This window comes from Acidobacteriota bacterium (assembly GCA_016713675.1).
GTDB lineage: Bacteria > Acidobacteriota > Blastocatellia > Pyrinomonadales > Pyrinomonadaceae > OLB17.
Genome location: JADJOS010000001.1, coordinates 1,094,598 through 1,152,081, shown reverse-complemented (window position 1 = coordinate 1,152,081; position 57,484 = coordinate 1,094,598). Strand labels below are relative to the sequence as shown.

The window sequence follows — 57,484 nt, the reverse complement described above, 5'->3', positions numbered from 1 at the left end:
AAATACATTTTTGATCTACGGGGCGAATGGCTACACGGGCGAGTTGATCACGCGGTTTGCGGCGAAGCGTGGGCTCAGGCCGATACTCGCGGGGCGGAATGAGGCTAAGATCTCGGAGCTGGCCGGCAAATACGGATTTGAGTATCGCGTGTTCTCGCTTGATGAGACGGCAAAGCTCGATGCGGCTTTGCAAGAGGTCGATATGGTTCTGCATTGTGCGGGGCCGTTTTCGATCACGAGTATGCCGATGGTCAAGGCCTGTCTGCGCAACCGCAAGCATTACACCGACATCACCGGCGAGATCAGCGTTTTTGAGACGTGTGCGGCGATGGACGCTAAGGCTCAGGAGGCCGGTGTGATGGTGATGCCGGGCGTCGGGTTTGATGTGGTGCCGAGCGATTCGCTGGCACGGCATCTGAAAGACTGTTTGCCGACGGCGACACATCTTTCGCTCGCGTTTTATGGCATGGGACGCATTTCGCACGGTACGCAGGCGACGATGACTATGAACGTCGGCAAGGGCGGTGCCATCCGCAAGGACGGCAAGATCACGCCCGTTCCTGCCGCGTGGAAGATGCGTGAGATCGATTTTGGCGAGGTCACAAAGACCGGCGTGACTATCCCGTGGGGCGATGTTTCGACGGCGTTTTACTCGACCGGCATTCCCAATATCGAGGTCTTTACCATCGTGCCGCCGTCCAATCTCAAGATGATGAAGATGAGCCGATATCTCGGATGGCTGCTAGCGACAGGCCCGGTCCAGAGCTATCTGCAAAGCAAGATCCCCGCCGGCGGGCCGTCCGACGCCGAACGCGAAAAAGGTCGAACGCTGCTCTGGGGCGAGGCCACCGACGCCAACGGTAACAAGGTCGAATCACGCCTCCAAGGTCCCGAGGGATATACCGTTACGGCCATCGCCGCTCTGAACATTGCGGAGAAGATCCTGGCCGGAAACTTCACACCTGGCTATCAAACGCCTGCAAAAGCATACGGCGCCGACCTGATACTCGAGATCGCAGGCACATCGCGTCAGGACGTGACCTGAGCGTTTGGCTCATGGCTCCTTCCTGCGACAATCAGAAATGGGCTGGCGACAATCCCGAAAGGGCCCTGCGACAATAAAAGTGGCCGCGAGCGACAATAAAAAGCCGCCCAGCGACAATTTGGTTTGATCAATTTGTAAGATTTTTGGCGGACTTGGCGGTGGTCGGGGAACTCGGCGGTTTATCCGGTCTAACTGCGCGAGCGGTTTGTTTTGACCTCTCATAACGCACCGATCGGATGCCTACTTTCCCGAAATATTTCATACTTGCAACTAAGTTGTGTGCATGCTATGATGATCAACGAAATTTTGGAGGAATGATCAAATGGAAAGAGATTGGATAGTTTTTGACGAGCCGCCGCGAATTCGTAAGGACCGCATTTATATGATGCTTAATATGCGCTGCGAACTGATGATAAATCGAATTGCCTTCGAGGCTCTGGGGCAGCCCGAGTCCGTTTTTCTGAGCTACAGCGAGAAAACCGACGCCATCGCGATAGAAAAGGCCGATGCGAGGCTCAACAATGCGTTTCCGCTCCGGCTCAAAAACTCAAGCGGAAACTACAGCGTCCACATCAAACCAATGTGCGACCGCCACGAAATAAAATACGATAGCAGCGTCCGCTTTCTCGATCTCGCCATCGAGGGCGATAAACTGGTAGCGAACCTGCTAAAGACAAGCCAGATCCCAAAACGAAAACGTCACCAGGCTGTCCGCAAGAGCTAGTCGGAAGCCGGTACTTTGAACCAACAGGCAATGAAGAATAGGCCGAGGACCGCGTCGAGCATTCCGGCGGCGAACATTTCTGTGTCGATACGACCGCTGGCGAAGAGGATCGCGGCGGGAATGGCGAAGCTGAATTTTTCGACGATCGACGGCAGGATCAGCAGACGGTACTTTTTCGGATCGCGGCTGATCACCAGAAAGACGAGCTGAAAGGCAACGGCGACGCCGATGAAGCCGTAGAAGAATTCGGGATGCGTGATCGCCGGCGGTGTGTCGATTCCGATCTTGTTCTCAAGGAAGTATTGCGGCAAGAGTGCGAGCAAGCCGTAAATGCCGGCGACGAGAAATGTGTATTTTGCGAATTTCATATTGCCTCTATTTGTTAAGGCGTAAAATATCAGGTTTTGGTGTCGGCGCAAAGCAAAACGCGGAGAGGGACATTTCTGTCCTACTCCGCGTCTTCGCGTCTCTGCGGTAGATCTCGCCTAGACGTCCAGATTCTTGACGTCGAGGGCGTTGTCTTCGATGAATTTGCGTCGGGGTTCGACTTGGTCGCCCATGAGGACGGTGAAGATGCCGTCGGTCTCGATGGCGTCTTCGATACGGACCTGGAGCATGGTACGTTTTTCGGGATCCATGGTGGTTTCCCAGAGCTGTTCGGGGTTCATCTCGCCGAGGCCTTTATAACGCTGGATGGTGAGGTCTTTTTTGGCCATCGCCATTACTTTTTCGAGGAGCTCTTCGCGGCTGTCGACCGTCTCGCTCTTGCCGTTCTCGCCGACGACGAAGGGTGCTGGGAAATCGATCTCGAGCGACCTCTTGAGCTCGACCGCCTTTTGAAATTCGACGTAGCTCGCCATGTTCCAATCGACGTGGCGGAAGGTGCCGTTTGGATATGCGATCTCGATCCGCCAGAGGCCGTGTTCCTCGTCCTGGTTGAGGTCGGTGCTGTATTCGGCACGAAGCTTGGCTTCGATCTCGGACATCATTTCCTGATCGCCGAAGACCTTTCTGAGGCGGACCGAATTTTTGACAAGCACGCCGTCCTTGCCCGCAAATGCCTCGAGGATCATCTCGACGAGCTTCGGATCGTTATTGAGGCGGCGGGCGATACGTTCGGAGTAATTCTTGAGCTGTTTGGTCTGGTCGAGCACCTTCGACAGCTCGCGGCCGGTAATATCCTTGGTCGCCGAGCTGATCTGGATGTCGGCGGTCGCCATCCGCATCAGATAGCTGAACATCGCCGGTTCGTCCTTGATGTACTCCTCTTTTTTGCCGCGTTTTACCTTGTAGAGCGGCGGCTGGGCGATGTAAACATAGCCGTTTTCGAGCAGCTCGGGCATCTGTCGGTAAAAGAACGTCAGCAAGAGCGTGCGAATGTGGCTGCCGTCGACGTCAGCGTCGGTCATCAGGCAGATCTTGTGATAGCGGAGCTTGGCAACGTCAAAATCATCCTTGCCGATGCCGGTTCCCAGAGCCGTGATCAACGCTTTGATCTCGCCGTGGCCGAGCATTTTGTCGAATCGGGCCTTTTCGACGTTGAGGATCTTACCCTTGAGCGGCAGGACGGCCTGGTTCTTACGGTCTCGGCCCTGCTTGGCCGAGCCTCCGGCGGAGTCTCCCTCAACGATGTAGATCTCCGACAAAGCCGGGTCCTTTTCCTGACAATCGGCCAATTTACCGGGCAATGTCGATGTGCCGAGAGCACTCTTTCGTACAATTTCTCTCGCCTTTCTGGCAGCGTCGCGGGCACGGGCGGCATCGACCGCTTTGCCGACGATCTTTTTGGCGACGGCCGGATTCTGCTCAAAAAAGTCACCGAGCTTCTCATTGAGGAAAGATTCGACCGGGCCTTTGACGGGCGAATTGAGCTTGCCTTTCGTCTGACCCTCGAACTGCGGCTGCGGGATCTTGACCGAGATGACCGCGACGAGGCCTTCGCGAACATCGTCGCCGGTCAGCGTGACCTTGGCATTTTTGGTAAGGCCCGAGGTTTCGGCGTAATTATTGATCGTCCGCGTGATCGCACCGCGAAAACCCGAGAGGTGCGTGCCGCCGTCGACCGTGTTGATATTGTTGGCGAATGAGAAGATCTTTTCGTCGTAGCTGTCGTTGTACTGCATCGACACTTCGATCGAGAGATCGTCGGCGATCAGCTCAAAATAGAGCGGTTCGTCGTGCAACGGAGCCTTGTTGCGGTTGAGATGTTTTACAAATTCGGCGATGCCGCCTTTGTAATAGAACTCGTGCGATTTTTCAGGCTCTTCGCGTTCGTCCTTGATAAAGATGCGGATGCCTTTGTTGAGGAATGCCTTTTCACGCAGGCGTTCCGACAGCTTTTCAAAGCTGTATGTGGTCGTCTCGAAAATGCTCGAATCGGGGCGGAACGTGATCTTGGTGCCGCGTTTGTTGGTCGTTCCTGTTTTGACGAGCGGTGCGACCGGTATGCCGGCCTCGAATTCCATCTCGTGCGTCACTCCGTCACGCCAGATCTCGAGCCGCAGATATTCGCTCAGGAAGTTGACGCAGCTGACGCCGACGCCGTGCAGGCCGCCGGACACTTTATACGAATTCGAGTCGAACTTACCGCCGGCGTGGAGGATCGTCATGACGACCTCGGCCGCCGAGCGTCCCTCTTGCTTGTGCATATCGGTCGGGATGCCGCGGCCGTTGTCGACAACGGTGATGGAGTTATCCATGTGGATGACGACCTCGATCGTGTCGCAGTAGCCCGCGAGAGCCTCGTCAACCGAATTATCGACAACCTCGTAAACCAGATGGTGAAGACCGATCTCGCTCGTCGAACCAATGTACATCGCCGGCCGCTTACGCACCGCGTCGCGTCCCTCAAGAACTGTGATCTGATCTGCGCCGTATTCCTGTTTTGCTTTAGCCAATTTTGAAAACCTCTGTATAAAAAACTCTTATGATCTCGGTTCGTGTCGGCCGTGAAAAGCGGACACAATACAAAAGAAAATTATAGCATTTTTTAGTGCTTTCGAACAGGGCGGAAAGCCAATAAACATCTTGTTTTTAGAGTGATTTAGCGGTTCCGTCCGAGACTCGAAATACGGCCGCGTTCGCGCCGAATTTTTCGATGAAACTTTCTTTTGAAGTGGTGACGAATGTCTGGGTTTTGCCTTCGAGATATTCGAGGAGCTGGGCGATGCGGTTGTAGTCGAGTTCGGCGTCGATGTCGTCGAGGAGAAAGAGCGGATATTCACCTCGGGTAGCATGATAGACGGCGATATTGGCTAGCTGGAGCAGTAACAGGGCGGAACGCTGTTGGCCGGCGGAACCGTACTTTCTCAGATCGTGGCCGTCGAAGTGGATCTCGAGATCGTCGCGATGGGTGCCGATCAGTGCGTGGCCGGAGACGATCTCGGCGTGGACACGGAGGGCGAGGCGCTCGGTGATGAGGGCTTCGTAATCGGCGAGGTCGCCTTTGCCCTCGAGCGACGAGACGTAACGGATAGAGAGTTCTTCGCGGCCGAAGAGTTGTTTTTCGAGCACGCCATTCAAACGCTCGACAAAGCGAACGCGGGCACGGTGTATTCGTGAAGCGAGTGTCGCTAGCTGTTCGTTCCACGGGGCGAGCAGTTCGGCGGTTTTCTCAGTTGTGAATTCTTCGTCTCGAGCACGCTGGAGCAGGGCATTCTTTTGTTTGATGACGCGGCTGTAATCGGTAAATGTCTGGATGAACGGCGGATGGAGCGGGACGATGCCGGCGTCGAGAAAACGACGGCGAGCGTCCGGTTGTCCGCGGACTATCTCGAGCTCGTCGGCGTTAAAAACGACGGCGTGAAGCTGGCCGAGATACCGCTGTACGGTCTCTTTTTTATCGTTGACGGTCAGAGCTTTGGTATTGCCTTGGATCGAGACCTGCAGCTTTCGGGTGATCTCAGGCGATTCTTCGACCATTGCACTGACGATCGCGAGCTGTTCGCCAAAACGGACAGCTTCTTGCAATTTTGTCGTGCGAAACGAACGCGTTGATGCGACAAGCGCAATTGCCTCGAGCCAGTTGGTCTTGCCCTGGCCGTTTTCGCCGACGAGGATGTTGAGCCCGGCGGCGCACGATATCTTTCCCTGTAGATTTCGAAATCCGCTCGCCTCGAGCGACAAAAGGAGCATTTTGCGATTTTAACACGTCTGAACCTCTGGTGAATTCGGTCGCGGATTTTCCGAAAAGCTGCAGGCATTACCAGTTTGTTATAGGTATAGTGTTAAATCTGATTTAACGCATTCCCGCCGAAAAGATATGCGACTATTTTTGATCCTCATCATCATCTCGCTTTCCGCCTTTGCCGCACTATCGCAGACGAGCCTCAAGCCCGGTTCGCCCGCTCCCGTGTTTACTTCGCAGTCGATCGACGGGAACTTTTTCGATCTCGAATCAAAACGCGGTTCTATTGTCGTCCTGACATTTTGGTCAACGACCTGTCAGATCTGCCGTGAAGAGATACCGAGACTGAACCAATTTACCTCGCGTTACGTTGATAAAGACGTCATATTCATCGCCCTTACGATGGAAAACGAAGATCGCGTGGCACCTTTCCTGCGAAAGAACCCGTTCAATTTCACGATCATGCCAAACAGTCTGGGTGCGCTTCTGCAATACGCCGACCGCGACCGCGGCGGAAATCTCGACATGGGCTTTCCTTCGTTTTTCGTCATCGACCAAGACGGTAAACTCGACTACCGTTCGAGCGGCTATGGCGGATCCGCAGCTCTCGGCCAGGCGATCGATCGGTTGATATTAGGAAAGCGTACGGAATAATTCTTGACATCGCCGCGTTTTCAGTCTAAAACGTGGGTATGCAAAAAATCCTGTTCCTGATCGTGCTTGCGCTTTTTGTCGGCTCAGTTTCGGCTCAAAAGAATACGGTTCAAGGCGAACCGATCGATTTCACCGCGACCGATATGTACGGCAAGAAGGTGTCGACCGCGGATCTGCGCGGTAAGGTCGTGGTTTTGAATCTCTGGTTCATTAACTGCCCCAATTGCCTGAGTGAGATCAAGGCGCTGAATCAGATCGTCGAAGAATACAAGAACGTTAAGGACGTTGTGTTCCTCGCCCCCGCCGCCAGCCCGAAGCGCGAACTCGAAGCTTTTCTTAAGAAATATCCGTTCAATTATCAGGTATTGCCTGATTCGATAATGATGATCATTATGAAATTTGGGACGCCGAGTAAAAGCGGCGAGCTCAATGTGCCGTTCCCGATGCATTACGTGCTTGACCGCAACGGAAATACGATCGTCAAAGTGCAGGGCACAAAAGGTGTGGCAGCGGTGCGGTCTGAGCTGGCAAGGCAGTTCCCGGCTGTTGCTGCTACGACAAAGCCTTAAAAAGATTTGTCAGTCCAGCCTCGAGTAGAGTATATTTTCTATTCGCCTCTTTTTGCGGAGAGGTAGCCTAATTGGTAAGGCAGTAGTCTTGAAAACTACCGCGCGTAAGCGCTTGCAGGTTCGAGTCCTGTCCTCTCCGCCATCTTATCTGCTTTCCAATCTCATTTCTCAAATTTGAAATCGCAGATCGAACGCGATATTTCGCGACCGAAATACGATTTTCCTTGCTTTCGATTTCCGTTTTGTTATAGCCTAGGTGCATACTGAATGACTGTTCATTCATAATTACCGATATGCCCAGGCCAGTGAAGAGCGGAGCGGCGGCAAAAGCCACTGTACCCGACAAAAGAGAGGCGATTTTGCGTGCTGCGACCAAGGTGTTCGCGGGCCGCGGCTATTTCAATTCAAAGGTCTCGGACATTGCCGGTGCCGCTGGCATCGCTGACGGCACGGTCTATCTATATTTTAAGAGCAAGGACGATATCTTGCATTCGATCTTTGACCGGGCGATGTCCGAGTTCATTGCCGAGGGCAAGCAGGAATTGGCAAAGATCGACGATCCCGTGTTGAAGCTCCGCCGGATCGCCGAACTGCATCTTGGCAAGCTCGGGGCCGATCGTGATATGGCGATCGTGTTCCAGGTCGAGCTTCGCGGTTCGACCAAGTTCATGCAGGAATTTTCGGCGGCGGGCTTTGCCGAATATCTCGATATAATCCGCGTGACGATTGCGGACGGGCAGCGGGCCGGAATCTTTCGCGACGACATCAAACCGATCGTCTGTGCCAAGATCCTCTATGGAGCTCTTGACGAGATGGTGACCAACTGGATCCTCTCAAAACACAGATATCCGCTCGAACCGATGGCTGACGAAGTGCTCAAGATCTTTTTCGGAGGAACAATCGTTAAATGACCCAAACTGCCGAGAGTAGATCGACGATCAGTGAAACTGCAGCAGCGAGCGGCCGGCCGACGACGCTTGCGGAATTGTTTTTGATCGCCGCCGAAAAATTTGACCGCCGCGATGCTCTGAATTACAAACGTGACGGCGAATGGCGGCCGATCTCATCATCGGAGATCGTCGAACGCTCAGAGAATATCGCCCTCGGGCTGTATTCGATCGGCCTGCGAAAGGGCGACCGGGCGGCGATACTGGCGGCAAATTCGCCGGAATGGACGTTGTCCGATGCCGGATGTCAGTTCGCGGGCGTAGTGGACGTGCCGATCTATACGACACTCGCTCCGGATTCGGTTGCATATATAATCAACGACTCCGGCACCCGCGTCTTCTTTCTGCAAAATAGAGAGACCTATGAACGCATCCAACACATTCTGCCGAACTGTAAGTCGATCGAAGCGTTGGTCTTTTATGACATCGATGGCGTGACCGCCGAAAACGCGATCTCGCTCGCGGATCTTGAGGAAAAGGGAAAACAGCTGGACACGGAACAGCCCGAGGTGATCTCGCAGCTGGTAAGCTCATCGCAGCCCGGTGACATCGCCACGCTGATCTATACCAGCGGTACGACCGGCGAGCCTAAGGGTGTGATGCTTTCGCACGCAAATCTCATTTCAAACGTAATCGATGCGGCTGAGAAATATGAGTTCCAGGGCCGCGACACTTCGCTATCGGTGCTGCCGCTATCGCACGTATTTGAGCGGACCGGAATGTACGTTTACATAATGTACGGAATGGCCGTCCACTATGCCGAGTCGATCGAAAAGGTGCCCGACAATCTGCAGGAAGTAAAGCCGACGATCTTTATCGGGGTGCCGCGCATCTTTGAAAAGGTTTACGAGAAGGCAAGGATGACAGCCGCCCGTTCGAGCCAGATCCGCGAGAGGATATTTGATTGGGCGATCGACGTTGCCAAAGAGTTTGCCCGGCTAAATGAAAAAGGCGAACCGATCCCGGTTGCCCTGACCGCCAAACACAACCTGGCCGATACATTCGTTTATTCGAAACTGCGGCAGTTTTTCGGCGGCAATCTGCGGTTTTGTATAACGGGCGGAGCGGCACTTTCGGACGAGATATATCTGATCTTTACAGGTGCAGGAATTCACATCATGCAGGGCTACGGCCTGACCGAAACTTCGCCGGTCATCTCGTCAAACAATCCGAAGAACATACGCGTCGGCACCGTCGGCAAACCTATCCGCAACGTCGAGGTGCGGATCGCGAGTGACGGCGAGATCGAAACCCGCGGCCCAGGGGTAATGCTCGGCTATTATCACAAAGAAGAGGCTACGCGTGAGGTGTTTACCGAGGACGGTTGGTTCCGGACCGGCGACATCGGTGATCTCGATGCGGATGGCTACTTGATAATTACCGACCGCAAAAAGGAGTTGTTCAAGACGTCCGGATGCAAATACATCGCACCGTCGCATATCGAACAGCTGATCAAATCTTCACGTTTTGTCAATCAGGTCGTGCTGGTCGGAAATGAACGCAAATTCCCTGCGGCTCTGATCGTTCCGAATTTTGAAATGCTCGAATCCTACTCCGAACTGAAAGGACTGGATATTAAGACGCCGGCGGAATTTTGTAGACATGACAGGATCAAGAACCTGTTCGAACGTCAGGTCGCACATTTTACGGAAAGTCTGTCGTCGTTTGAAAAGGTGAAAAAGATCGCCCTAATCGAAAACGAATTGAGCGTAGATGGAGGCGAACTCACACCTACGCTCAAAGTAAAACGCCGAGTCGTTGACGAAAAATATAAGGCCCTGATCGACGAACTATACTCCGGCAGTTGACCGGCCTAGTACAAGATACGATAACCGAAACTGCTTGCACCGCTGGAAACGACGGTCTTGCCGACACCCATCGCCATCTTAAGTATCGTTGCCGCAATGCTCTCTTTGGCCTTGTCGACCTCGACGATGTCGTACGGTTCGAGCATGATGTCCTTTTGGGTACCTTTTTTGATCTGGTCGAGATTGGCTGAGATGACTTCTTTGTCTTTCGTATTAGACTTGTAACGATAGATCTTGATGTCCTTGGTCTTTGCTCCCGGACGTACGCCGCCGATCTTTGCGATCGCCTCGGTCAGCGACATGCCACCTTCTTTCAAATAGATCCCCTGTGGAGCCACAACCTCACCGGTGACATAGACCGGAGCAGCCTTCTGCACAACGATAACGTCGCCCGGATAGATGATCGGGTTTGCCTCTTCTTTGCCCATACGGACACTGCTTAGGCTGTACATTCGCGACGGCACATCGGTCGGATCGCCGGTCGTGGCCTTCCACTGGTCTTCGGATGCATCGGTGCACATCGGCGGGCGTGTCCGAAAAACCTGTATCATACCGCCGGCTTCTTCTTTGATACCGCCTGAGAAAGCGAGCAATTCGACGAGCGTCGCCTTGCGCCGCAGCTCGATCTGTTGCGGCTTTTCGACCTCACCGTAGATCGTTGCCGGCGGACGGCTCTTTCGATCCGTTACACGAATACTCGCTTGAGGATTGCGCAGATATTTTGCGAGCAGATTTGTAACGTCAGTACGCAGCTCCCGTTCGGACCGGCATTTTGCCACGACGGGCTTGTCGAAGAACGGGACCTCGATCTTGCCGTCTTCGTCCACTGTCGCGACAAAGTCGTACTGCGGTTCGCCGAGGACCTTACCGGTGATCTCATCGCCGGGGCCGATCATATAACCTTTCTGATCTGATGCGACATCGACGGGAACCTGAGCCAAGACCAAACCGGCCGCTGCAAACATTACCGTCAAACAAAATAATAACTGCAATTTCATCTTAAGTTCCTCTGATGCGTAATACGCCGTAAGTATAACCTAATAATATGCGCTATTGCACACTTTTTGTGGTTAGATGCAGTTAGACGGCGTGGCGAACGTATGTGATATCGCGCATTTACATTTGCGATTTTTTCAATGTAATTTCAGAATAAATGTTCGAACTCCCGGATAGGCACAATGGCCACAAAAGACGATAAGTCGAGTGAACAATTTTGGTTCCTGCGCCGTCCGCTTCAATTTCTAGCGGACGTAGCAGTATTGTGCATCGCATTTTTTGTTGCATATCTGCCGGCGGTCAATGTTCAGCTCGGCGAATTTTATATCGATGTCGCCTTGCGTCAGCTTCCGTTCGTAGTTCTTGTCCAGCTCTCGGCTCTGTTTCTCGTTGGTGCATACTCGCTGATCTGGCGTTATGTCAGCATCGAGGATATTCGTGTGTTCATGAAGGCGGCGGCGATCTCTTGCGTGATCCTCGTCGCCTTTCGTTTCCTGCTGATATTCACGGAATTCAACCTCTGGCAGGTGCCTGTGTCGGTAATTCTGATCGACACTGTGATGGCATTCGGCGGGCTGCTGGCACTTCGCATACTTCGGCGGTTCTTTTACGAACTGAACGAAAAGAACCGGTCGTACGGAAACCGCAGACGCGTCAAACAAAAGCCGACGCTGCTGGTCGGGGCCGGTCGAATGGGTGCGACCTTGGCGAAAGAGATGGTCGGCCGGGCCGATGCCGAGCTCGATATACGCGGATTCGTCGATGACGATCCGGGCAAACGCGGCGGCAGCGTCAACCGCATCAAGGTCCTAGGCACGACCAACGACCTCCCAAAATTGGTCGACGAGCTCGCCATCGAACAGGTGGTCATTGCTATCGACCAGGCACAGGGCAAAGAGATCCGCCGTATCATGGACGTATGTACATCGATCCCGGTCAAGGCCATGATCGTGCCGAGCCTGAATGAGATCGCCCACGGACGTGTGTCGGTCAGCCGCATCCGCGACGTACAGATCGAAGACCTTTTGGGCCGCGATCCGGTCGAACTCGACGATCAGAATCTGCACGAATTCCTTTCCGGCAAGACAGTCATGGTCACCGGTGCCGGCGGCTCGATCGGATCTGAACTCGTCCGGCAGATCACTAATTATCAGCCCAAACAGATCCTGCTCGTCGAACGTGCCGAGTTTTTCCTTTTTCAGATCGGCCGCGAATTGGCTCGTGATTTTGCCGACGTTGTCAGCGTACCGCTGATCGCCGATGTCTGCGACGAATCGCGGATGCGTGAGATCTTTGAGCAGAACCGGCCCGAGGTCATCTTTCACGCGGCAGCCCATAAACATGTGCCGCTGATGGAGATAAACTCGGCTGAGGCGGTCAAGAACAACATTTTTGCGACGCGGCAATTGGCGACTCTCGCCGGCGAGTTTGGAGCGGCAGATTTTGTAATGATCTCTACTGACAAGGCCGTAAATCCGACCTCGATCATGGGGGCGTCCAAACGCATCGCCGAGATCGTCGTGCAGGAACTGGACGATATCTATCCGACAAATTACATAGCTGTCAGGTTTGGTAACGTGTTGGGCTCGGCCGGCTCGGTCGTGCCGATCTTTCGCGAACAGATACAAAAGGGCGAACCGATAACCGTTACTGACAAGGAAATGACACGGTATTTTATGACCATTCCCGAAGCGTCTCAGCTTGTATTGCAAGCCGGAGCGTTGGGCGAAGGCGGCGAGATATTCATCCTCGATATGGGACAGCCGGTCAAGATACTCGACCTTGCGGAAGATATGATCCGGCTTTCGGGCCTGACGCCGTACGAAGATATCGATATTCAGTTTACCGGCATCCGCGATGGCGAAAAGCTTTTCGAGGAACTCGAGATCACCGGAGAAAACCTACTCAAGACACGAAATCCGAAGATCTTTATCGGTAAGATCGCGACGTATTCGAACGAAGAGGTCGCTCAGATATTGATCGAGTTTCGGGCCGCGGTCGATTCTAAAAACGAGATCGAGATCCGCCGGATATTCAACAAATTCCTGCCCGAAGCCAGCATCTCGATGCACCGTAAAGCGGCCGCCGCTGATAACTAATATGGCAATTCTCGTAACAGGCGGAGCCGGTTATATCGGCAGCGTAGCTGTCGAAGACCTCAGAAAACGCGGTGAATCGCCGGTCGTGATAGACAATCTCGTTTACGGCCATCGCGCTTCGATCCGCGCTGACGTTCCTTTTTACGAGGGCCGCGTGGGCGACAAAGATCTGGTCAAACGCATTCTCAGCGAACACGAGATAGACGCATGCATGCACTTTTCGGCATACGCATACGTTGGGAAATCGGTCAAGAACCCGCAAAAGTACTTTCAAAACAACCTCGTCGAAACATTGAATTTGCTGGATGTATTGATGGCGAACGGCGTCAAGAAATTTGTCTTTTCCTCGACTTGTGCGACCTACGGCGAGCCGCAATACGTGCCGATCGACGAAAAACATCCGCAGCAGCCGACCAATCCATACGGTTGGACAAAGTTCACGATCGAGCGCACGCTCGAATCCTATGATCTGGCATACGGCCTGAAATTTGTCGCATTAAGGTACTTTAACGCCTGCGGTGCAGCCGGCAGTTGCGGCGAAGACCACGACCCGGAAACGCATATCATCCCGCTTGTCCTATTTGCCGCACAGGGCAAGATACCGCACGTTTCCGTTTTTGGCGACGATTATCCGACGCCAGACGGCACAGCGATCCGCGATTACATTCACATCTCAGATCTCAGCCAGGCCCACCTGCAGGCACTCGATCATCTGCGTGCCGGTAAGTCCTCCGAATTCATCAATCTCGGAAATGGCAATGGTTATTCCGTAAATGAAGTCATCGAAACCGCCCGCCGCGTCACCGGCCGTGAAATAAAGGCTGTTATGGCTCCACGCCGAGCCGGCGACCCGTCAAAACTCGTCGCGGACGCCGCTAAGGCCCGCGAGGTTCTCGGCTGGGATCCGCAACACGCCGAACTCGAAAAGATCATCGAAAGCGCGTGGGCGTGGCATCAAGCAAACCCTGCCGGATTTATCGATTGAAACCAGAGATCTTTCTGTGTAAATCCGCGTCCATCTGTGGTTAAATTCACTTATGAGCCAACCAAAGATCTCCAAAAACCGCATTTCCCGCAAAGCAGCTTCGTTTACCGAATCAGTCATCCGCGAGATGACTCGTGAAGCCGTGAAGTATGGTGCGGTGAATCTGGGACAAGGGTTTCCGGATTTCGCGGCGCCTGATGATATTAAGCAGAAGGCGATGGAGGCGATAGCGGCTGATCATAATCAGTATGCGATCACGTGGGGTGTTAAGAGTTTTCGCGATGCCATTGCGAAAAAGACGATGGATTTTCTTGGACTTGATGTCGATACTGAGACCGAGATCACGGTCACATGCGGATCGACCGAAGGAATGATCGCCGCGATGATGGCAACGGTCGATCCGACCGAGGAGGTCATCGTGTTCGAGCCGTTTTACGAGAATTATGCACCGGACGCGATCTTGTCCGACGCGACGCCGAGACATGTACCGCTTTATCGCACCGACAACGGGTTTGTCTTCGACCGCGAAGAGTTGCGGGCCGCATTTAACGAACGCACCAAGGCGATCATCATTTGCAATCCGAACAATCCGACCGGCAAGGTTTTTACAAAAGCCGAGCTCGAATTCATCGCCGATCTCTGCAAAGAGTTTGACGCGTTGTGCTTTACCGACGAGATCTACGAGCACATCATCTACGACACCGAGCCCGACATCGATCCGCTCGATCATGTCTGCATGGCCAATATCGAAGGCATGCGTGAACGGACGGTCGTCGTCAATTCGCTGTCGAAAACATACTCGGTCACCGGCTGGCGCGTCGGCTACTGCATCGCTCCGCCGGATATCACTTCGGCGATCCGCAAGGTCCATGATTTCCTCACTGTGGGTGCCGCAAATCCGCTCCAGCACGCCGGAGCGTACGCACTAAGCTTGCCGCAAGGCTATTACGACGAGCTGCAGCGTGAATACCAAAAGAAGCGTGATTTCATCGTCCCCGTGCTTAAAAACGCCGGTTTCAAATGCGATTTTCCCGAAGGTGCGTATTACGTCATGGCCGACATCTCGGCGTTCGGATTTGCCAACGACATCGACTTCACCAAACACCTCATCCGCGAGATCGGCGTCGCGGTTGTTCCCGGCTCTTCGTTCTACCACGACTCAAGACTCGGCTCGCAGATGGTCAGATTTTGCTTTTGCAAAAAAGACGAAACACTGGAAGCGGCGGCCGAAAATCTGAGGAAGTTAGAACGCGAATAAAACGGATCTGCCGGATCGACACAGATTCAGAACATCACTGTTTTATAAATCGATAGATCTGACCCGCGGGAATCCGCTCCATCCGCGTTATCCGCGTTATCCGCGTTCTATTCCGGCCCAAAAGCAACCTTTTCCGCCCTCAAGCGCAACAAAATACATATCCACGGCGTAAAACTGCTGACAAACAATTTAGTTTTTCAAACTCATAAATCATATTTGGAGGTAATTATGTATACAAAATCGCTTATGACTGTGTTGATCGTTACGTCCTCGTTCGTGATGGCGTTTGGCCAGGCGCCCGAGGCGAAGACCGAGAATGAAAAAGCTGTTAGGGCATTTAGCATTGCCTTTGACAGCGATGGCGGCTATCTCGGCGTCCAGACACAAGAGGTCACAAAAGAGAATTTCAGCAAATTTGGCCTCTCTGGCGTTCGCGGTGTGGCTGTCGAAAAGGTGTTGGAGAATTCGCCGGCTCAGGCTGCCGGACTGCAGGCGGGTGACGTGATCGTCAGGTTTGAGAACGAAGAGATCACGAGCGTCCGTAAACTGACGCGGCTTATCTCAGAGGTCGCGGCTGATCATCAGGTCAAGATCACGGTGCTTCGCAATAACAGCGAGCAGGACATCACTGCGACGCTCGGTAAACGCCCGATGCCGAAATTTGAGAACGGAAATTTTGCTTTCACGATCCCGAACGCGAAACTCGAAGAGTTGAAAGAACTCCCGACAATTCCTCAGATGCCTGAATTGCCAAAGATAATGACCACGCCCGGAGCTGAAGGCAAGGCATTTACTTGGACCCTCGGCGGAGGCCGTCAGATCGGTGTTGGTGTGATGTCACTGACCAAACAACTTGCGGCTCACTATGGTGTTGATAGCGGTTTACTCATAAATGATGTCCGCGAAAATTCACCTGCTTTCAAAGCCGGGCTCAAGGCCGGCGACATCATCGTCGAGGCTGAAGGCAAGGCCGTCAAAGGCGATCTTGACCTGATACGCACGATCAACGGAAAGAAGGAAGGTGAGATTACGATCACCTATGTGCGGGACGGCAAACGTCAGACCGTCAGCGTCACACCCGAAGCGTCAAAGGACGGCGGATCTATTTTCCGCACCGGCGATGAAAACGGTGTGTTGACACCGTTGGCTCCGGACCAACTGAAACTTGCCCGCCCTATAACGCCAAGGGTTCCAATGTCTCCCGGTGCGTATATGCTCGGTCGTTCGGGCCGCATTTTGTAACTGATCTTTTATTCAATCATTAAAGGCAAAAGTAGGAGTCCCATATCTGCTCCTACTTTTGCCTTTTTGCCATTAATTTTTGAATTTTAAGCAGGCGGTTTTCGCATCGCTTCTTTCGCCAACTCGTTTGCCTGATTGCTCTTGTCGCGGGCCTTTTCCATTTTTTCGCGATAGGCATCGTTTCGGTTTTTGAATTCGAGTTTGACCTTTTCACGCATCGCTGCGTTCTTAGGGTCATAGTTGTCACGCAGCGTGCGGGCGGCCTGGCGATAATTTTCAAATGCGTCAAGCTGAAGCTTTAACGCCTCTTCTTTCAACCGCAGATATTCACGATATTCGCTGTTGATGTTCATTTCCTGAGCATCCTGCAACTTCTTGATCGCGGCGTTGCCAAAATCAAACCCGTCATTGATCAGATAGACGACCTCATCGGCGATCTTTTTGGCAGCAGCGGCATCATTCTTTTCCATCGCCGCCTTTAGCTCTTCGCGTTTGCCTTCGTTCTTTTCGTATAGGATCTTGATCTTCGTTAGGTCCTGATTTGCCTCGAAAACGATCTTTCCGGCTTCCTCGGTCTCATCAACCGGACCCAAAATATCGACCATCCCACTACCGGAACGCCTGCACCCAGAAAACAGGCACGCGCAAAGCAAGACAATGCAGATCGTAAATTGCAAATGACTTGATATTAGATATTTCTTTGATCCCGTCATATTCGCAAATAATTCAACAGGGATAGAAGAGATATGTAAAGCACTGCTTTCTTATTCTTTTATCCCTTTCATCCCTGTTAAAACAGCTCAAACCAACTTGAAATCAGGATTATTCTTGCGCCGCCAGATAAAGCCGTCCAATACATAATGCGTCAATTGCGGCAGGGCGAGCAGCGGAACGAGATACATCTTGAGGTTTCCAAGTTCCCAATCGCCGCCGAACAGCCACTGCTTTTCATGCCAAACGCCGCGGTGCCAAAACAACTCTTCGACGTAAGCAAGAGCCCAAAGTGTGGCTAGAAATATCATTACATTCGACGAAAGTGTTCGGTAGATACGCCCGGTCGTTTCCCGCCTCATCCGAGCATACACCCAAATAAGTGCAAAATACGGCACGCCGTGGATGATCACATTCGTCACCGTAAACGCGTAGTCCGAATTGAAATAGACAATACCGATGTACCAGCAAACCGCGGTCGTCGCGACGACGATATCTTTTCCGATATTCAGGAAACCGTCGGAGAAATATTGATAGATCGATTTCCCAAAATAAGTAGCAAGAGCAAGAACATAGAACGGAAACAGAACGGTCTCAACGATCGCCGGCAGCGAAACAAAATCATTCTGTACAAACCATTCGAAATTCCTGGGCAACGACGTCATCCAAAACGCCAATGGATAGACGCTTGCGAGATAGACAGCCGCCGCGTCTATCCACCACGTCCATTTCGCCGTCTCGCCCAGCTTTCGCCGGTAAAGATTGACCCAGCCATATTGCTGCCGTACAAAATGAAAGACCGCAATAACCGCAAGCACTTTCCAAAACACCAACTCGCCCTCGGAATAGAGCGCAACGCCGATCGCGTATCCAATTACGGGCACAAGCAAGTAAAGCCAAAAACGGCGTTTGAACTCCTCAACGTCAAAATAAACCCGAAACGACGTTGACCACACATGCGCAACATCGATCAGCAGCACTGCCCAGATCCACGTCCATTCGGGCGAATCGCCGTTTAGAATGCCGGCCTGCCATCCGACCGCCAGCAAAACCAGCGACAAAACCGCGCTGCCCAAAAAGACCGACAGATCGATCTCACGGGAAAAGAGCCAGTAGTTTGGTCGTACTTCAGCAACCATCGTTAAGAATAGAACGCGGATTCCACGGATCTAGCAGATTCTCGCGGATCCGAAATTTGTTTGATCTGCGTTGATCCGCTCAATCAGCCACATCTGCGTTCTATTTCTTCGCCAAGATCTCAGACGCTGTGCGCAATCCATGATAAAACGCTTCTTCGAAAAGTGCGATGCCGGAAAGATCGGTGTGGGCGAAGTGAATATTTCGGTGTGGTTTCATCGCTTTTTCGCGGACGCCGCTCCAGATAAAGTTTGGCCGCGGGCTTATCATCGCGTGGCCCCAACGCATGATGTCGATGCGAGTTGTCAGCTCGTAAATATCCGAGTGCGCACGGGCAAGATCGGTAAGGCAGACATCGGCGAGCTGTTTCCAGTCGTAATCAAAGAGCTTCGTACGGCCGTCCGGCTCATGACACATCGGATAGTAATATGTCAGGATCGTCGGGCCGTAATCGATGCCTTTTTGATGCGTCGCCGTCACGTAACCAAGCGAAGGGCTTTCATAGAGAACGTTGTCCCACGAGAGAGGAAAGTCCTTTGCAAATCTAGGTTTTGGCCTGTCCTTTAGGAGTAAATTGGCAACGAACCACGCGTTGTGATGAAACTGATCGGCAGCAAACGGAGGATCCTCGCGAAATCCTCGGATCAGATACGGAGCCGTGAATATCGGCGACGCGAAGATCGCCTTTTCGCAATGGATGCCGCGGACCTCACCGCCGTCCAGACAGATCACATCAACGCCCTTGTCGGTCGGTACGACCGAGACTACGATCTGAGATCTTCGGACATTGTCTTTGACCATTTCAAAAAAGTGATTCACAAATTGCCCGTTACCTTCGGGGCAGGTGATAAACGGCTGCGACTCGACTCCGCTTTTGCGGACGCGCGAACAGAAATAAAACAATCCAACCCACGCGGAGGCCTGATCGGCCTTCAACCCATAGTCATCACGCGTCGCATAATCGCAATACCAAAACAAACGCTCCGAAGTAAAACCCCGCTCCCGCAGCCAGTCGCCGAATGTTATTTTATCAAGAGCCGTCGCCTGTGGATCGGTCGAGCAATTTGCCAGCGGCACAACAAACGCCCTTTTACCCAACACATCACGCCAATTGACCCATGCGTCTATCAGCTTTTGAAACTCGGCGAATTGTCGCTTGTCATCTTCACTGGCACCGACGCTTAGATAAAGCCCGTCGTACCATCGGCCCTTGAAGAAAACACGTTCCTCGGGTTCGCGACAGAGAAATTGTTCTTTGACAACAACCTCACCCTGAGCATCACGGCCCTCAAGCAGCGACATCTCATCGAGCAGAGAGACCAGCTCCGCATTTTCCTGAAACGGAACCGGCAGATAATGTGCTCCCCAAGGATACGAGACCGGTTCACCTTTTGTACTCTGCGATGTTCCGCCGAGATCTTTTTCAAGTTCGAGTACGACAAAGTCGTTGAAATTCTCGCGTCGAAGTTTCCACGCCGCCGACAAGCCCGCAATTCCACCGCCGATGATCGCAACCTTTTTTGATTCCCATTTATCGGAAGGCACTTCGAATGAGCGATTCTCTCTGAGGATATGGCCGAGATCGACGTTTTGCCCGACGATCTCGCCTTCGGGAAACGCGCGCGCTGAGTCGCTGCGGCACGCAGCCAATGCAAACGGTGCTCCCAAAAATGCAGTCAGAATTTCCCTTCGTGTAAGATTCATCCGAAATAAGTGAGAAGTAATAAGGGCAAAGTGACAAGTCAATCAGGGCGTGTCGATTTGAGTGCTGAGACAAGCATTTTCTGCAGCTCTTCGCAGTCGTCAAGGAGCGATCTGGCGAGAGCATCGCCGATGTACTCACTGTCCTGCAGGATTCTAAGAAGCAGATTTGTTTTGAACGCTTCTTTTGTCGCGAGTGAATACTTTTGGCGAAAATCTGATCGATTTTCACCTTGTCGGGCCTCCTCGATAAAGAGGCTTATGTTCACGCCGGAATCGAGGATCTTTCTGGAGAGAACGAACTCAGATTTCTTACCATGCAAAAACTCGCTCAGTTTCACGATCCTCAATGCAAAAGCGTAGGATTTGTCTTTCAATGGATCTGACATATCACTTCTTCCTTTTTACTTATCACTTATTTCGGACGTTCTACTGCTCAAACCTCCGCCATTCGGCTTCGTAGTATCGAACTAATGCCTGATTATCAAGGCGGTTGATTTCTAATTCTTCGGATGGGCGTGAAGTATCCCCTGGAAATTCGAACATCGAAGCGAAGGTGTCGTCATTGAGAAATTTCAGTTCAACGCCTGCCGGCGGTTTTTGCGGTGTTTCGAATGGCTGCAGCTTTGCGAGTGCGTAACCCCAAACGCCGAAACTTGGGACCGTTGTGTGAAAGGGCTTGACGACAAAACCGGACGCCTCGAGCGTCGCGATTATGCACCAGTACGACTGCCGGGCGATCAGCGGTGATGTCGTCTGGACGACTACGGCGGAATCCGGCCGTAGCTTCTGTTTAAGCAAATTGTAAAATCGCGTTGAATATAGCTTGCCGAGTGCGAAGTTGTTGGGGTCGGGAAAATCGACGATCGCGACATCGAATGGCTCGATCTGTGTGTTATCCAGCCACACGTATGCATCACCATTCACGACCGTTACTCGAGGATCGTCAAAGGAATGTCTATTCAATTCGCCCAATGCTGGCACGGAATACGACACTCGTGTCATCTCCGGATCGAGATCTACCAGTGTCACGTTCTCGACCGACTTGTATTTCAGTATCTCGCGTAACGCCAGCCCGTCGCCGCCGCCAAGTACGAGAATGCGTTTAGCCTCCCCGGCGAACGCGGCAAATCCCGGATGGACGAGTGCCTCGTGATAACGGTACTCGTCAAACGAATTGAACTGCAGATTGCCGTTTAGAAACAGCGAATAGCCGACCTTGCCTTTGGTCACGACGATCCTTTGATAGGCCGAGCTTTTGGCGTAAATTATATTGTCCACGAACAGGGCATCCTCCGCCATCGTGGTCAGTTTGTCGGCTTTGATAAAGGCGATAATGAGCAGAGTAAGGATAATAAATCCCTTGACGCGCATGACGGTCACGTTCTTTTTGATCAACGGATATAGCAGCCATGTGCCCCAGATGCCGACGGCGGCATTGAGCATTCCAAAAAGCAGCGAAGTGCGGTTAAGGCCGAGTTTAGGAACCAGAAAGATCGGGAACAGGAGTGAAGCAGCAAGTGCACCGATATAATCGAAGGCAAGCACGCGCGAGACGAGATCCTTAAAATCCATCTCGTCCTGCAGGATCCGCATCAGCAGCGGTATCTCAAGGCCGACAAGTGCGCCGATGATAAATACCATCCCGTACAGAACGACGCTGAAATAGGATAAATGTGCAAATGTGAGGAACAGGAGTGGAGCCGAAAATCCACCGATCACCGCTACGGCCAGTTCGATCTCGACAAATTTCTCGGCAACGTGCTTTTCGATGAACCGCGAAAGCCACGAACCGACGCCCATAGCGAAGAGATAGATGCCGATTATTAATGAAAATTGTGTGACCGAATCGCCGAGGACATAGCTTGAAAGCGTACCGGCGAGCAACTCATAGATGAGGCCGCAGGTGGCGATAACGAAGACATTTAGGAAAAGTAGCGGAGCGCGTTTCATAAATTAGGGGCGGGAGACCAAGGACAAGTGACAAGATAAAACCCGACTTGTCCCTCGTCCCTTATCCCTTGTCCCTAATTTCCTTGAATGGCCGACGAGATGATCATCGCAACGCCAATGATCAATGCGCCGATAATGATGGCCAGAGCTGTGTTTTGATCTTCCTCGATCTCCTTCTTGACCGAAAACGGCGCGACCAGAACGACGATGGCAAACGCTATCGCAAAAACGATCAAGCCTATCGCGACGAATATCACGGTCGTCGTCAAAACAGGCAATAGATCGTCAAGCTTTACGATCATGCCCAACATCGGGACAATTGCTGCAAGATTCAACATTATTTTCCTCCACGAAATCCTGAATAAAAGAACGGCACTCCCAAACGTGATTTACTGCCGGCATTGGCCAATTCCCAACCAAACCAAGATGCGGCTCCGTAGGCGATCAGAACGCCAACGCCAAAAACCATATAGATCTTCTTGAACATAAAACCTCTTTGTCGACCATTACTCGTCTGAATCGTCAGAACCGGACGAACTCGAACCGAACATGCTATCCTTCCAGCGGCCCGCCTCGAACGACCATTTGCGGAACAAACCAAATATCGGGACGATCAGCAAGATGATGAAAGCACAGCAAAAATTGACGCCGCGATTGACGCCCTGTTCGACCTTGACCGACACTGGCATCTGAGCCTGCCAATTTTGCCAGGTTCCCTCGACCTTTATCGAATACCTGCCGGCAGGCAATGATGAGATCGTCGCGTCCGTAGATTTATCGCCTTCGGTCCAGGCACCGTCGCTGTCGCTGCCGCTATAGAATTCGACCGGCACATTCACTGATTCAGCGACTTCTTTTGTCTGCTCATTGATCAGATCCACATCAAGATCGGCCCATGAATTGTCGACCTGGGCACTTGATGTGATACGGACGTTACTGTTCCCCTTGAGATCAAAAGGCTGGCTGAACACCGCCTGTGGGGCAGTTGCATTCGCCATTGGAGGCAATACGATCTCCTGGTTGAATACTGTCTTAGTAATACCTGCAAGCGGTATCATAAGGACGGCAACCGCCAATAACGCGAGCAGCGGCAACGCTCCCCAAGTGTAGTAAAACTGTCCGGTGAACGGCTGATTCGGCCCGACGCCCCACGGCCTCGGCAGATCGGTAACGCCAAATGCCTTTTCGATCTCATCGTTCGTCAGGTACGTTCCGACCGACCAGTTGATCTCGTTAGGAGATATCTCTTGCGAGAGCATCAACGGGGCAGCCACGTAATCGACCGCTCGAACAACTTCGCCCTGTTCAACACGCCAGTAAAATTCGCCTTTGACGTATTCAACGGTCGCCGGTGCATCCTGAAATATCTTGAATTTCTGTCCGTTATAGTCGACCGTGCCGCCCGCGGCAAATATATTGTCCTGCGCCACATCCGCTGGGTTTATCGGCTCGACGAAATTCCAGTGATTGTCGGAATGTACCAGCCAACGGAAACCGACCATCGGATTGTAGAGCAGATATTCGTGCCAGTAATACTTGATGCCGTCGAACGTGACGCTCCGCACCACAGCCCCGATGATCTTGAATTTTACATCGTCCTTAAAACTGCCTTCGGCACCGATCGGCGCGACGAATGCGAGCTGATCGGGCGACGGCGTCAGTGATTTGAGGTACGAAAGATTGCCTTGATTGACGTCGAGCAGCGAGTCACAATTAGGACAAGTTACGCGTTCGGCTTTGTCAGGGGCGATAAGGTCGATCGGCCCGCCGCAATTGGGGCACCCCATACCGGCCGTCGAAACGGTTCGAGCCTCACGCTGAACAGGCTTAGCATCACCGAGTCCGATCTCGGCGAGGGTTACCTGGCTGCCAACAAAGACCCACGGCGGATCCATGCTGTAGTCGATGGTCGCGAACGCATTGTTCTTGCCCGCCAGATCGGCGTAAGCAAACTGTTCGCCCGGTGTTAATTTGTACGGTATCTCACCATCGGCCGCCATTAGGGTTCCGCGGCCGCGTTCCTGCACCATTAGCGGTGTGGGATTTGGGATCTCAGGCAGCGTTTGGCCGAGTTGAAGGCCCTCGAATGTCGGCAGGACGGTCCCTTCGGGAAGCGGCTGATAGAACGTCAGGTAAAAACGCCCTTGAGCCTCAGCAAGCCAACCGACCCAGCCGTTCGAAAATGTGGCGTACCACTCATCCCAGGTTCCGCCTAGTTCATGTTTGAGTTGGGCCCGGCCGGTGAGTTCGAATCGTGCATCTTTAAATGTACCCTTGAGCCCAAGTTTGAGCGGTGATTCAGACTGAACGATCTCAGCAACCTTTCCTAGATCCTCAAGAGCACGATCGGTCCTGGATATCGCAGAACGGCAAAACGGACAGACGATGACGATCGTCGAACCGGACTTGAATTCAAGAGGGCCGGCACACGACGGGCAATTTGCGGTTAGAACACTCATTGCAAACCTCCCGCTATCTCGATCTTCATTTCCGGTTTATTATTTGAAATTTCAGATGTGAAATTTGAAATTTGGTCTACTTGTTCACCTCGTTCGATCTTAGTAACCGTAACGTGAGCAGCTCCCAGAGCAGTCATAAGATTCTCTTCCCAATCCCATTCGGGCCTGGTCCGACAGCAGTAAAGGTTGAACGTCGCAGTGCCGTATTCCGGATACGTGTGACACGCAAGGTGCGATTCCGTCAGGGCGATGAGGCCGGTGACGCCGCCTTCGCCGGGGAATTTATGCCACACTGAGCCGATCGAACGAAGTCCAAGATCGGCGATCACGTTGTTAAATACCGAGCGGATGGTCGCTTCATCGCGCAGCTGTTCCGGGTCACAGCCTGTTGCTTCGATCAGCCATTCGGTTCCAACGATCATCGGTTCAATCCAAATCCAATACGAAATTTGCCGGTTAAATGTTTTAAACTTACCGCAGGGTATCTGCGTTATAGTTGAGCTAGTATGTCGAACAAAACTATAGCTAATTTTTGGTTTTTTGTCATTTTCTCGGCATCGGTTGCTGCGATTTTTTCCGGCTGTTCGATGACATCGGCCGGAAACTCAAGAGCTGCGGCTGTTTCGAACTTCGAAGCGGTCAAAACGACAGGAAAGATCGAGAATGCAGAGATCACCGAAAGCAGCGGCGTAACGGCATCCAGATGCCAGCCCAATGTATATTGGACACACAACGATTCGGGCGACGACGCATACATCTTTGCAATGGACAGGAGCGGTGCACGGCTCGGAACCTGGAAGGTCCCAAACGCGTCTAACGTCGATTGGGAAGATATAGCATTGTTCAAGGACAGTGCCGGAAAATGCTTTATCTACATTGGCGAGATCGGCGACAATCAGTCAAAACGTGACGACAGAACGATCTATCGCATACCGGAACCCAAAGCATCAGCCGAAAACGCATCCGCGACCAAACGGCAGCCGTTGACCAGCGAACCGGCTGACGCGATCCGGTTCACCTATCCCGACAGCCGCCACAACGCCGAGACGCTGCTCGTTCATCCAAAGTCAGGCGACATTTATATCCTCACTAAGCGCGTTAGCGGCCCGGCCGGAGTTTATCGTCTCAAACCGGAATTTGGAAAGGAAAGTACGGTCAGGGCAGAAAAGGTGGCAGATATCTCGGTTCCTGCGATACCAAACGGATTTCTTACCGGCGGCGATATATCGCCTGACGGGAGACATGTCATTATCTGCGACTATACGGCAGCCTATGAATTTACGCTGCCGGACGGTGCGAAAAGCTTTGACGATATCTGGTCACAGGCACCGGAATCGATAGATGTTGGTGCTCGCAAGATCGGCGAAGCCGTCACCTACACCTCGGACGGCAGATCGATCATCCTCACCAGTGAAGGGAAAAATTCGCCCGTGCTCGAAGTCATTCGAAAAAACTGATCCTATTTTGCGATCGTAAATTTTGATCCATTTTCGATCGTCTGGCCACTAACCCGATCCTTTGTCTGAACCTTCACCTCATATTCGCCCGGTGCGAGATCCGCGGTCGGAAGTAGGCGTGCGAGCGTCAGACGCTGTCCCGAATCGGATATCGTCGACCAGTCTTCCGTTTGCCTGAGGATCTCTTTGCCATCTTTGAGCAGAACGTAGGACACATCTATCGCGGGCCGCAGCGTGGTCTGATCAACGCCCGCGTTATAAACCTGCATGTATACGCCGACCTCCTGGCCCGTCTTGAAACTGCCGGAAATATTCGGAATTATCTTGAGATCGCCGATAACAAATTGCTTTCGGTTGTCGCTCTCGCCAGCCGGTCTAAGCTTTGCCGCCAGAACGAGTGATGATGTCGAGAGTTTTTTCTCTTCATATTTCGGAACGGTGAATCCCATCCTCACAATACCCTTGTTGCCGGTGCCGACATCGCGAACGATGACATCGACCTTGTATATTCCGGGAGCCAATGCGACAGCTCGCTGATAGATCGAATTTCGCTGTTTGGTGTTGGCCAACTCATCGACCGTAGCTTGGGTAATTACGGCGTCCTCAAATATGCCGCCGCGTTTGTTCGAAACGGTCGTGATGCGGCCGAGAATATTGAGTGTCGCTGTGGGCAAACCGCCGGATTGCTCAAATTTCAATTGGTTATTGTCGGTCTGAATCGTAAATGTCGTGATCACGCGTTCGTCGGACTGGCGAAAGTAGTCGATCCGCATATCGAAAGCGAGCGGATCGTTGTCGATCACCGGCGAATCGGTCAGGGCTCGGTTCAGATCGCCGTATTTGAGGGCCGGAGGATTTTGAAGTGCAATATTGCGTGCAAGAATGCTGAACGGATTGTCCTGCTCCCGCTGATACGTGCCGCTGCCGGCGTCGGTGTGCCTCCGTCCAGTTGACGGTGTCATCGCCAAGGCGTCCTTGTCGTCCGATCCGCCGGCAATCTTGTATTCGCCGGTACCCGTGCGATCAACAAACTCGATCTCGATACCGTCGCCGACGCCGTCCAGATGTCGGTAGAACCACGTTTCGAACGGATACGTCGTAGTCGAACCGCCGCCCTCGTAAATTGGACGGTCGTATGCTCCGCCTGTCGGACGCGACTCGACCGAATCCGGTTTGCCCCACGCTATGTAGATGCGGCCGCGGTCGGTTCGCCATCCGGGGATGCCCGACGCATAATTTTCGTTCGCATAGGCTATCCGCTGGTAATACTCTTCGCGATATTCGTTCTCTTCGGTCTCGCGGTCCGGGTCACGATTGTCCCAGAATATCTTAATAAAATTCTCGCGTTCTTCGTTGGTCGTCAGCATCTGAAATGCCTTGCGTTCGGCGGGCGTTATTATGTACGGAACATCCTCCGTCAGCCACCGCTTGAACACGTCATCCTTTTCTTTCGTGATCTTAAGCGGACCTTCTGGAGGGTTCAGGTTTAGAGGCGTTTTTGACGGATCCTGGCCCGTCGCGATCGCTGCGGCCGCAACAAGCATCGCGGACCCAAGAACTAACCTTCGAATGTACATATTTCTCCTTACCAATTGAAGCAGGCCCGATCGTTCGAAAACTTTGTATTTGTCGTCCTTTCTATTGATGAGCAGGAAAATAGAAAGGTTGGACGAACGCAAAATATGCGTCCGTCCAACCTTTGTTGATCCAAAGAAAAACTAACGTCTATTGAATGATCGTAAATTTGCCCTTGAGATTATCACTGTCAAGCACCTGTCCTCCGACGCGGTCCTTGATCACGATCTTGACCTGGTAATCACCAAGAGGCATTGCCGAAGTCGGTAAGAGTCGTGCAAGCGTAAGCCGCTGCCCCGAATCACTGAGGCCGCTCCAATCTTCCGGTTGACGTAACACTTCCTTTCCATCCCTGGACAAAACGTATTCAACATCAACAGCCGGCCGAAGCGTCGTCTGGTCGATCTGGGCGTTATAGACCTGCAGATAAATGCCGACCTCTTGGCCCTGTTTGTAGACGCCGCCAAGATTGGGAATTACCTTTGCGTTGCCGATAACGAACATCTGACCGATATCGCGTTCGTTGGTCGTTCGCAATTTCGACGTCAAAACGAGCGACGACGTCGAAAGTTTTTTCTCGTCATATCGCGGAACGGTAAACCCGACATTCTTAATGCCCTTATTGCCCGTCGCCACATCGCGAACAACGACATCGACCTTGTAGGTGCCGGGCGTCAGAGCGATAGCCTTTTGATAGACCGATTTTCGGTCACGCATCTCAGCCAGTTCTTCGGTCGTAGCATTTGCCGTGACCGAATCTTCGAAAATGCCCGAACGCTTGCCCGAAACAGCTGTAATGCGGCCAAAAATATTCATTCGTGCAGTCTCGAGACCGCCGACCGGATCGAACTTAAGCTCTTTATTGCTTGCCTGGACAGTAAAGGCCGTGATCACTCGATCGTCGGATTGGCGAAAGAAATCTACTCGCAGATCAAACTCAAGCGGGTTATTGTCAATAACCGGAGAATCGGTCAGCGAACTTTGCAGATCACTGAACTTCACTGCCGGCGGCCGCTGAAGGTTGGCCATGACCTCCAAACGTCGAAACGGAGTATCCTGCTCACGCATATACGTCGCCGGTCCTCCACCGTTTGCTCGTTCAGCCTGATCAGACAGCCCAAGCTGTTCGGCCGTAGTTAGGCCTGCACCCGGCACCATTCTAAGCGCATCTTTTTCTGTAGAATCTCTTGCCAGCCGATATTCTCCGGTCCCGGTGGGGTCGACAAACTCGATCTCAAGCCCGTCACCAACACCCTCGAGATGACGATAGAACCAAACCTCGAAGGGATAGGTGGTCGTCGAACCGCCGCCCTCGTAGACCGGCCGGTCGTATGCTCCGCCCGAAGGATGCGATTCGACAGAATCCGGTTTGCCCCATGCAATGTAAACCCGGCCGCGGTCGGTCCGCCATCCCGGAATACCCGACGCAAAATGCTCGTTTGCATAGGCTATGCGTTCGTAATACTCTTCGCGGTATTCGTTTTCCTCAGTGTCGGGATTAGGGTCGCGGCGGCGCCAGAAATTCTCAATGAAATTCTCACGCTCTTCGTCTGTTACCAGGGCATTGAATGCACGCTTTTCGTCTTTGGTGATGATATATGCAACGTCATTGTTGATCCACTTTTTGTACGCTTCCTTTAGCTCGGGCTTGACGTTGCGCGGTTTGTCGTTCGGGTCCTGGCTCGGCTTGTCCTTTCCGTCCTTAGGTGGCTGGGCAAAGATACCGGCCGCGGCAAAGCCAACGACGAGAATCATCAACACAAAATTTTGAATAAGTCTGACTTTCGACATAACGGTAAAACTCCTGAAAATACCGGTTCCGTACCGGCTGCTATCGTGATCTATGTGCTCCTAAGATTTTAGACACTTATCCGTAATAGTTCAAGATGCAAAAACGCGCCCTAATGGTTGTATCAATTGGGTTTCGCGCGCTCAGGCCTTCTCGGCATCGGTAGTCCGCTTTTTCCCGAAAAACCATGCAATAAAGATCGACACGACGTAGAGTCCCATCATCGGCGTCGCAAACAGCATCAGATTTGGAATATCGCCGGTCGGTGAAACGACCGCAGCGACGATCAGTATGACGATTAGCGATATCTTCCAGCTTCGCACCAATAATCCGGCCGAGACGATACCGATGCGTGCAAGCACATAAGTGATCGCCGGCATCTGAAATATAATTCCCATCGCCAGCATGACGAGTGTAATAAAGTCGAAATAGTCGGTTGCTCTAAGCAATGGACGAAATTCGGATGCCAGTCCGATCAGATATCTCAATGCCGGCGGAAAGAGTATGTAATACGCAAAGGCCGCTCCGCCAACAAACGATATGGTCGAAAGCCCAATGAACGGAGTGACATACGCACGTTCATGTTTATAGAGGGCGGGCGAAATAAAGCCCCAGATCTGCCAGAGCAGAAACGGTATCGACAAGGCGATCGCCGCATACAGCGAAACAGTGACAAAGAGCGTAAAGCTCTCGGCAGCGGTCGTCACGATAAGACGTTCATCGGCCGCGGGCTCGTTCTTTGACGCCGTGAGAAGATCGGGCGGTAATCTTACACCGCTCGGCACAACACCATTGTTTGTAAATATCGGTTCGCTCGAAAACAGCGCCAACTTACCGTCCGCATCCTCGGCGACAATGCTCGCGACCGACGTTCCCGGAGCTACGACCGTCGCACCGAGCTTTGTCGGCCTGTCGAACACATATCGTCCTGCGTCTCCGGGCCTTAAGGTTGCCAGCGGCTGCACTTGTTCGCTTCCAGTCACTCCGCCGACCGGAATTTCACGCCGCTCGGCCTCGGACAGAACCTGCCTGATCGGTACGGAAAGAAAACTGAAGATCGTATCGGAAAAGTAAAAGCATACTACAAAGGCAAGCACAACGATAACGACGCTGCGGACAAGCCGCTTGCGCAGCTCATCAAGATGCTCTAAAAACGACATGTGAGCCGGCAATTCGGCCTCTTTGTTGATCTCGATGTCGTCCATTCGTGTCGTTTACAGCCAGTTCTTTTTGTCGTTCTCGTCAAATTCCGGCACTTCCGGTTCAGGACCTGTTTCAGCAGCAGCCGCATCAGTGTTGAACGACGCGGGGTCGATCGATCTGATCGCCGGAGCTGCCGGTTCGACAGAACGCGGCACAGTCGGAGTGTCCAATTCGTCCAGGCTGAACGCTTTCGCTTCTTCCTCAAAATTGACCTCACGCTGCCAGGTCTCTTTGAAGTCGTTGGTCGTACTTCTGAATTCGTTCATCAACTTTCCGATCTTGCGTGCCATTTCCGGCATCTTACGCGGGCCAAGAAAGATCAGGGCCACGATGCCGATCAGCACGAGTTCGGAAGTACCGATGGATTCGAAAATAAATAGAAACACTTAAACCACCTCGATCAGCCGCTCCGAATAACTGCCGACGCGGCCAACGATGACCGAATCCGCGACCGAACTTAAATATCGCGATGCGTCCGATTCTTTCACGCTGATCAGCAAACCACCGGCCGTTTGCGGATCGAAAAGAGCGCTTTGCATCTCGACCGAAACACCTGCGCTTATTCTAACCGCTTCGCCAACGTAAACGCGATTGTTCTTGTCGCCGCGGGTCAGCATTCCCTGCGAGATCAGATCAAGCACTTGCGGCAATAGCGGAACTGCTTTAGAATCAATAGTTAGCGTTACTTTGCTGGCCTTTGCCATCTCGTAGGCATGGCCAAGCAACCCGAATCCGGTGACGTCCGTACATCCACTGGCTCCGAACTCGCGCATTACCTTAGACGCAGCGGCAGCCGAAGTCGTCATTGCTTTTATCGCTGCTGCCTCGGTCTCGGGTCTCGCGACACCTCGTTTCACCGCTGTATTGATCGCTCCTGTGCCGATCGGTTTAGTAAGGATCAGCACATCGCCGGGTTTTGCACCGGCATTCGTGATCACTTTGTCCGGATGAACTATTCCGGTAACCGAATATCCGAACTTCATCTCCTTGTCATCGACCGAATGCCCGCCGATGACGACGACATTCTCAGCGTTCATCGCCAACTGCCCTCCGGCGAGTATCTCGCCGAGAATATCCCAATCTCCTTTCTGCGGATAGCAGACGATCGAAAGGGCCGTAAGCGGTACGCCGCCCATCGCGTATACATCATTTAGCGAATTGATCGCCGCGATCTGGCCGTAAATTGTCGGATCGTCGGCGACAGGAGTGAAAAAATCAAGGGTCTGCACAAGCGCCGTTTCGGAATTTAGGCGAAAAACTCCCGCGTCGTCCGAATTCTCAAATCCGACGATCACATTTTCGTTCGATTGTCTCGGAAGTTTGCTCAAAACTTGAGCAAGGTCGCCAGGTGCGAGTTTAGCCACTCAACCGGCACAGTCGACCATTTCCGTCAAACGCTTATGCATTCACGTAACTCCTTTTATTGCTTAATTAACATCTGATAAATTCGATCAAGATCGTCCGTTCCGTAATACTCGATCTCGATCTTTCCGCCCGTGCCTTTTTTGCCCGGCAGGATCTTTACATTCGTGCTGAAATGCCGCATCAGCTTGGTCTCAGCCGATTTGACATTTGGGTCAACAGAACGCGTAACTTCTTTCTTTTCAATAAGTTGCGAGGGATGTTTGGACAATTTCCGAACTGCTATCTCGGTCGCCCGCACCGACCAACCCTGTTCGACCGCATCGCTTGCCACTACGCGGTGAATGCTCGGGTTGTCGGTCATCAGCAATGCCCGGCCATGACTAAGCGAGAGTTTGCCGTCGATGATATGCTGCTGAACATCCTCAGGCAGTTTGAGCAACCGAACGGTCGTCGCGATCATCGAGCGTTCGCGGCCGATTCGTTCAGAGATTTCGTCCTGTGTTAATCCAAGCTGATCAAGAAGTTTGCGATAGGCGTTGGCCTCTTCGATCGGGTTGAGTTCGTGCCGCTGTATGTTCTCGATCAAAGCGATCTCAAGCAATTGGTCGTCAGGAACATCTTTGACAACGACAGGAACGCGTCTTAGTTCGGCACGCTGTGCCGCACGCCAACGGCGTTCACCGGCAATGATCTGATACCGTGTGCCGTGCTTTCTAACAAGGATCGGCTGAACTATCCCATACACGCGGATAGACCGCGCAAGGTCATTGAGATTCGATTCAGCAAAACGCGTACGCGGCTGCTGGGGATTTGGATCGATCAGGTCAATATCGATCTCGGATGATTGAGTTTCGCTTACTGCGGGCTTTTCATCACCCATCAACGCGCTCAGGCCCCGTCCAAGCGATTGTCTAGCCATGGCTTATGATCTCCTTTCCTAATTTGATATAGCTGTCGGCGCCTTTCGATCGCGGATCGTAGAGCATTATCGGCTTTCCAAAGCTAGGAGCCTCAGCAAGACGCACATTTCGAGGAATAACTGTTTCGAGTACCTGCGAACCGTAGAAATCACGCAGATCTTTGGCAACTGCCGACGAAAGGTTGGTCGACGCATCGAACATCGTCAGTAAAAGCCCTTCGATCGCGAGATTTGGATTCAATTCCCTGCGAAGGCGTGCAAGCGTATCAAATAGTTCCGTAACGCCCTCAAGTGCGTAATATTCGCACTGTATCGGCACCAGCAGAGAGTCTGCCGCCGTAAGGCCATTTATTGTCAAGATGCCGAGCGATGGCGGGCAATCGATGATGATGTAATGAAAATAGTCGCGAACGGTCGCCAACAGCTTCTTTAACGCGTAGCTGCGGTCGGCAGAATCTACGAGTTCGATCTCCGCACCGGCGAGGTTTTTATCCGAAGGGAGGACCCACAACGAAGGAATATCCGTTGCCAGCACCATTTCCCTAACAGAATCCCCGGAAATAAGGGCATTATAAAGGTTTTTACGGTTAATTCCCCGTGCAATACCCGCCCCTGATGTGGCATTTGCCTGAGGATCTGCATCAACGAGCAGCACCTTTTTGTCTGCCAACGCCAATGCGGCTGCTAGATTTACTGCAGTTGTCGTCTTTCCGACGCCGCCTTTTTGATTTGCGACCGCTATGATCTTTCCCATGTTTACACGCGCGAAATGCGAATTTAGAAGTTAACACAATTCGAAAACGAATTCGAACCGCCAAATTGTGGTACGTACCACAATTTCTGCGCCTCAATTTTGATCAGATTGTGGTACGTACCACATTTTTGGACGCGGTCTGGCCTGAAATTGTGGTACGTACCACAATTCTGTATGTCGGAAATGACCACACAAACACCAAAACCTTCCAAACATAGATCGACGTGAAGAACCGCTCGGCCATTGCTTCTTTTTCTGTAAAATTGTGGTACGTACCACAATTTACCCTGATCTGATTGTTCAAATTATCAACATGTCTTCCCGACGGAAAGTCCAATTGTTCGGCGAGATCAGGGAATTGTGCTTTTCGAAATTGTGGTACGTACCACAATCTTGGAATCGTTAGGTCGGCGTTGGTCGGGACTGCCGGTGAACTCTGCTTATTACTGGGCATCCTCCGCGTGGAATCACCTGACGAAGATCCGATGCTGAGTTCAAAGGGGTTTCGCGGAGGCCGGAAAAAACGTTTTTACTAACAGATTTCGCTCAATGCTTCAACAAATTGTGGTACGTACCACAATTCTCGTGCGGGGGATAATTTGTGGTACGTACCACAATTATGAAGACAAAACTTGGTTTTGATTGGGTTTTTCGGCAGTCAAATGGACCAGAACCGTGGATATTGCAGCCGGAGTGAGGCCGGATATGCTGCGGACCTGGGCGAAATTCTGTGGGCGAGCACGCTCGAGACGCTCGACCATTTCGTTAGAAAGGCCTTGAATGAGGTTAAATTGAAAGCTCTCGGGCACTTTCAGTGCATCGTGATGGTTTACACGCTCTGTCGCGATCTTTTGCTTGGCGATATAGCCACTGTACATCGAATCAGCCAATGCCGTGTCCAACTCAGCTGTACGAATATCAGCGAACATCGGCGGGCAAAAGCCGCTGTATCAGATCGGCATTGACACCCTGCCGCATGGCTAGCTGCGACAATGATATCGAATCGCCGAGATCGACACCTAATATCTGAGAAATACCGGCGTATTCCGCAGAAGAACGCTTAAATCGCGTCATATCGATCAAATTACGGAGCGATGCGATACGATCGCGTTTACTATTGAACCGATCCCATTCCGAATCGCCGACAAGCCCGATCTCACGGCCTTTAGGCGAAAGCCGCTGATCCGCGTTGTCATGACGCAGCGTCAGACGGGCCTCAGCTCGTGAGGTGAACAAGCGATACGGCTCATCGACGCCGTGACGGATCAGATCATCTGCCAAAACGCCGATATAAGCCTCGTCACGCTGCAATATGAATGGCTTGCGGCCTTGCGTCGAAAATGCGGCATTTACACCAGCGAGCAGACCCTGACACGCAGCTTCTTCGTAACCGGTCGTGCCGTTGATCTGGCCGGCGAGAAAGAGGCCGTCCATTCGGGTCGATTCCATCGTCGGGCGCATTTCACGCGGGTCGACGAAGTCGTACTCGATCGCATACCCGGGCCGAATGATCTGCACATTCTCAAAACCGTCGATCATCCGCAGCAATTCGAGCTGCAGATCGGACGGCAGCGATGTTGAGAATCCGTTTAGGTAAACTTCGTTGGTATTGCGGCCCTCTGGCTCGAGGAACAGCTGGTGCCGGTCCTTTTCACCAAATTTGACGACCTTGTCCTCGATCGACGGACAATATCGCGGCCCGACGCCCGTGATCTTTCCGGAATAGAGCGGCGAGCGGTGTAGGTTGCCGCGGATCGCGTCGTGGACACGATCGCTCGTATAGCCGATGAAGCACTGGATCTGGTCTTGTTCGATCTTTTCCGTTGCGAACGAAAAAGCGACGGGATTTTCATCCGGCGGCTGCGCTCGAAAGCATCCCAGTCGATAGTTCTGCCGTCGAGCCGCGGCGGCGTTCCTGTTTTCAGACGACCGACCGGAAATCCGAGACGCTTGAGGCTATCTGCAAGTTCGATCGAAGCAGGCTCACCGGCACGTCCCGCCGAGAAGGTCTTCTCGCCAGTGTGGATCGTACCATTAAGAAAAGTACCGGTCGCAACGACCACAGATTTGGCCCCAAAACGACGTGAATCTTGCAGCTCAACACCAATAACCCTATTGTTTGCAACAATTAGCTTAACCACCACACCCTGGCGAAGGCTCAGGTTCGGTGTCGCTTCGAGGACGGATCGCATCTCGGTCCGATACATACTGCGATCCGCCTGTGCCCTTGGCGATTGCACTGCAGGGCCGCGGGATCGGTTGAGCAAACGGAATTGAATGCCCGTCCGGTCGATCACTCGGCCCATTATGCCGCCAAGAGCATCGATCTCGCGAACGACATGTCCTTTTGCGATACCTCCGACTGCCGGATTACAAGACATCTGCCCGATGAGATCAAGATTGATAGTGACGAGGGCCGTGTTCGTACCAAGGCGCAGAGGCAGAGGCCGCCTCACATCCTGCGTGCCCAGCTCCGATCACGATCACGTCAAACTTTTCGTCGAACATATGCCCAAAAAGCCAAACTTAGACCGTATCAATCAGAAAACCATTCGTCAAGATTTATATTACCGGCGATTCGAGCATCGTAACGGTCGCGCCTTCTGTATCAAGTTCCGCCTCGATGCCCATCGGCAAAGTAAATTGGTCGCGAATATGGCCGATCGACAAACCTGTGATCACTGGAATGCCAAGATCACCGAGCCTGTCCCTGAGCACCCTGAGGGTCACCGCTGTTTCTGCGTCGGTCGCAGCCTGTGCACTTGAAAAGACGCCTAGAGCCACTCCCGCAAGAGACTTCATATCGCAGCTCTGCCGAAGCTGGGTGAACAGCCGATCTACTTTATACGGCGGCTCGTTGATGTCTTCGGCAAAGAGGATAGCGCCCTTTACATCTTTGAGTGCGTACGGCGTGCCTGCAAGAGCCGATAGCAGGCTCAGGTTTCCGCCGATCAGGCGCCCACGGGCCTTCCCGGGCGTGATCACCAATGGTTTGAATAGTGCTGAAGCTTGGGCAAGGTTGTATTCGGACGGCTGGATCTTATAGTTGGCAGGCGGAGACATTACCGAATTCACAAGATGGGTCTTTGTGTATTCCGACAGTTCCGATGTCGCTACCGGACCGTGAAAGGTAACGAGCCCGGTCTGCTGTGAGATCGCCATGTGGAGGGCCGTAATATCTGAATATCCGATTAAGACCTTCGGGTTCCTTTTGATGAATGAATAATTGATCTCCGGCAACAGCCTCGGGGCACCGCTGCCGCCGCGAACGCACCAAACCCCGTTGACCTCTTTATCCTCAAACGCCCAATGCAGATCATGTAGCCTTTCAGCATCCGTACCTGAAAGATGGTCCTTGCTTCCCCTCGCGTATTTACCGACCTTTGCTTTCAGGCCAAGCGTCGCGACATTTGCCAGCGCCCGTTCAAATGCTTCGGGCGTTGCCCCGCTGGCCGGAGCGATGACGGCGACAGTGTCGCCGGGACGCAAGCGGTTTGGCTTGATCATCTTCGGCCGAGCGGCCGTCTTTGCGGAAACGCTTATAAATCCAGCTCCGGCAACGATCGGCAGCATCGCCGCTGTTTTCAAAATGTCTCTTCTGTTCATATCTACTTACCGATGCAAAATGTTGAAAAGATTCGAGTTAGCATATCCTCGGTCGTTGTTTCGCCTGTGATCTGACCGAGGTAGCGCAAAGCGTTGTGGAGACCGATCAAGATGATCTCTTCGCTCATTTTCTCATTGAGCTGCAGGATCGATTCTTCGATCTCGTCCTTTTACGAACCAACAGGTCGTGGTGCCGGGCGTCAGTTACCAGAAAACCAGCAGTGGAGATATCGTCCGGCGAAAACGGACGAATGATAGCATGCCGCAGGTCGTCGAGGCCATCGCCGGTCTTTGCAGAGAGAGGTGTGACCTTCGGCCGTAGGTATGCGAGCGAAGAGTGTGCTCCGGCGATAAGCCGGTCGATATCGTTTGACGGTCGTTTATCGATCTTGTTGACCGCGACAATATAATTGAGTTCTTTGACACTCTCGAGGATCTCGTGATCTTCGGGCGTGATCTCGTCGGATGCATCGAGCATTACGATGACGAGATCCGCGTCGGCGATCGTTGCCTTGGAACGCTCGACCCGATGCTCTCGACCGTGTCGGTCGTATCTCGAAGTCCTGCCGTGTCTATCAAAGAGATCGGGACATTTTCGACGACGAAGCGCTCATGTATCTGATCGCGTGTCGTACCGGCGATGTCGGTAACGATGGCCCGTTCACTTCCGAGTAAAGCATTGAACAGGCTGGACTTACCGACATTCGGCCGTCCAACCAAAGCTACCCGCAGACCTTCGCGGATCAAACGCCCCGCGGTGAAAGTGGATGCGATACGTCCGACTGCTTCGCTCAGATCGACCATCCGCTTGCGGACATCGGCAAACTTCGCCGCCGGCAGATCGTCCTCGACAAACTCGAGTGCCGATTCGAGAAGGACGATCACATCGAGCAGATCATCCTTGATCGGCTGCAGTTGAATTGAAAATTCTCCCCGAAGCTGCCGAACCGCCTGCCGTGCCGACGCTGTCGTCTGGGCATCGATCAGATCACGGATCGCCTCTGCCTCAGCGAGGTTGATACGGCCGTTACCGAGGGCACGCAGCGTAAATTCGCCCGGATCCGCCACACGGGCATCCATGCTCAGACAAATATCAACGACCTGTCTCAACAGCACAGGCGAGCCGTGACAGCTGATCTCGACGACATCCTCGCCGGTAAATGAATGCGGTGCCTGGAAATAGGTGATGATAGCTTCGTCGATCACGTCACGGGTAGATGGCTCATGAAGCTGCTTGAGATGGGTTGTACGAGGCGATGGACCAAATTCGTCATCACCAACCAACTTCTGCGCTATGCCGATCGATCCGCCGCCGCTCAAACGGATCACACCGATACCGCTGCGGCCGGTTGGTGTTGCGATTGCGACGATCGTATCTGCCATAGTTATATTTCACCACAGAAAGCCCAAAGGACACAGAGAATAGAAAAAACTCTCGGTGCCCTCTGTGTACTCTGTGGTAAATTTTTGGTCTACTGCAGCCGAACCTGCAATCTCCGGTCGCGGCCTTCGCCGACCGATTCAGTGAAAAGGTCCTCTTCTTTTTGCAGCGATGTGTGGATAATACGGCGTTCGGTCGAATTAAGCACTCCAAATGTGAACGGGCGGCCATTCTTTCGCACCTGATCGGCGGCAAAGCGAGCCATCGCGTGTAATTCGGCCTTTCGTGTCTGGCGAAAGCCCTCGGCGTCGACGATGATGCGGTGTTCACGGTCGAGTTCGCGACCGAACGCTTGAAAGAGAATGGTCTCAAACGCGTCGAGCAATTCACCGTTCTCCGCGAGTGCAAAGTGAGCATCTTCGCCGCTCAGATTGAGCAAACATCCGTCCTCATTCCATTCGGACGAGACAGTCAGGTCAAACTTCATATCCGAAACAACGCGGGACAGAAACTCTCTCGCATTTTCACAAGTCTGATTCATATTCGTAACGCACGCCTGCCAACCTACCGCCTAAATTTACTCGCACGCCTGGCTAACGTACGTTCCCATCTAAGCCAATTTCGGCTTCACCTGCTTGGCACCTGTCGGTACCGTATCGACTATCTGGGTTCCGGGTGGAATGTTCGTTTTATTCATGTGGTTGATCACCATCTGCTGACCAAAGCTAACGATGTTACCAAAGAACCAGTATAACAACAGTCCTGACGGTGCTGACCACATGACCCAAAGCATCATTATAGGCATCAAGTATGTCATCAATTTCTGCTGCATGGCCTGTTCGGGAGTTACGACTGCGGCCTGCGGCGTAAATTTCATCGACAAGATCATTGACAAGGCAAAGGCGAACTCAAGCAAATGCCATGGATCTGCCGCCGATAGATCGGGCAGCCACAGGAACGATGCCTGTCTTAGATCGAGAGCGATCGTCACGGCCGTGTAAAACGCGATCAACAGCGGAAACTGGAGCAGCATCGGCAGACAACCGCCGATCGGCAGGGCGTCCTTGGTCATTTTGAGCTGATCCATCTGCAATTGACGCATCCGCGGATCGTCATTCGGCACACCTTTCTTTTGCAGATCTTTGATCTTGTCCTGTATCTCTTTCATCTTCGGGGCATTGCCCGAAGCCTTTTTGAAAGATTTCGACTGCGACCACCTCAGCGGGAATAACAGCATGTAAAACAGGAACGTAAAGACAATGATCGCGACGCCGTAATTGTTCGTGAGGTTGTTAAAGAAATTAAGCGAGTAGATGATCGGGATCGAAAGTGTCTTCGTGATCGGCCTGATCCACGAATAATTACTGAAATTGATCAGATCGACTAGCTCGATGCGTCGGCCCGTGCTCTGCGAAAGGCTCTCGGAATATGGGCCGGAAAGAGCGAAATAATCTTTGGTTCCCGTAAAGATCTTTGTCGGTGTTCCGTCTGTCGTGATCGGAACGTAGGCCGTGATCAAATGCCGAATTTCGCTGGTGGTCTTGCTCCGCGTGATCCAACTGAATATTCCGTCGTAAAACGGCACGGTCTGGAATTCGTATTTAGTCGCGTGAAACTCGAGTCCTTGAAAGCGCTGTGCCGGAATAGCTGCCATTGCAAAATAGGCATCGCCAACGCCGGCCCAATCGATGTTGCCCGGCACCGCGATCGAGCTCTTGTTGTTAGCGTCGAAGGTCAGCGAAGCCCCTTGGTTACGGTAAACGGAATCATTTACAAACGCCACGGCCTCAGGTTCGATGTGGTAAAAATTGTGATGCGGGATCGCCTGATCGCCGATGCTTGCCCCGATCAGGAGTTTGGCGTTCGGCATCGGCTGTCCGCCTTTCGTAAGCTTTACCGAAAGATCGGCGACATAACTGTCAGCACGAAAAACGAAAGTTTTCGTCACATCCAGCCCGTTCGCATCCGTTAGTTTGAATTCGATGGTCCGTTCCTGTCCGGCAGCTAATTCGACATTGCCGTCGGCGCCGGTCACGGCATAATTGCGTTCATTTATCAGCCCGTTAACACCGGTATCGTCGGTCGTAAGGCGAAACGGGACTTCGCGGGGATTGGCCGCCAGAGCTTCGTTCGAGATCAGCTGAAGCGGCTTTTTCTCAACGCTATTCGAGCCGTCTGCCCATAGCGGACGCTCTTCCTTTGGAGATTTGTTTTGAATCAGTATCCAACTCGTGGCCACCGCACCTTTGCTGTCGAGTGTTACTTCATAGAGCGGCGATTTGATCGTGATCAGTTTGTTAGGAGTTATGTCCGGTGTCACTGCAGCCGTATCAGCAGGCGTTTGAGCTGTCGGGGCCGCGGGCGTCGGCTGAGCCGGAGAAGTTTGAGCTGTATTAGTATTCGCGGCTGCGTTCGGATCGGCGACCGGCGGTTTAGGTGCAAAGAAGTACTGCCAGCCGAATAAAACGGCCATTGCGAGGACCATTGCGATCAGAAAACGTGATTGACTGTTATTGCTGCCTGGATTTTCCATTACTTCACCGGGTCGTGGCCGCCTTTACAAAACGGCTGACACCTCAAGATACGCGTGAATCCCATCCATGTTCCGCGCATCGCACCATACTTCTCCACCGCTTCCCGTGCATACTCCGAACAGGTCGGCTCAAACCGGCAAGCGGGCGGCAAAAACGGCGAAAGGAACGCCTTGTAAATGCCTAAGAGATCTAAAACCAAAAATTTCATCGCCAAAAACGAATAAAGGCGGAAACACGACCGGTAGGGAGTGTGTTCTTCCGCCTCATTTCATATTCTCAGGAACACCCTCGCTACCGCTTGGGTTTCCGCCTTTGACCTTCGCCGCTATTGCTCTAAATTCGGCCAGCGGCTTTTCGAGTTTTGTGTGCAGCAGGCTTCGCCGTGCATTCAAAACCCAATCGAACTTTGTCTCGATCGCATCGAGTTCGGCCCGGCTTAACCTGAATGCTTCTCGGAGCAGCCGTTTTGCACGGTTACGCGAAACGGCGTTGCCGATAGCTTTCTTGGTCGCCGTGACGCCGAGACGGTGAACACCATCTTTTGCGGGCAAAATGAAAACCGTCATAAAACGGCCTTCAAAACGCTTTCCGCTCTCATAGACCCGCAAAAATTCGGCGCGCTTGCGCAGCCGTTCAAGCTTCGCGAGTCCGAGATCTAATAATGGTGAACCGTTAATCTCTTGCGTCCTTTCGCACGGCGGCGTTTGATCACGGCACGGCCGTTCTTCGTCGCCATTCTCGCTCTGAAGCCATGCTTTTTCGCGCGGCGGCGGTTGTTCGGTTGATATGTTCTCTTCGGCATAATTACTCTCCATCACTTTAGTTAAAAGTGAAAACCTAAAGTTTATGGAAAAGGCGCATTTTTGTCAAAGCAGATTTGTACCTTTAAGCGGACTTATAGAACAAATATCTCGTGAAGTCTTGACAGCGAACAGCCTTTGGCGACATTATCACCCGTATCGATATACACTAGGGGAAAATAGTGAGCTCTATTGCTCCGACAAAAATGCAGCAAGCTCCTAAACAATTTGAAGCCGCACGCGGTTGGCCGTATTTTGCGGCTCTCTTTGTTATCGCGATTTTAGCATTTTGGCCATCATATTTTTCCCCCGGACTTGGTACAAGCAGCGTCTACACACATATCCATGCCGCGACTGCCGCTTTGTGGATGTGTATGTTGATCGTTCAGCCATGGCTGATCCGGACGTACCGGTTCGATCTGCACAGGACGGTCGGGCTCGCGTCGTACGTTCTCGTACCGATGGTACTGATCAGCATGCTGCTGCTCGCCAATTTTCGTATACGCTCTGCCACTGAGGCTAACTATCCGATCCAGACCTATCTACTCTATTTACAGATATCATTGGCAGTATTGTTCGCATTCTCTTTTGCTTTGGCGATGATATATCGCCGAAATGCAGACCTGCATGCACGGTTTATGGTATGTACTGCGTTGACACTGATCGATCCGGTTTTTGCACGTCTATTCTTTTCAATAATTCCTGATGCAGTCCAATATCATCAATGGATGACTAATGGATTGACCGATCTCATACTCGTTATTCTTATCTTCGCCGAGCGACGCAGCAAAACCGGCCGATGGGTGTTTCCGGTGATGCTCGTGATATTTGTAGCGGCTCAACTGCCGGCTCTGCTTTGGCTTACAAATTGGCCGATTTGGCGGTCATTCGCTCAATGGTTCAAAGCTATACCACTGACCTAGACCAGCCAAACTATACAGATCACCGCATAACAAGCAGTCTTACGGCTTCCACATATGCCGGGTGTTCTTTCTCCAAGATCCTTGCCGACAGATCTTCGACGGTGTCTCCGTCCCGAAGATCGACTTCCTTTTGTAAAATGATCTCGCCGTGATCGAGCAGTTCGTCAACGAAATGCACCGTACAGCCCGTTACTTTTACTCCCGCGTCTAACGCCTGTTTTTGGGCATCGAGTCCGGGAAAATCCGGCAGCAAACTTGGGTGGATATTTACGATCCGATCAGGAAATGCCTGAACAAACATCGGCGAAAGCAGCCGCATATATCCAGCCAGGCAAACCAACTCAACTCCACGACGCCGAAGTTCGGCGACGATATCCGCATCATGCTCCTCACGCGTACGGCCCTTTCGTTCGATCACGACAGTTTCGACTCCTCGCTCGCGAGCCTTTTCCAAGCCCGCGGCGTCAGCCTTGTCGCTGATCACGACCGCGACGCGGGAATCAGGTATCTCGCCGCTTGCTACCGAGTCAACGATCGCCACCATATTCGATCCGCGGCCTGAAATTAGAATGCCGATGTTCATCCTTTTAGGTACGCTCCGCGACGTTGGGCCGAGAGCCCGCCGACGTATGCGGCAACAAGTTTAGTCGAGAATGAGACCGCGAATAGAATAGCTATCTGTAACAACGCACCGGCGGCAGCGATGATCGTCAGATCGATCACAAAATACACCAGCCACATAAGCAATGCGGCCTTGACGCTGTTGCCCTTTGGGAACTTGCCGCCGATCCAACGCCCGGCCAACAACATCAGCGGAACGCCCGCAATGATGCTTGAATACGGTGCTGCAACTTGAGCATAAGCCTGATAATAGGCATCGTCATGCCCCGGATCGATCAAATAGCTGTAAACGACCACGTATAACACGCTGATCACGACGTTAACGATCATCACGCCCAGTGCGAACGGAATTGCCAGCCACCAGCGGTTCTTTTCCATAATATTCCTTGTTCGCAGCGATGCTATTACAAAAACTTGAGCACTTCGTACGAATTCGCATCGATTATCACATCGGCATTCTTTGGGTTTTGAACGTATTCAACACGCGTCAATAATCGCGGTTCGTTGACGAGCGTCTGGCCGATCTGGAATCCGGCAAGCGTCGTCTCGGCGATCATCCAGTTTTTGGAATCCCATGTAAAATCGAGCTTGTTCTTGTTTTGAAAATTGCCTTGCGGAACGGCAACGGTGATGTGCCGCGGGCAGTAAAGCAGTATATAGTCCTCACCGATCTGTTCGAGTAATGACGCGAGAAGGATGGTCTTGTTGCTGCAATCGCCGTTTCGTGTCATCAGTGTTTCGTTGCCGCGTTTGAGCGTTTCACGGCCGCCGAGGGCTTCGGAATAGCTGAATTCGATCTCGTTTGACACAAAATCCACGAGTTTCTGTATGCGGGCTTCGCGGTCAGGCCCGGTATCTTTCAAAATATCGTCCGCCAGACGCTTGAGCGAAGGTTCGCCTGGCTTTGCGACCATGATGCCGTGATTGGCAAAGAACATCGACGGCTTAAAGCTCCGCTCCGGCACCTGCGTCAACATTCGGCCGCCGTAGATCATTGAGTTGGTCGTCAGATTTTTGATCTCTTCGAGGCTCGGCGAGTAGCTAACATCTTTGAAATCAAACTTTAGATTCCGCCGATGGTCGATCTTGATATTTGCCAGATTTGTGCGAAAAAGTTGGCCATAATTCGGCGACGCAGGCACGCTGTAATCGCCGAGTTTGATCTCGCCGTCCTTTTCCGTTCCCAATTCGACCTTTCGAATGTCGTAAAAATAGGTATTCACGAACTCCAGAAACTCTTCGCCTGAGGAACGCGGATAGGTGAACAAAACCTCGTCGATCGACCGTTTGTGTGTCTCAAGCCGTCCCTTGCCGAGCATTTGCGAATGAAATTCCTCGCCCGAAAACCGTTTATAATCTAGCAGCATCACCACTGCGTCACGAACCTCGACCGCCAAAATATCGTCCGCCGTCGGCCCTTTTGGCTTTGTAAACACAAACAGCCCGTAACCGGCACCAGCCAGCAGCAAAAATGCTGCCGCACCGATCAGCCATTTCTTGGGATCGATATTCCGTTTTGCGTGTGATTCAAAAAGCTCCGGCATATTGAAAATCGCTTAACGCCCTGCAGGCAGGACGCTATTATATATCGAAATTCAGAACATAACGAAGATTTTACTGCAGAGAACAAATTATCATTTCTGTTGAAATGCGTCACAACCCAGTCCGAACTCGGCCTCTCAGGCATATTCCGTAGTTTCGGTTCCCCGAAAGCACGGTAGAATATGACTTCGGAAACTTGAGCCGGTTTTCTTAATTTTGTCGCATTAATTAAGTTGGGGCAATTTTCGAGGAAGAAACAAAATGAAAACGCCAATTTCAAATATGCAAACGAGATTGATGTTTGCTGCAGCAACGATCGCCGTCTTTCTGTTTGCGTTAAATACTTCGGCTATTGCGCAGGAGATCTGGCCGCGCGGTGACGAATGGCGGGGTCAGTATAAGATCGGCGCGAAAGTCTCGTTCAGTATTTCCGGCAACGCTTCCGATCATCAGACTTGCACCGTTTCGGAAAACAGTCCGCAAGGCATAATCCGCGTTATGTGCGGGGATTTCAAACAATGGACAGCGGGAAACTATATCGTCTATGGCAAAGGCTTCATTCGCCAGCTTGAAACTACAAAAACCATTAATAGTAGTCAAACTCAAATCGGGAACAACACTCAGGCTAGATGGGCCAAGGGCGACGAATGGCGACGCGAATCTGCGGTTGGAGACAAGATCCAATTCAGCATCTCCGGCAAGGCGGCGGACCTTCAAACTTGTACGGTTGCTGAGAATGATCCGCAAGCCGTGATGCGGGTCAAGTGCAACTCCTTCAAACAATGGAAAGCCGGTACTTACATCGTTCACTCAGAAAGCAATTTGAAACCAACCAAAACGAAAATGGTCGATCAGAATAGCCAACCGACAAAGCCGTCCACCTCGTCCGGGTCTGGTCTGAAAATAGGCGAGTATGCCTGCTACGGTTCGGGCGGGCGAATAATGATCGGCCTCGGATTCAAGGTATTGGCCGGTAATCGCTACACCGACCTCGAGGGCGGCAATCGAGGTACCTTCGTTGTCGCAGGCGACACAGTGAAATTTCGCGGCGGCCATCTGGGCGGACAAACAGGCAGAGATCTAAAAAGCTACAATTTCACCATCGGCGCAAATGCCGGATGCGAACCTTTCTAGCGATCGATCAATTCACGGGCTCGTTTACGAAGCCTATTGGTCGATTTCCACCTTCCCGGCGCCTGTTTTGATCGTTCCGATCTCGTAGACTGGTTTTATCAGGTCCGCGACTGCATTTCTATCGCCGTCTGAACATACGACAACCATCCCGATCCCCATATTAAAGGTGCGGAACATTTCGTGATCCGAGACATTTCCGAGCCGCTGCATCATTTCGAAGATCGGAAGTTCGGGCCATGTGCCTCGGTTGATCTCGACGGAGACGCCTTCGGGCAAAATTCGCGGGATGTTTTCGAGAAAGCCGCCGCCGGTGATGTGGACGAGGCCTTTTATTACGCCGCCATCTAACATGCTTTCCAGCGGGCGGAGAAAACTGGCGTGCGTCGCGAGCAACGCTTCGCCGACGGTCGAGCCCAGTTCGTCGATGTACGAATCGGGCGTGTAGCCGCCGACCTCGAAGAATAGCTTTCGCGCGAGCGAATACCCGTTTGTCTGCAAACCTGTCGATGGTATGCCGAGCACAACATCGCCGGGCGTGATCGATTTGCCGTCGATGACCTTTGGTTTATCGACGACCCCGACGATAAAACCGGCGAGATCGTATTCGCCGTCGGCGTACATCGAGGGCATCTCCGCCGTTTCGCCGCCGAGCAGGACGCAACCGTTCTCGCGGCAGGCACGTGCCATGCCTTCGACAACTGAGGCTGTGACATCCGGTTCGAGCTTTCCGGTGGCGAAATAATCGAGGAAGAACAAAGGCCTAGCACCCTGCACAAAAATGTAATTGACACAGTGATTTACGAGATCGGCACCGACCGTATTGTGAATTCCCGTATCGAACGCAAGCTTGAGCTTCGTCCCGACGCCGTCTGCCGAAGCGACCAATATAGGCTCGGACATATTCGGGAACGCCCCGGCAAACATGCCGCCAAAGCTGCCTATCTCCGTCAGTGTCCGCTCGTTAAATGTGCTGCGTGCATACTCACGGATCTTCGCGACCGCGAGATTTGCATTGTCGATCGAAACACCGGCGTCGGCGTATGTAACAGTCTTTTGACTCATTGTTTCACCAATTTCCATTCAATACGTTTAACACTTGCACAGGTCGGCCCGCCGTCACGGCCTACGCCTTCGAATTCGGTTTGCAATATCATCCCGGCTTTGGAAACAACCGTTTGTATCTGATCACCGGTAATATTCATCAGCGAGATTTTCGCCCGGCGTCCCCACGTTGAATGTTGATCCGCGTAGGTTCCGGAATTCACGTAAACAAACCGCGCGTCCTTCGGCCCTTGGGCATATTTGCCGAGGAAATTCGGCCGAGTTTCTGACATATCCACCGTAAGTTCAAAATCGAAGATCAACCGATCTGCTGACTTCTTGCTCGGCGGCAAAAGTTCGTCCTTTCCTCGCTGCACCAACATCGCGACTCCCGCCAAGGGCCGCAAAACTATTATCCTGACCGGTATCTGATGCTTCATTTTGCCAAAAACCAAATTATATCGTTTTCAAAGCCGAAACTCATTGACCAAACTTAGATTGCCGTTTAGCATTTTCCTTAGGTACAAATATGAGCTTCACACTTACCGATCTCTCCAGCGAGAACTTTGAATTCAACGCCAACGTATGGAATTGGAAAGCGGCCCTTGAGATAATCAGGAGCCTCGACATACTCGGCGAAGGAGCCTTGAGACAAATGGCATATAACGCGACGGGCGTAAAAATTTCGACGGACGACGCACACGAGATAGGTTCGCGGATCAAGAGCGAGTGGCTGCCGAAACTCGCTCCGAACAAACGTGTCTTTGCCGACCTCAGCATCACTGACGCGCCGGACGACATGACGCTCCACCGCGACGGCGACGAGCAGTGGAAAAATTACAGCGCGAGCCATGACTGGATGGAGGAGTTTGCTGAGTTTTGTTTGAGATCAAAGGGCTTTCAGATCTTTTGATGTGTTTCGAAAGTTAGATGTTTATTTGAACGCGGATAGAACGGATCGGGCGGATCAACGCGGATAAGAGATAGTTCTTTCAGATCCGTTTTATCTGCCTGATCCGCCAGATCCGCGTTCAATTTTTGCTCGATGGAAACACTACAGGAAATTACAAACTCTCTTCTACCCATTTTCAAGAATATATGGGTACAGATCGGCCTGTTGGTCGTATTCGCGACACTGCACGGATATGCCGGAGCTTGGCTTGCTGTGAGGATGCTCTTTCGGCCGCGAAATCCGGTCAAATTGTTGGGCATTACGATATTTCCGCAAGGGATGATCCCGCGTCACCGCGACCGCCTGGCAAACGCGATAGGAAAGGCTGTCGGCCAGGAACTCGTCTCTCAAGACACGATCATCGAGCAACTCACCGGTAAGGACTTCCTGCGGCGGAAGATCCAGAACGTCGTCGATTCGTACACTAATGAACTCCTCGCCGAAGACTATCCTTCGCTGATCGAGGCATTGCCCAAGAATGTCCGCGAACCGGTACTTGATGCTATCGCCGCTCTGCAAAATAAGCTCGCCGAACATATAACCAACGTTCTAAAGAGTGAAGAATCCCTCTCGGCTATCCGCGGTTTTGTGACACGACGCGTTGACGATGTGTTGGGAAAACGCGTTTCTGAGATCGTCGATGACGAAACATTCGCTAAGATCACCGTCTTTCTCGACGAGCGGATCAAGACAGCGGTGAAAGCAAAAGTGTTCGAAGACAACATCCGCGATTTCATCGGCCGACGTATCGACGATCTTGTAAATTCCGAGACGCCGCTTGGCAAGATGTTCACCGACGATGCCGTCGCATTGCTCAAGGAGAAAGCCAACGAGCAGATCAAACCTGCGATCAAACAGATCGCCGATATCGCCGCAACTGAAAAAACACGCGACCAGATCAGTTCGCTGATCAAACGTGAGGTTCATGTCTACTACGAAAATCTGTCGTTCTTCAAGAAGATATTCGTCTCCCGCGAAATGCTGCTTAACGAGGTCGACGCTCTCGTAAGCGAGAGCCTGCCGAAACGTATAGAAGAAACGCTGAACGGCACATATTTTGCCGAAGAGGCCCGTTCTTTTATCAGTTCGAGTATCGACAACGCCCTGTCGAAACCTTTGCCCGTTGTCATCGGGGCCGTTGCTCCTGACCAGCTTTTACGGCTAAAAGATCAAGTCACCAAGTCTGTACTGAGTTTGCTCCAGAGCGAAGAGACGACCGCCGGTGTTACAAAATACCTGACGGCGATGCTCGAAAAGCTGCGGCCGCACAGCATCGATGCCATTCTCCAGATGGTCCATTCCGAGTCTGAAGAAAAGCTCAAATCGATGCTCGCTAACGGGTTGCTCGAGATCATCAGCCGCGACGAAACGTCAAATATCATCAACGAGATGCTAGCCGCTCAGATCGACCGGCTTCTGTCTGCGCCGATAGGAAAGATCGGCGACCATATCGACGAAACAAAGATCAAAGAAGCCAGCACCTCGCTGACCGACGCCATCATCGCTGCCGTACACGCCAAACTGCCCGAGGCGGTCGCAGAATTCGACGTCGGCGGCATGGTACGCGAAAAGATACACAATTATCCGCCCGAAAAGCTCGAGGCACTGGTTATGTCGGTGGCAAAAGAACACCTCCGGACGATCGAACTATTCGGAGCTTTGTTCGGTTTCTTTATCGGCTTGCTGCAGGCGATACAATTTTATCTCTACGCGAAATAATGTCCGAATACACTCATCATCAGGCGATCAACCATATCGCCGAAAATGAGTTCGGCGACACGCCGAGCCTGATCGTGCGGATGAACAACGGGATCTGCAACGCAGTCTATTCGGCATCGGTTTGCGGACGCGACCTCATATTCAGGCTCAATACCGAGCCGCGGTATATGCTCGGCTCGCACGATCACATTCCGCTTTTCCGGTCCAAAGGCATCCATGTGCCCGAGATCGTCGCCGAAGATCTGACAATGTCGACTCTGTCTATCGCCTACCAGGTCCAAACTCAAATTCCGGGAAATGATATTGGTAACGTCATCGCAACGTTGAAAGATGATGAACTGCATAGCATCGCGGCCGACGTAGCCAACGTTTTCAAGCAACTGAGCGATGTGCCGAACAATGGAAAGTTCGGTGTTCTGTGGGGCGACGACCGAGATCTTGTTGATTCTTGGTCGGCAGAGGTTGCCCGCGTGACAAATGTCGTCCTCGATTGGGGACGCATGACTGGCGTTCTCGACGGAAATATCGAAAATACGCTCGCGTGGATCAATTCCGAATTCAATGGCTATTTTGATAGGGTCCGGCCGCTGACATATTTTGGCGATATTTCGTCAAATAATGTGATGATCTTCGAGGGTAGATTCGCCGGTCTCGTCGACCTCGACAGCCTCGCTCAGGGCGACCCACTCGAGGCCGTCGGACGCATCAAGGCAAGCTGGTACGGAACACCCTACGGCAAGGTCTATTCGGATGCGGCCATGGATTCACTCAGCCTGACCGCTTCGCAGCGGCAGATCGTGACAATGTACGCTTTGCTCGATCGTGCTTTCCGGACACTCGAAAACGGCGTTAAATTCAATCAAACCACCGACCGAACCGTCGACCGAGAGCGTGAGGCAGCTGACAAAAAGGCTGTAGCCGGACTTTTGGCAGAATTGAAAAGCAGTTTGCAGCCGGCGGCCATAAAAACTGCCGAAAATATGACTGCCGCAGAAGGCGTCTCAGTCGAACCGGCCCGGATCACGGATCCGGCACCGCGATCGCCAACGCCGGAAGTTGTTTCGACTTTTACCGAACTTCCCGCAGAAACGCGCGTAAATGACTTGCATGCGGAAGCAGTTTCTGTGCCTTCGCAGCAAAAAATTATGCTCGAGGCCAGCGGACTTTCTAAAACTTACACGAGCGACGGCGTCGATTTTGATGCTCTCAAAAATGTCGATCTGCGTATTCACAAGGGTGATTGCATCGCCATCGTCGGCAAATCCGGCAGCGGCAAATCGACGCTGATGCATCTGCTCGCCTGTCTTGATGCACCGACCGAAGGCTATGTCTTTGTCGACGACGATGAGACCTCGGCCATGTCCGAAACGGAAAGGAATCTGCTCCGCAACGAAAAGTTCGGGTTTGTCTTTCAGCAGTTCTTTCTGAACGGTCGCGATACAGTGTTCGAAAATGTCGTTCTCCCAATGCGTATTCGCGGAGCATCGGATTTTGACATGATAACTGACGCCGACGAGGCCCTTGCTTCCGTCGGCCTTTCGGATAAGACCGAAAAAAAGGCCAAGGACCTCTCCGGCGGCGAAAAACAGCGTGTCTGTATCGCACGTGCCATCGTTGGAAAGCCGCAGGTGATATTTGCTGACGAACCGACGGGCAATCTCGATTCGAACACCGGTGCAGCTGTCGAAAAAATGCTCTTTGACCTCAATCGTGAAAAAGGCATCACGCTCGTCATCGTAACGCACGATCCGGATCTGGCGGATCGTTGCGGCCGTATAGTCGAAATGAAGGACGGCAGGATCATCGCCGAGCGCAGAGGGGAGGCAAGCAGCTAATGAAACCGTGGGATCTCGTAAAACTTGCCAACCGCAATCTGTTTCGCAACAAACTGCGCACATTCCTTACGGTCGCTGCTATCTTCGTCGGCTCGTTTACATTGACCATGACCAACGGCATCGGCGACGGCCTCAGAAGCTATGTCGAGAGCCAGGTCAAAAATATCGAAGGCGACACAGTGGTCTTTGTCCGACGAAAGATCGAACGCCCGGAGGGTGCTCCCCGCGGCGACGCTCCCCCGGAATATAAGGATGAAACATCAACGCCGGCAACCGCTGAGATCGACCCGACGGCCGCGTTGGTGACCCTTGCGCAAATGGAATCCGTGCTCAAGGATGTACCAGATGTAAAGACAGTTACGCCTCGTTACGAGATCAATGGCGAGTACATCACGCTCGACGGCCAGAAGAAATTCGAGCTCGAGCTCGGTATGATCTCGCAAGGGGTCTCACAAAAGGTCGAAGCCGGCAAGACCATCAGCGGCCCAGGCCAGATCGTGATCCCGATCGGACTGGCAAAGGAGCTCGACGCTGATTTTGCGAACCTTATCGGCAAAACAGCGACGATCGGCTACAAAGCTTCGGACCGGCAGATGCGAACCCTATCGCTCCGTATCGTCGGAGTCGCGACCAAGGGCTTTATGACGATGACCAACTCGTTCGTCGATTCGCAGACCGCCGCTTCAATTTATGCCGCTCAACGCGATCCGTCAGAGGCCGGTAAATTTTTCAGCTTTTCGGTCCAACTCTCATCTGCCGATCAGGCAAAGATCGTTGCGGTAAAGAAAAAGCTCGATGAAAAGGGATTCTCGGCCGAGACGATCGCAGATCAGCAAAAGCGTACTTACGACGCGATCGGCATCTTTAAGATCGGAATGAGCCTGGTCGCGTTCATCGCTCTGCTCGCGGCTTCGTTCGGTATCATCAACACGCTCGTCATCGCCGTACTCGAACGCACCAAGGAGATCGGCCTGCAGAAAGCCCTCGGTATGGGCCGCGGCAAGATCTTTGCGGTCTTTTCGCTTGAATCGGTACTGATCGGCTTCTGGGGTGCTTTGCTCGGCATCGTCGGTGGGATCATTGTCGGCCTTGTCGCCAATCAGGTCCTCATGCGGGCCTACGCGGCTTCCTTCGAGGGCTATACTCTATTCGTTTTTACCGTCCCGTCGATCATTTTGGTAATGTTGATCGTTTGTTCGATCGCCTTTGTCGCCGGCGTGATGCCTGCCATACGGGCAAGCCGGCTGAACCCGATAGAGTCTCTCCGTTATGAATGACCTTGTGTAAAACGGCCCCTTCGCGTTACCTTATGCTGGTAAATGCCAAAGGAGCCTATATGAAACGATATTTTCTTCTGCTCGTCATGATCGCCGCTGGAGCATTCTCGATCCAAGCCCAAACGTCACCCGATGCCCCGGAACTTACCCGGATGCTCAACGAATTCCTCGCCGGTGCCGGGCGAAATGACGCGGCGGTCCATGACAGATTCTGGGCCGAAGATCTTATATATACTCGCGGTGTCGGTGTCCGCATCGGCAAAGCAGAACTGATGAAAGGCGTTCGAGCGGCCCCGGCATCAAAGCCCGGCGATCCTGTCACCGTATATTCGGCCGAGGACGTTCGCGTCCAGCAATACGGCAATGCCGCCGTCGTCGCGTTCAAGCTCGTCGGAAATACGACAAACGCTGACGGCTCCAAGTCGACCTCAAATCATCTCAATACGGGCACGTTCATAACACGAAAAGGTAAATGGCAGGTCGTCGCCTGGCAAGCCACGCCCGTTCCAAAGCCTGCGCCGGAAATAAAAACGTCGTCAGGGACCACCATTCCTGTCCCGCTTGCAACGTCGGCTGTTGACCCAACGCCCGCTAGATCTGCCGCAACCTCACTCACCTATCTTAAAGGTTCACGAGGCGGCTGCTACTACTTAAATGCCGGTGGCAACAAAGTTTATGTCGACCGTACGTTGTGCAAATAGCGGGCAGTTTCACGATCCGGCCAAAACGCTCTCGAGGAACTGAAAAAATCTCCGAACTTTTCGCTTTTGGAAACCGTTCATAATCACGGCTATTCATTTATTTCATTTATTTTCAGTGAGGGCATTATGAAAAAAGTTGGTTTCTTGTTCTTTTTAGCGGCACTCGTCATCGGGCTTGTGGTCGCAAATACGTTCTCCTTTGGGCGTGCCAGCACCGATTTTGTTAAATTTTCGGTGAATTTCGGTTCGGCTCGCGGTTCGGGCAATATCGTTACGGAAAAGCGTGAGGTCAGCGGATTCAAGTCGGTCGATGTCGGCGGTGTTTTTCAGGTCGAGATCGTTGCTCAAAAGGAATTCGGCGTCGAGGTCGAAGCCGACGACAATCTGATCGGCCTCATCCAAACCAGAGTCGATGGCGATACGCTGCGTATCGAATCAGACAAACGACTCAAATCCAGTTCGCCGATCAAGATCCGTATCTCTGCTCCTAAGATCGATGGCCTGCAGGTCTCGGGTGCCGCGAACGTAACGGCAAACGGCCTCAAGAGCGAATCGCTTAAGATCGAATCGTCGGGCGGCTCGCGAGTGACGGTTGCTGGCGAAGCCGTCAAACTGACGGTCGAATCGAGCGGAGGTGCCCGTGTTAACGCCGGCGGACTTTCGACGGTCGATGCAAATATCGAGGGCAGCGGCGGCAGCAGTGTTGAGGTCAGCGTTACCGGCGATCTTCGCTCGGACATCTCGGGCGGAGCCCGTGTGACATACAGCGGAACACCTGCCAATATCGTCACCAACAAATCCGGCGGGGCACGCGTCTCGCAGAAGTAGTGTTCGTTAGATCGCGCTCTGTTGAAGCCGTCGCAAGCGACGGCTTCTTTATGTTTCAACGGCCGTCGTCTTCACACCGGAAAGCCTGCCTTGCCGGTCGATCCCGACGACGTAGATCGATATACGGATCTTGCCGACCTTGAATACCTTAATGTCCTTGAGTTCCTCATCAAGGTATTCCTTAAGCGCTTTGAATCGATCGGCCTGACGAGTCTCCTGCGGACCGAACCAGTCACTGATCGCCGTCAATCTGGCGAAGAATGCCTCCGTGTCGACCACCGCAACCGGTTCGTTCGGCGGTCCGCCAGTTTGTTTGATCACGTCTTCCGCGGTTACTCGCTCAGCTTTTCCGAGCACGAACGGTACGATCTCAGCATCCGTCTCGCTGATGTAGATCAAGTCTTTTGTGAGTCCCTTGAGTGTCTGTTTCATGGCTGCTGTCATTGGCGAAAAAAAAGTGAAAAATAACGAAAAAAATTTGCGGTTTTTTGATCAAAAATCAGCCAAAAAATGTCCAAAAACTTAACCTCATTTGGCGCGAAACATCTCACAAGTTCTTGTTAAAAAAGGAAGTTAAATCCGTGTTAAAACTCTCGAAAAAAACCTGTGGATTTCCGTTTGCAAGGCGCCATTTTTCGTGTTAGTCTGTTATCCGTTTTCAAGCTTACAGTCTTTGTAAAGTGTTGATAATAAACGGGTTAATGCTTTACTTTAAGTTTTATGCGGCTTTTCTTTTCTTATGTGGAAAAGCCTGTGGATAACACGTCTGCGATTGTCCTAACAATCGGCTGAACTAGCCAAAACATAACGAGTTATCCTGCCGCTTGCGGCCATTCGAACACCCCGACTAATCACCATCTTGAGAACCAGAATTTTGTTTAAGGATTTCGTCTCTTAAACACGTCTTTCGGAGAAGCAAACTTGGAGTTAATCTTAGCAAAAACAAACGTATGGGACGATGTGCTTGAGCTGATCGGCGAACGCCTGAGCAGACAAGTATATGACACCTGGTTTCGGCCTATTTCGTTTCTCGGGACCGACGACGCGAACAAGACCGTTCGCATCTCCGCCGGCAGCTATACAAAAGATTGGGTCTGCCGTTACTATTCGGCGATCCTCGACCAGACGCTGACCGACGCCGGCCTCGACGGATACACCATCGATTGGGAGATCGACGAAAAGGCCTACGAAAAACATGATGACGACACCGAACTCATTTTCGAAACCAAACAGCGCACATTCTCAACGCCGGGCGTCATCAACTACGCGGACGTCGAGGGCGTGGACACGTCGCTCAATCCGAAATACACGTTTGAAAAGTTTGTCGTTGGATCATCCAACCAGTTTGCTCACGCTGCCGCTCTCGGGGCCTCAGAGATGCCCGGGACTACATACAACCCGTTATTCATCTATGGCGGGGTCGGTTTGGGTAAAACGCACCTGATGCACGCTATCGGCCACGCGATCAAAGCTCGAAACTCGAGCCTGCGTGTCGCCTACATCACCAGCGAAAAGTTCATGAACGAGCTGATCAACGCGATCCGCTTTGATAAAACGCCGGCGTTTCGCGACAAATACCGCTCGATCGACGTATTGCTGCTCGACGATGTCCAGTTCCTCGCCGGCAAGGACCGCACGCAGGAAGAGTTTTTTCACACATTCAACACTTTGCACAATAATCAAAAGCAGATCGTCATCTCGAGCGATTGTCCGCCGCGTGAGATACCGACGCTGCAGGAGCGTCTGCACTCGCGGTTCGAATGGGGACTGATCGCCGATATCGAACCGCCCGATCTCGAAACAAAGGTCGCCATTCTCAAACGAAAGGCAGATCTTGACGGTTACGAGCTCGACGACGACATCGCGATGTACATCGCCGGCAAGATCAAAAGCAACGTCCGCGAGCTTGAGGGTTCGCTGGTCCGTCTCGTCGCGATCGCGTCGTTAAAAGGATTGCCTTTGTCCAAGATGCTCGCCCAGCAATCGATGAAGAACATCATCGACGCCGAGCATCCGCATGGCATGACGATGGAACGCATCGCCCGTGCGGTCGCCTCGCACTACAAGATGACGGTCGAGGAAATGAAGTCAAAGAGCAACTCGCGGGCCGTCGCGGTACCACGGCAAGTGGCGATGTATCTGTGTAAAAGATTGACCAGGCACAGCTTCCCGGAGATCGGCCGCGAGTTTGGCGGCAAGCATCACACGACCGTAATGCACTCGGTCGATAAGATCTCGACGCTGATGACCGACGACCGCGTTTTCCACAACGCGATAAACGAGCTAATAGATAATCTTTGCAATTAGTTAACGGAAATTTAACGCATCGATCGCGGTTTTGTTTTCCACATATAAAGAAAGTTTATCGCGGACGTAAGTCGTTTATTTATAGATATTTGAATTAGGTTTATCCACATTTCCGCAAGGTGCGGCAGATCTAGGTTGTGGATGACGGTGGATAAAACAGCAGCGGAACAGTTATCCACTGTTGCAAAAGTTTTCCACAGATTTTCCACAGGGCGTTGTGGACGGAAAAACGTTGATTTTATAAGAGCTTAGGCCGCTTTTGCACATATCCACAGCCGCCTATTACTAGTACTAAATATATATCTTATTTAATAAGGTCTTAGTATTAGTAAAAGCCGGAGAAGCCGGAATTGAGTGATAGCGGCACGGATCCGAAAAGCTTATAATTTGAAAACACGAGTTAACCGCGAAACACACGGAAATCGCTGTGATCCATTTTTCGCCATTTCCGCATATTTCGCGGTTAACGATCTTTTTAGGAGTTAAACGATGGAATTCACGATCAAACAGAGCGTATTAAAAGAAGAATTGGGCTTTATCCAGGGCGTTGTCGAGCGCAAGACGACGATCCCGGTGCTAGCAAACATCCTGATCGAATCGATCGGCGAGGGCGAGATCCGCATCGTCGGTACCGATCTCGATGTGACGATCCGCTGCGATGCCGAGGCGGTCATCGCCCGGCCTGGCTCGATGTGCATCCAGGCCCGCAAACTGTTTGATATCGTCCGAGCACTTGAGAGCGGCGAAGTGCATTTCAAAAAAGAGGACAACGAATGGGTGACGATGAAATGCGGCCGTGCCAATTTT

Annotated in this window: 56 protein-coding genes, 1 tRNA gene and 1 pseudogene (2 of these 58 only partly in view); 22 read left to right on the top strand and 36 right to left on the bottom strand. The window is 52.3% G+C overall.

Features of this window, described 5'->3' with window-relative positions; genetic code table 11:
• A protein-coding gene (locus tag IPK01_05210; GenBank protein MBK7932892.1) for a saccharopine dehydrogenase NADP-binding domain-containing protein crosses the window boundary here: on the top strand, positions 1 to 1,045 show its 3' portion. It extends 5 nt beyond the left edge of the window; 1,045 of the gene's 1,050 nt are visible here — the last part of the coding sequence; the start codon falls outside the window, past its left edge; the stop codon is at positions 1,043 to 1,045.
• 322 nt (positions 1,046 to 1,367) lie between these two features.
• A complete protein-coding gene (locus IPK01_05205; GenBank protein ID MBK7932891.1) occupies positions 1,368 to 1,769 on the top strand; it encodes a hypothetical protein in 402 nt (133 codons plus the stop codon).
• Here IPK01_05205 and IPK01_05200 read toward each other — a convergent pair.
• From IPK01_05200 to recF, 3 genes are all read right to left on the bottom strand, one after another.
• On the bottom strand, positions 1,766 to 2,137 hold the full coding sequence (locus IPK01_05200; protein ID MBK7932890.1) for a hypothetical protein: 372 nt from the start codon (positions 2,135 to 2,137) through the stop codon (positions 1,766 to 1,768). The genes IPK01_05205 and IPK01_05200 overlap by 4 nt on opposite strands.
• A gap of 117 nt (positions 2,138 to 2,254) precedes the next feature.
• Positions 2,255 to 4,684, bottom strand: a complete 2,430-nt coding sequence (gene gyrB / locus IPK01_05195) for a DNA topoisomerase (ATP-hydrolyzing) subunit B (GenBank protein MBK7932889.1) — start codon at positions 4,682 to 4,684, stop codon at positions 2,255 to 2,257.
• Positions 4,685 to 4,802: 118 nt separating this feature from the next.
• A complete protein-coding gene (gene recF, locus IPK01_05190; GenBank protein MBK7932888.1) occupies positions 4,803 to 5,903 on the bottom strand; it encodes a DNA replication and repair protein RecF in 1,101 nt (366 codons plus the stop codon).
• Positions 5,904 to 6,030: 127 nt separating this feature from the next.
• On the opposite strand from recF, the gene IPK01_05185 reads away from it, so the two are divergent.
• The 5 genes from IPK01_05185 (at position 6,031) to IPK01_05165 (ending at position 9,873) form a co-directional block, all read left to right on the top strand.
• A complete protein-coding gene (locus tag IPK01_05185) occupies positions 6,031 to 6,549 on the top strand; it encodes a TlpA family protein disulfide reductase (protein ID MBK7932887.1) in 519 nt (172 codons plus the stop codon).
• 38 nt (positions 6,550 to 6,587) lie between these two features.
• On the top strand, positions 6,588 to 7,118 hold the full coding sequence (locus IPK01_05180; GenBank protein ID MBK7932886.1) for a TlpA family protein disulfide reductase: 531 nt from the start codon (positions 6,588 to 6,590) through the stop codon (positions 7,116 to 7,118).
• Between the two features lie 56 nt (positions 7,119 to 7,174).
• Positions 7,175 to 7,260, top strand: a tRNA-Ser gene (locus IPK01_05175).
• 151 nt (positions 7,261 to 7,411) lie between these two features.
• A complete protein-coding gene (locus IPK01_05170) occupies positions 7,412 to 8,029 on the top strand; it encodes a TetR/AcrR family transcriptional regulator (protein MBK7932885.1) in 618 nt (205 codons plus the stop codon).
• The gene (locus IPK01_05165) at positions 8,026 to 9,873 is read left to right on the top strand and encodes a long-chain fatty acid--CoA ligase (GenBank protein MBK7932884.1); all 1,848 of its coding nucleotides are present in this window, start codon (positions 8,026 to 8,028) and stop codon (positions 9,871 to 9,873) included. Before IPK01_05170 ends, IPK01_05165 begins: the two co-directional genes overlap by 4 nt.
• 5 nt (positions 9,874 to 9,878) lie before the next feature.
• On the opposite strand, the gene IPK01_05160 is transcribed toward IPK01_05165, so the two are convergent.
• Positions 9,879 to 10,871: an SLBB domain-containing protein gene (locus IPK01_05160; GenBank protein ID MBK7932883.1), complete on the bottom strand. Its 993-nt coding sequence runs from the start codon at positions 10,869 to 10,871 to the stop codon at positions 9,879 to 9,881.
• Between the two features lie 180 nt (positions 10,872 to 11,051).
• Here IPK01_05160 and IPK01_05155 point away from each other — a divergent pair, with 180 nt between their 5' ends.
• The 4 genes from IPK01_05155 to IPK01_05140 all read left to right on the top strand — a co-directional run bounded on the left by IPK01_05155 (position 11,052) and on the right by IPK01_05140 (position 16,453).
• Complete coding sequence (locus IPK01_05155) at positions 11,052 to 12,968, top strand: polysaccharide biosynthesis protein (protein MBK7932882.1); 1,917 nt, start codon at positions 11,052 to 11,054, stop codon at positions 12,966 to 12,968.
• A 1-nt stretch (position 12,969) separates the two neighbouring features.
• Positions 12,970 to 13,953, top strand: a complete 984-nt coding sequence (gene galE / locus IPK01_05150; GenBank protein MBK7932881.1) for a UDP-glucose 4-epimerase GalE — start codon at positions 12,970 to 12,972, stop codon at positions 13,951 to 13,953.
• A 52-nt stretch (positions 13,954 to 14,005) separates the two neighbouring features.
• Entirely contained in the window at positions 14,006 to 15,211 is a 1,206-nt protein-coding gene (locus IPK01_05145) for an aminotransferase class I/II-fold pyridoxal phosphate-dependent enzyme (GenBank protein ID MBK7932880.1), read from the top strand.
• Between the two features lie 228 nt (positions 15,212 to 15,439).
• Positions 15,440 to 16,453, top strand: coding sequence for a PDZ domain-containing protein (locus IPK01_05140; protein ID MBK7932879.1), 1,014 nt, complete (start codon positions 15,440 to 15,442; stop codon positions 16,451 to 16,453).
• 86 nt (positions 16,454 to 16,539) lie between these two features.
• Here IPK01_05140 and IPK01_05135 read toward each other — a convergent pair whose 3' ends face one another.
• The 9 genes from IPK01_05135 to speD all read right to left on the bottom strand — a co-directional run bounded on the left by IPK01_05135 (position 16,540) and on the right by speD (position 24,836).
• Positions 16,540 to 17,058 carry a hypothetical protein gene (locus IPK01_05135; protein MBK7932878.1) on the bottom strand — a complete coding sequence of 173 codons (519 nt, stop codon included), beginning with the start codon at positions 17,056 to 17,058 and terminating at the stop codon, positions 16,540 to 16,542.
• 195 nt (positions 17,059 to 17,253) lie between these two features.
• A complete protein-coding gene (locus tag IPK01_05130; protein ID MBK7932877.1) occupies positions 17,254 to 18,303 on the bottom strand; it encodes a hypothetical protein in 1,050 nt (349 codons plus the stop codon).
• A 100-nt stretch (positions 18,304 to 18,403) separates the two neighbouring features.
• The gene (locus IPK01_05125; GenBank protein ID MBK7932876.1) at positions 18,404 to 19,969 is read right to left on the bottom strand and encodes an FAD-dependent oxidoreductase; all 1,566 of its coding nucleotides are present in this window, start codon (positions 19,967 to 19,969) and stop codon (positions 18,404 to 18,406) included.
• 74 nt (positions 19,970 to 20,043) lie between these two features.
• Positions 20,044 to 20,391, bottom strand: a complete 348-nt coding sequence (locus IPK01_05120; GenBank protein MBK7932875.1) for a four helix bundle protein — start codon at positions 20,389 to 20,391, stop codon at positions 20,044 to 20,046.
• Between the two features lie 40 nt (positions 20,392 to 20,431).
• Positions 20,432 to 21,955 carry a polyamine aminopropyltransferase gene (locus IPK01_05115; protein MBK7932874.1) on the bottom strand — a complete coding sequence of 508 codons (1,524 nt, stop codon included), beginning with the start codon at positions 21,953 to 21,955 and terminating at the stop codon, positions 20,432 to 20,434.
• A gap of 74 nt (positions 21,956 to 22,029) precedes the next feature.
• On the bottom strand, positions 22,030 to 22,257 hold the full coding sequence (locus IPK01_05110) for a DUF350 domain-containing protein (GenBank protein ID MBK7932873.1): 228 nt from the start codon (positions 22,255 to 22,257) through the stop codon (positions 22,030 to 22,032).
• 35 nt (positions 22,258 to 22,292) lie between these two features.
• Positions 22,293 to 22,442 (bottom strand): hypothetical protein, encoded by a 150-nt coding sequence (locus tag IPK01_05105; GenBank protein ID MBK7932872.1) that lies wholly within the window; start codon positions 22,440 to 22,442, stop codon positions 22,293 to 22,295.
• A gap of 19 nt (positions 22,443 to 22,461) precedes the next feature.
• Positions 22,462 to 24,414, bottom strand: a complete 1,953-nt coding sequence (locus IPK01_05100) for a DUF4178 domain-containing protein (protein MBK7932871.1) — start codon at positions 24,412 to 24,414, stop codon at positions 22,462 to 22,464.
• On the bottom strand, positions 24,411 to 24,836 hold the full coding sequence (gene speD, locus IPK01_05095) for an adenosylmethionine decarboxylase (protein ID MBK7932870.1): 426 nt from the start codon (positions 24,834 to 24,836) through the stop codon (positions 24,411 to 24,413). The genes IPK01_05100 and speD overlap by 4 nt, the downstream gene beginning before the upstream one ends.
• An 84-nt stretch (positions 24,837 to 24,920) precedes the next feature.
• On the opposite strand from speD, the gene IPK01_05090 reads away from it, so the two are divergent.
• On the top strand, positions 24,921 to 25,871 hold the full coding sequence (locus tag IPK01_05090; GenBank protein MBK7932869.1) for a hypothetical protein: 951 nt from the start codon (positions 24,921 to 24,923) through the stop codon (positions 25,869 to 25,871).
• Positions 25,872 to 25,873: 2 nt separating this feature from the next.
• On the opposite strand, the gene IPK01_05085 is transcribed toward IPK01_05090, so the two are convergent.
• From IPK01_05085 to rpmH, 17 genes and pseudogenes are all read right to left on the bottom strand, one after another.
• Positions 25,874 to 27,448 carry a GWxTD domain-containing protein gene (locus tag IPK01_05085; GenBank protein ID MBK7932868.1) on the bottom strand — a complete coding sequence of 525 codons (1,575 nt, stop codon included), beginning with the start codon at positions 27,446 to 27,448 and terminating at the stop codon, positions 25,874 to 25,876.
• A 148-nt stretch (positions 27,449 to 27,596) separates the two neighbouring features.
• A complete protein-coding gene (locus IPK01_05080) occupies positions 27,597 to 29,237 on the bottom strand; it encodes a GWxTD domain-containing protein (GenBank protein ID MBK7932867.1) in 1,641 nt (546 codons plus the stop codon).
• A 141-nt stretch (positions 29,238 to 29,378) separates the two neighbouring features.
• On the bottom strand, positions 29,379 to 30,440 hold the full coding sequence (gene tatC, locus IPK01_05075; GenBank protein MBK7932866.1) for a twin-arginine translocase subunit TatC: 1,062 nt from the start codon (positions 30,438 to 30,440) through the stop codon (positions 29,379 to 29,381).
• A gap of 9 nt (positions 30,441 to 30,449) precedes the next feature.
• On the bottom strand, positions 30,450 to 30,824 hold the full coding sequence (gene tatB / locus IPK01_05070) for a twin-arginine translocase subunit TatB (protein ID MBK7932865.1): 375 nt from the start codon (positions 30,822 to 30,824) through the stop codon (positions 30,450 to 30,452).
• On the bottom strand, positions 30,825 to 31,802 hold the full coding sequence (gene selD / locus IPK01_05065; GenBank protein MBK7932864.1) for a selenide, water dikinase SelD: 978 nt from the start codon (positions 31,800 to 31,802) through the stop codon (positions 30,825 to 30,827). It lies immediately after the preceding gene.
• 56 nt (positions 31,803 to 31,858) lie between these two features.
• Positions 31,859 to 32,722, bottom strand: coding sequence for a ParB/RepB/Spo0J family partition protein (locus tag IPK01_05060; GenBank protein ID MBK7932863.1), 864 nt, complete (start codon positions 32,720 to 32,722; stop codon positions 31,859 to 31,861).
• Positions 32,715 to 33,476, bottom strand: coding sequence for a ParA family protein (locus IPK01_05055; protein MBK7932862.1), 762 nt, complete (start codon positions 33,474 to 33,476; stop codon positions 32,715 to 32,717). Before IPK01_05055 ends, IPK01_05060 begins: the two co-directional genes overlap by 8 nt.
• Positions 33,477 to 34,093: 617 nt before the next feature.
• Positions 34,094 to 35,984 (bottom strand): annotated as a pseudogene (mnmG, locus tag IPK01_05050) (tRNA uridine-5-carboxymethylaminomethyl(34) synthesis enzyme MnmG).
• 54 nt (positions 35,985 to 36,038) lie between these two features.
• On the bottom strand, positions 36,039 to 37,082 hold the full coding sequence (locus IPK01_05045) for an LD-carboxypeptidase (protein ID MBK7932861.1): 1,044 nt from the start codon (positions 37,080 to 37,082) through the stop codon (positions 36,039 to 36,041).
• A 2-nt stretch (positions 37,083 to 37,084) separates the two neighbouring features.
• Positions 37,085 to 37,210 (bottom strand): hypothetical protein, encoded by a 126-nt coding sequence (locus IPK01_05040; protein MBK7932860.1) that lies wholly within the window; start codon positions 37,208 to 37,210, stop codon positions 37,085 to 37,087.
• A complete protein-coding gene (locus tag IPK01_05035; protein MBK7932859.1) occupies positions 37,207 to 37,560 on the bottom strand; it encodes a hypothetical protein in 354 nt (117 codons plus the stop codon). The genes IPK01_05040 and IPK01_05035 overlap by 4 nt, the downstream gene beginning before the upstream one ends.
• Complete coding sequence (gene mnmE / locus IPK01_05030) at positions 37,560 to 38,465, bottom strand: tRNA uridine-5-carboxymethylaminomethyl(34) synthesis GTPase MnmE (protein MBK7932858.1); 906 nt, start codon at positions 38,463 to 38,465, stop codon at positions 37,560 to 37,562. The genes IPK01_05035 and mnmE overlap by 1 nt, the downstream gene beginning before the upstream one ends.
• An 89-nt stretch (positions 38,466 to 38,554) precedes the next feature.
• Positions 38,555 to 39,004, bottom strand: a complete 450-nt coding sequence (locus tag IPK01_05025; GenBank protein MBK7932857.1) for a hypothetical protein — start codon at positions 39,002 to 39,004, stop codon at positions 38,555 to 38,557.
• 69 nt (positions 39,005 to 39,073) lie between these two features.
• Positions 39,074 to 40,996, bottom strand: a complete 1,923-nt coding sequence (gene yidC / locus IPK01_05020) for a membrane protein insertase YidC (GenBank protein ID MBK7932856.1) — start codon at positions 40,994 to 40,996, stop codon at positions 39,074 to 39,076.
• Positions 40,996 to 41,205, bottom strand: a complete 210-nt coding sequence (gene yidD, locus IPK01_05015; GenBank protein MBK7932855.1) for a membrane protein insertion efficiency factor YidD — start codon at positions 41,203 to 41,205, stop codon at positions 40,996 to 40,998. The genes yidC and yidD overlap by 1 nt, the downstream gene beginning before the upstream one ends.
• A gap of 55 nt (positions 41,206 to 41,260) precedes the next feature.
• Complete coding sequence (rnpA, locus tag IPK01_05010) at positions 41,261 to 41,605, bottom strand: ribonuclease P protein component (GenBank protein MBK7932854.1); 345 nt, start codon at positions 41,603 to 41,605, stop codon at positions 41,261 to 41,263.
• A 47-nt stretch (positions 41,606 to 41,652) separates the two neighbouring features.
• Positions 41,653 to 41,799: a 50S ribosomal protein L34 gene (gene rpmH, locus IPK01_05005; protein MBK7932853.1), complete on the bottom strand. Its 147-nt coding sequence runs from the start codon at positions 41,797 to 41,799 to the stop codon at positions 41,653 to 41,655.
• A 180-nt stretch (positions 41,800 to 41,979) separates the two neighbouring features.
• Between rpmH and IPK01_05000 the strand changes: the two genes are divergently transcribed.
• Positions 41,980 to 42,720 (top strand): hypothetical protein, encoded by a 741-nt coding sequence (locus IPK01_05000; protein MBK7932852.1) that lies wholly within the window; start codon positions 41,980 to 41,982, stop codon positions 42,718 to 42,720.
• 19 nt (positions 42,721 to 42,739) lie between these two features.
• Here the strand turns inward: IPK01_05000 and IPK01_04995 are convergent, their stop codons facing one another.
• From IPK01_04995 to IPK01_04985, 3 genes are read right to left on the bottom strand one after another with little or no spacing between them, the layout of a single operon-like run.
• Positions 42,740 to 43,303: a phosphoribosylglycinamide formyltransferase gene (locus tag IPK01_04995; protein ID MBK7932851.1), complete on the bottom strand. Its 564-nt coding sequence runs from the start codon at positions 43,301 to 43,303 to the stop codon at positions 42,740 to 42,742.
• The gene (locus IPK01_04990; GenBank protein ID MBK7932850.1) at positions 43,300 to 43,719 is read right to left on the bottom strand and encodes a hypothetical protein; all 420 of its coding nucleotides are present in this window, start codon (positions 43,717 to 43,719) and stop codon (positions 43,300 to 43,302) included. The genes IPK01_04995 and IPK01_04990 overlap by 4 nt, the downstream gene beginning before the upstream one ends.
• A gap of 26 nt (positions 43,720 to 43,745) precedes the next feature.
• Positions 43,746 to 44,885 carry a transglutaminase domain-containing protein gene (locus IPK01_04985; GenBank protein ID MBK7932849.1) on the bottom strand — a complete coding sequence of 380 codons (1,140 nt, stop codon included), beginning with the start codon at positions 44,883 to 44,885 and terminating at the stop codon, positions 43,746 to 43,748.
• Between the two features lie 259 nt (positions 44,886 to 45,144).
• Between IPK01_04985 and IPK01_04980 the strand changes: the two genes are divergently transcribed.
• Positions 45,145 to 46,017, top strand: a complete 873-nt coding sequence (locus IPK01_04980) for a hypothetical protein (protein ID MBK7932848.1) — start codon at positions 45,145 to 45,147, stop codon at positions 46,015 to 46,017.
• Between the two features lie 33 nt (positions 46,018 to 46,050).
• Here the strand turns inward: IPK01_04980 and IPK01_04975 are convergent, their stop codons facing one another.
• Positions 46,051 to 47,091, bottom strand: coding sequence for a phosphoribosylformylglycinamidine cyclo-ligase (locus IPK01_04975; GenBank protein MBK7932847.1), 1,041 nt, complete (start codon positions 47,089 to 47,091; stop codon positions 46,051 to 46,053).
• Positions 47,076 to 47,498 (bottom strand): hypothetical protein, encoded by a 423-nt coding sequence (locus IPK01_04970; GenBank protein MBK7932846.1) that lies wholly within the window; start codon positions 47,496 to 47,498, stop codon positions 47,076 to 47,078. The genes IPK01_04975 and IPK01_04970 overlap by 16 nt, the downstream gene beginning before the upstream one ends.
• An 89-nt stretch (positions 47,499 to 47,587) precedes the next feature.
• Between IPK01_04970 and IPK01_04965 the strand changes: the two genes are divergently transcribed.
• The 6 genes from IPK01_04965 (at position 47,588) to IPK01_04940 (ending at position 54,370) form a co-directional block, all read left to right on the top strand.
• Positions 47,588 to 47,971, top strand: a complete 384-nt coding sequence (locus IPK01_04965; protein MBK7932845.1) for a hypothetical protein — start codon at positions 47,588 to 47,590, stop codon at positions 47,969 to 47,971.
• Between the two features lie 132 nt (positions 47,972 to 48,103).
• Positions 48,104 to 49,729, top strand: a complete 1,626-nt coding sequence (locus IPK01_04960; protein ID MBK7932844.1) for a DUF445 family protein — start codon at positions 48,104 to 48,106, stop codon at positions 49,727 to 49,729.
• On the top strand, positions 49,729 to 51,564 hold the full coding sequence (locus IPK01_04955; GenBank protein ID MBK7932843.1) for an ABC transporter ATP-binding protein: 1,836 nt from the start codon (positions 49,729 to 49,731) through the stop codon (positions 51,562 to 51,564). Before IPK01_04960 ends, IPK01_04955 begins: the two co-directional genes overlap by 1 nt.
• A complete protein-coding gene (locus IPK01_04950) occupies positions 51,564 to 52,841 on the top strand; it encodes an ABC transporter permease (protein ID MBK7932842.1) in 1,278 nt (425 codons plus the stop codon). The genes IPK01_04955 and IPK01_04950 overlap by 1 nt, the downstream gene beginning before the upstream one ends.
• A gap of 59 nt (positions 52,842 to 52,900) precedes the next feature.
• Positions 52,901 to 53,542 carry a nuclear transport factor 2 family protein gene (locus IPK01_04945; GenBank protein MBK7932841.1) on the top strand — a complete coding sequence of 214 codons (642 nt, stop codon included), beginning with the start codon at positions 52,901 to 52,903 and terminating at the stop codon, positions 53,540 to 53,542.
• A 126-nt stretch (positions 53,543 to 53,668) separates the two neighbouring features.
• Positions 53,669 to 54,370, top strand: coding sequence for a DUF2807 domain-containing protein (locus IPK01_04940; protein MBK7932840.1), 702 nt, complete (start codon positions 53,669 to 53,671; stop codon positions 54,368 to 54,370).
• Positions 54,371 to 54,418: 48 nt separating this feature from the next.
• On the opposite strand, the gene IPK01_04935 is transcribed toward IPK01_04940, so the two are convergent.
• On the bottom strand, positions 54,419 to 54,802 hold the full coding sequence (locus tag IPK01_04935) for a nuclease A inhibitor family protein (protein ID MBK7932839.1): 384 nt from the start codon (positions 54,800 to 54,802) through the stop codon (positions 54,419 to 54,421).
• Positions 54,803 to 55,300: 498 nt separating this feature from the next.
• Between IPK01_04935 and dnaA the strand changes: the two genes are divergently transcribed.
• Positions 55,301 to 56,677, top strand: coding sequence for a chromosomal replication initiator protein DnaA (gene dnaA / locus IPK01_04930; protein ID MBK7932838.1), 1,377 nt, complete (start codon positions 55,301 to 55,303; stop codon positions 56,675 to 56,677).
• Between the two features lie 489 nt (positions 56,678 to 57,166).
• Positions 57,167 to 57,484: the 5' portion of a DNA polymerase III subunit beta gene (gene dnaN / locus IPK01_04925; GenBank protein ID MBK7932837.1), read on the top strand. 930 nt of this gene lie beyond the right edge of the window; only the first 318 of its 1,248 coding nucleotides appear in the window; it begins with the start codon at positions 57,167 to 57,169; its stop codon lies off the right edge, out of view.

What these genes read in the sequence shown, in the direction of transcription:
- tatC (MBK7932866.1), bottom strand. Translation starts at nt 30,440, where the DNA reads ATGGACGACATCGAGATCAACAAAGAGGCCGAATTGCCGGCTCACATG.
- yidD (MBK7932855.1), bottom strand. Translation starts at nt 41,205, where the DNA reads ATGAAATTTTTGGTTTTAGATCTCTTAGGCATTTACAAGGCGTTCCTT.
- IPK01_05205 (MBK7932891.1), top strand. Translation starts at nt 1,368, where the DNA reads ATGGAAAGAGATTGGATAGTTTTTGACGAGCCGCCGCGAATTCGTAAG.
- yidC (MBK7932856.1), bottom strand. Translation starts at nt 40,996, where the DNA reads ATGGAAAATCCAGGCAGCAATAACAGTCAATCACGTTTTCTGATCGCA.
- IPK01_05110 (MBK7932873.1), bottom strand. Translation starts at nt 22,257, where the DNA reads ATGATCGTAAAGCTTGACGATCTATTGCCTGTTTTGACGACGACCGTG.
- IPK01_05040 (MBK7932860.1), bottom strand. Translation starts at nt 37,210, where the DNA reads ATGAGCGAAGAGATCATCTTGATCGGTCTCCACAACGCTTTGCGCTAC.
- IPK01_05060 (MBK7932863.1), bottom strand. Translation starts at nt 32,722, where the DNA reads ATGGCTAGACAATCGCTTGGACGGGGCCTGAGCGCGTTGATGGGTGAT.
- IPK01_04935 (MBK7932839.1), bottom strand. Translation starts at nt 54,802, where the DNA reads ATGAAACAGACACTCAAGGGACTCACAAAAGACTTGATCTACATCAGC.
- IPK01_04980 (MBK7932848.1), top strand. Translation starts at nt 45,145, where the DNA reads ATGAAAACGCCAATTTCAAATATGCAAACGAGATTGATGTTTGCTGCA.
- rpmH (MBK7932853.1), bottom strand. Translation starts at nt 41,799, where the DNA reads ATGCCGAAGAGAACATATCAACCGAACAACCGCCGCCGCGCGAAAAAG.
- IPK01_05115 (MBK7932874.1), bottom strand. Translation starts at nt 21,955, where the DNA reads ATGAAACGCGCTCCGCTACTTTTCCTAAATGTCTTCGTTATCGCCACC.
- IPK01_05180 (MBK7932886.1), top strand. Translation starts at nt 6,588, where the DNA reads ATGCAAAAAATCCTGTTCCTGATCGTGCTTGCGCTTTTTGTCGGCTCA.
- IPK01_04995 (MBK7932851.1), bottom strand. Translation starts at nt 43,303, where the DNA reads ATGAACATCGGCATTCTAATTTCAGGCCGCGGATCGAATATGGTGGCG.
- IPK01_05135 (MBK7932878.1), bottom strand. Translation starts at nt 17,058, where the DNA reads ATGGTCGATATTTTGGGTCCGGTTGATGAGACCGAGGAAGCCGGAAAG.
- IPK01_05100 (MBK7932871.1), bottom strand. Translation starts at nt 24,414, where the DNA reads ATGAGTGTTCTAACCGCAAATTGCCCGTCGTGTGCCGGCCCTCTTGAA.
- IPK01_05025 (MBK7932857.1), bottom strand. Translation starts at nt 39,004, where the DNA reads ATGAATCAGACTTGTGAAAATGCGAGAGAGTTTCTGTCCCGCGTTGTT.
- IPK01_04990 (MBK7932850.1), bottom strand. Translation starts at nt 43,719, where the DNA reads ATGGAAAAGAACCGCTGGTGGCTGGCAATTCCGTTCGCACTGGGCGTG.
- IPK01_05090 (MBK7932869.1), top strand. Translation starts at nt 24,921, where the DNA reads ATGTCGAACAAAACTATAGCTAATTTTTGGTTTTTTGTCATTTTCTCG.
- IPK01_04940 (MBK7932840.1), top strand. Translation starts at nt 53,669, where the DNA reads ATGAAAAAAGTTGGTTTCTTGTTCTTTTTAGCGGCACTCGTCATCGGG.
- IPK01_05085 (MBK7932868.1), bottom strand. Translation starts at nt 27,448, where the DNA reads ATGTACATTCGAAGGTTAGTTCTTGGGTCCGCGATGCTTGTTGCGGCC.
- IPK01_04945 (MBK7932841.1), top strand. Translation starts at nt 52,901, where the DNA reads ATGAAACGATATTTTCTTCTGCTCGTCATGATCGCCGCTGGAGCATTC.
- IPK01_05170 (MBK7932885.1), top strand. Translation starts at nt 7,412, where the DNA reads ATGCCCAGGCCAGTGAAGAGCGGAGCGGCGGCAAAAGCCACTGTACCC.
- IPK01_05130 (MBK7932877.1), bottom strand. Translation starts at nt 18,303, where the DNA reads ATGGTTGCTGAAGTACGACCAAACTACTGGCTCTTTTCCCGTGAGATC.
- mnmE (MBK7932858.1), bottom strand. Translation starts at nt 38,465, where the DNA reads ATGGCAGATACGATCGTCGCAATCGCAACACCAACCGGCCGCAGCGGT.
- IPK01_05080 (MBK7932867.1), bottom strand. Translation starts at nt 29,237, where the DNA reads ATGTCGAAAGTCAGACTTATTCAAAATTTTGTGTTGATGATTCTCGTC.
- IPK01_04970 (MBK7932846.1), bottom strand. Translation starts at nt 47,498, where the DNA reads ATGAAGCATCAGATACCGGTCAGGATAATAGTTTTGCGGCCCTTGGCG.
- IPK01_04960 (MBK7932844.1), top strand. Translation starts at nt 48,104, where the DNA reads ATGGAAACACTACAGGAAATTACAAACTCTCTTCTACCCATTTTCAAG.
- IPK01_05055 (MBK7932862.1), bottom strand. Translation starts at nt 33,476, where the DNA reads ATGGGAAAGATCATAGCGGTCGCAAATCAAAAAGGCGGCGTCGGAAAG.
- IPK01_05140 (MBK7932879.1), top strand. Translation starts at nt 15,440, where the DNA reads ATGTATACAAAATCGCTTATGACTGTGTTGATCGTTACGTCCTCGTTC.
- IPK01_05145 (MBK7932880.1), top strand. Translation starts at nt 14,006, where the DNA reads ATGAGCCAACCAAAGATCTCCAAAAACCGCATTTCCCGCAAAGCAGCT.
- IPK01_04950 (MBK7932842.1), top strand. Translation starts at nt 51,564, where the DNA reads ATGAAACCGTGGGATCTCGTAAAACTTGCCAACCGCAATCTGTTTCGC.
- IPK01_04985 (MBK7932849.1), bottom strand. Translation starts at nt 44,885, where the DNA reads ATGCCGGAGCTTTTTGAATCACACGCAAAACGGAATATCGATCCCAAG.
- IPK01_05120 (MBK7932875.1), bottom strand. Translation starts at nt 20,391, where the DNA reads ATGTCAGATCCATTGAAAGACAAATCCTACGCTTTTGCATTGAGGATC.
- IPK01_04955 (MBK7932843.1), top strand. Translation starts at nt 49,729, where the DNA reads ATGTCCGAATACACTCATCATCAGGCGATCAACCATATCGCCGAAAAT.
- recF (MBK7932888.1), bottom strand. Translation starts at nt 5,903, where the DNA reads ATGCTCCTTTTGTCGCTCGAGGCGAGCGGATTTCGAAATCTACAGGGA.
- speD (MBK7932870.1), bottom strand. Translation starts at nt 24,836, where the DNA reads ATGATCGTTGGAACCGAATGGCTGATCGAAGCAACAGGCTGTGACCCG.
- IPK01_05035 (MBK7932859.1), bottom strand. Translation starts at nt 37,560, where the DNA reads ATGCTCGATGCATCCGACGAGATCACGCCCGAAGATCACGAGATCCTC.
- IPK01_05105 (MBK7932872.1), bottom strand. Translation starts at nt 22,442, where the DNA reads ATGTTCAAGAAGATCTATATGGTTTTTGGCGTTGGCGTTCTGATCGCC.
- IPK01_05160 (MBK7932883.1), bottom strand. Translation starts at nt 10,871, where the DNA reads ATGAAATTGCAGTTATTATTTTGTTTGACGGTAATGTTTGCAGCGGCC.
- IPK01_04965 (MBK7932845.1), top strand. Translation starts at nt 47,588, where the DNA reads ATGAGCTTCACACTTACCGATCTCTCCAGCGAGAACTTTGAATTCAAC.
- IPK01_05200 (MBK7932890.1), bottom strand. Translation starts at nt 2,137, where the DNA reads ATGAAATTCGCAAAATACACATTTCTCGTCGCCGGCATTTACGGCTTG.
- IPK01_05185 (MBK7932887.1), top strand. Translation starts at nt 6,031, where the DNA reads ATGCGACTATTTTTGATCCTCATCATCATCTCGCTTTCCGCCTTTGCC.
- IPK01_05155 (MBK7932882.1), top strand. Translation starts at nt 11,052, where the DNA reads ATGGCCACAAAAGACGATAAGTCGAGTGAACAATTTTGGTTCCTGCGC.
- IPK01_05045 (MBK7932861.1), bottom strand. Translation starts at nt 37,082, where the DNA reads ATGAACAGAAGAGACATTTTGAAAACAGCGGCGATGCTGCCGATCGTT.
- IPK01_05165 (MBK7932884.1), top strand. Translation starts at nt 8,026, where the DNA reads ATGACCCAAACTGCCGAGAGTAGATCGACGATCAGTGAAACTGCAGCA.
- galE (MBK7932881.1), top strand. Translation starts at nt 12,970, where the DNA reads ATGGCAATTCTCGTAACAGGCGGAGCCGGTTATATCGGCAGCGTAGCT.